This window comes from Anaerocaecibacter muris (assembly GCF_943192945.1).
Taxonomy (GTDB): Bacteria; Bacillota; Clostridia; order Christensenellales; family Pumilibacteraceae; genus Anaerocaecibacter; species Anaerocaecibacter muris.
The window spans coordinates 115,344-172,369 of sequence record NZ_CALPCE010000004.1 but is presented as its reverse complement, the minus strand read 5'-3'; the positions used below and the strand labels follow the sequence as shown (position 1 = coordinate 172,369).

Here is a 57,026-nt window from a genome sequence, read left to right as displayed (position 1 = left end):
AGATTGGGCAACCATTGCGCTCAAATGAAGTGGTGCATCACCGCGACGGAAACAAGCGCAATAATCGAGCAAGCAATTTGCAGGTTATGACTCGCAAACAACACTGGAAAATACATCATTCAAAGTAGGACATAGCTATGCCGTATTCTAATTTGCGAAAAATCAAATTATTGAAAATATGGGAAATACTCAATCGTGAAACCGACGAGTGCCATCCTATGTCCACAGCTACGCTTACTGCACGTCTTGCAAAGTTCGGTATAGAAGTGGACCGTAAAATACTATACAGTGACATAAAACTGCTGAATGATTGCGGATATGAAATAAAGCATAATCGCGCAATCAGTAATGAATATTATGTCGTTGATCGTAGCTTTGACATCCCGGAAATACGAGTTCTTATGGATGCGGTGCAAGCGGCGAATTTCATCACGGCTAAAAAGACAAACGGCTTTATTAGCAGGATAGCGCAACTTGCCGGGGATAAGAAAGCCGAGGTTATGAAAAAGAACACGGTCGAGTTTCATATACCCAAGAGCGATAACGAAAAAATATTTTATAACGTCGATGCCATCGGCAGTGCCATAGAACAGGGACGGCAAATTTCGTTTTTATATTTTGACTACGATATAAAGCATCAGCGCGTATATCGAAAGGATAAGCGCCGCTATATTGTAAACCCGCTTTCGACGGTTTTCTCTATGGATAACTATTATCTTATGTGCTACGATGATAAACACAGCGGTATAGGACATTATCGTATTGACAGAATGGATGATGTGCAAATATCAGAAAAACACGTAACGAAAAGTGAAGAAGTTAATAAATTCGATTTGTCGCGCCATAAAAGGGCATTGTTTGGGATGTTTAACGGGGAAGACGCACAAGTGACCTTCCGCGCCGATAAATCGCTTGTAGACCATATTTTCGACCGATTTGGGGATGATGTACACATTATCCAGGGTGAGGGCAATATGGTGGTATTTACGGCTGATGTACAAATAAGCAAACCGTTCCTCGGTTGGTGCTGCTCGTTTGGAAATTTGCTAAAGGTTACGAGTCCGCAGTTGGTGGTGGAAGGAGTTAAAGCCTATGCGACGGAAGTTATTTCGCAATACAAATAGGAGAATACTCGTAAAAAATCAGCGATAGCGGTAATGAAAATTTGCGAAAAGATGTTGGCTGAATTAGTCTGTCTTGCTGATTATTGCTTAGAAGACCTATGAGGGTGCTAAGCAATTGCGAGAGGTCAGTGTGAACTAAAAATATGCGTTCACATAAAAAATCTTTCCATTTGGGCGCTTTCTATTGCTTTTACTCGGATTCTATGGTATAATGAAAAGAAAAATCGGAGTAGTAAAATGACCATTAGTTATAAAAAGTTATGGAAGCTGCTTATTGATAAAGACATGAAAAAAAAGGATTTACAGCTAAAGGCACAAATTAGTCCCGCTTCTATTGCAAAATTAAGTAAAAATGAAAATGTAACGACGGAAGTTCTCCTTAAGATATGTAGGGCACTTAATTGTGATGTATCCGACATAATGGAAACTACGGAGGCAATACGGGATGAATAAGTTAAATACGATAGATTTGTTCTGTGGTTGCGGCGGTATGTCATTGGGGTTTCAAAATGCCGGGTTCAATATAATTGCTGCTTATGACAACTGGGATCCTGCAGTAAAAGTGTATAAGAAAAACTTTACACATCCAGTCTATCAAGAGGATCTTGCATCGTCAGAGGTGCAAAAAAGAATTATCGATGCACGCCCAGATATTATAATAGGCGGTCCTCCGTGTCAGGATTTTTCTTCGGCGGGGCATAGAAATGAGAACTTCGGGCGTGCTGTATTGTCAATTGTTTTTAGCGAAATAATTGTTAAAGCAAAACCAAAGTATTTCGTTATGGAAAATGTTCCAGAAATAACCAAGAGTAGCTCCATTAAGGTCGTAATAGATAATTTTAAGAGTGCTGGTTATGGTTTAACGCAAAGAGTACTTGATGCTAGCTATTGCGGCGTTCCTCAGTCAAGAAAAAGATTTTTCTTGATAGGGATATTAAACGAAAAAGATGGGGAGCTTATGGATTATTTAGAGCGGCATCTTACAACTAAACCCATGACGATGTTTGATTATTTTGGCGATAGCCTTGGGATTGAGTATTATTTTAGAGTTCCGAGAAGTTACTCTCGACGGGGCGTTTTTAGTATATATGAGCCTTGCCAAACGATACGTGGAGTTGATAGACCAATACCAGCAGGCTATACAGGGCATCCCTCTGATCCTGTAAAAATCGGTCCCCAAGTAAGAGCTCTTACAGTTCTTGAGAGAAGCTATGTTCAAACGTTTCCCAAAACCTTTGTATTCGAGGGTAGTAAAGGCGATTTAAACCTAATGATAGGAAACGCTGTTCCTGTCAAATTGGCTGAATATGTTGCTACGGCAATAAAAGAATACGATATGGATGGAAAGAGGCAAAAATGAGACTTATAGATTTGTTTTCTGGGTGCGGAGGCATGTCACTAGGCTTCCAAAATGCCGGGTTCGATATAATCGCAGCATATGATAAGTGGGAACCTGCTGTAAATATTTATAAAGAAAATTTCGCTCATCCAATATATGAATGTGACCTAAATAATAGCGATGTCATTGATCAAATAGAATCCAGCCACCCTGATATTATTATCGGTGGACCTCCTTGTCAAGACTTTTCCATAGCGGGCTTAAGAAGCTTGGGGGAAAGGGCAAATTTGACCATTAAATTTGCCGAAATTGTATCTCAAGTAAAACCTAAATGGTTCGTAATGGAAAATGTTTACAATATAGTGAGAATGCCTATTTTGTCAACCGCAATAGAAATTTTTAAGGATGCTAATTATGGGTTAACTTATAGAGTATTTGATGCTAGCTATTATGGTGTACCTCAACGGCGGAAACGCTTTATTATGATAGGTTGTTTGGATGAAAGAGACGGTTTTTTGGAGTGTATTTTAGATAACCACAGAGCCAGTAAGCCAATGAGTGTTTATGACTATCTTGGTAATTTGCTAGGAACAGAGTTTTATTATATGCACCCCCGTAGCTATAATCGACGAGCAATATTTAGTATATATGAACCGAGTGCTACGATTCGCGGAGTTAATCGTCCTATGCCAAGCAATTATAAGCCTCATCATGCCGATAAAACCGCAGATTTGTCAAAAGTTCGTGCATTGTCATCCATGGAAAGAGGCCTTATTCAAACATTTCCTTCGGACTTTAAATGGGTTGGGAATAAATCGGACATAGAGCAAGCTATTGGGAATGCAGTACCTGTCCGACTCGCAGAGTATATTGGAGACGCTATTTTGGAATATGAGCAGAGGTGAACAGATGGATTATCAAGCATTAAAAATGAAGCTGCAAGCCATTTCAGATCTTAAAGGAATGGAATACTTTGAGCAGTTTTTTGATGCTTGGGATTATCCACAGGCAACGTTTGATCGCATTAAGGCTTGTGCAACGAATGACATTGATAAGGGCGTGTTTGTATCAAAACAAGCGTTTATTATGGATACAAAAGTTAAGAACCTTTATTCAGTGCTAAACTCTTTGCAACAAAAAAATATTGAGAAATTCGATGTCCGATTCATTATTTTGACAAACGAGTCGGATATGCTAGCATTTGATACAAACACATTCGAAACGCTGGTAATTAGTAAAGAAAAGGTTTTTTCTCGTTTTGAGTTCTTTTTTCCGTTGGTTGGACGTGAGAAAAGAGACTATAGTAATATTGATTTAGTCACCATGCGCGTTGCTGAGCAATTAGCAACAATTTATAATGGGCTGACCCTATATAATGGTAAAGAGAAAGAACGTGAGGTGCAAGATTTTATTTGTGCTCTTATTTGGCTTGCTTTCACTGATGATAGTGTCAATGGCGCACGACACCAAATAGGTAATATTTTATCTGCTTATAGAACGGAGACAAATGAATTTTTCCGCTTGTTGATTTTAGATATATGGGGGTTGTCGGCAAAAAAGGACTATGTTCCTCGGCTGAGCGTAAACTATTGGGATTCAACGTGCGTAAATGAAATATTGAGCTGGGATTTCGAGGGGCTTGAATATAACGAAGATGTTCGTAAGAAAATATATGAGGTAATGAATTTAGACTGGGGTGATGTATCTGCAGAGGTATTAGGGGCAATCTTACAAGATGCGACTGCGCGAGGTATATCATGTTACACAACTAATGAAAACATACATAAAGTAATCGGCCCTCTTTTTCTTGACGAATTATATCAAGCATATGAAGATAATAAAAATGATATCGATGGACTTAAAACTCTATGCAACCGCTTACAGCATATTCATATTATTGATCCGGCTTGTGGGGCAGGCAACTTTTTAATTGAGGCATATAGAGAATTATCCAAACTAGGGAGTTATGTTAATGAACGTCTAAGTGAATTGGGCTTTGAATCTAACGAGAATAATTTATGGGATAATATTCACGGGATAGAAAATATTCACTTCGCATCCCAAATTGCAAAGATTTCACTAGCGATTTCTATTAAGCAAAATGGGGGCGATATACCTTGCCCGATGCAAATCGATATCAGAGAGGAGAACCCGTTGCTTGTAGAATGGGATGTAGGTATTCCTGATAGCGATGAAGTTTATATTATTGGGAATCCTCCGTATAGAGGGGCCAAGAAACAAACAAAGAAACAAAAAGAAGATAAAGAAAATGTTTTTTCAGAATATTCCAAATGCGCAGAATTGGACTATGCAGCTTGCTGGTTTCTTTTGGCAACCAAGATTATTGAGCGAAGGAAATCTGCTTTTTCGTTTGTTACCACAAATTCCCTTTCGCAAGGAGAACAGGTAGGACTTCTTTGGCCTATAATATTTGAGCATGATGTTTATATTCAATTTGCTTACAAACCATTTAAGTGGAGAAATAATGCGAAAAATAGCACGGAAGTCACTGTTGTGATATTTGGTGTAAGCTCATCTCAGAGGAAGCGTGAATGTGAGTTGTTTGATAATACCCGTTATTATCGGGTTTTAGAAATAGGTCCGTACATCACGCAATGCAATGAAATTGTCTTGAAACGAACAAAACCACTGTCCGATTTGCCATACATGAATAAAGGAAATATGCCATATGATCAGGGCTTTTTGTCGGACATATCCAAAGAAGAACATGCGAGGATAATAGGAGAGTACCCTGAGGCAGAGATACTATTTAAGAAATTGGTCGGGTCAGAAGAATACATTAATGGAATAGAGAGATGGTGTTTGTGGATTCCCGATGATCGGCTTGGTATTGCATTAAGTATTTTACCTATTAAAGAGCGTATAGAAAAATGTCGTGAGTATAGATCTCAACTCATTGATATTTCTGGACAAAAGCTTGCGGAAAGGCCACATCAATTTCGTGAAATGCGTTCTACCAGCGGATGTTCACTGGTCGTGCCCTCTGTTTCATCAGAGAATAGAAAATATATGCAAATAGGCTTTATAGGTTCAGATACTATTGTGTCGAACCTATGCTTTGTAGTATATGAGGCAGAGCCATGGATATTTGGTGTTGTGGCATCCCGAATGCATTTGTTGTGGATTCGAACCGTATGTGGTGGCCTTGAGACTCGTTTAAGATACTCATCACGGCTTGGATATAATACTTTTCCCTTCCCCCCTATTAGTTTGGAACAAAAAAAATTAATCACAGACTGCGTGAAGCGAATATTGGCTGAAAGAGAAGAAATATCACAAAAAACCTATGCGCAAATGTATTCGGAGGAAGGCATGAGTGCTGGGTTGCGATATGAACACAGTATTCTTGATCGAGTTATAGAAAGTTGTTATAGAGAAGAGCCTTTTTTATCGGATGAAGAACGCTTGGATTATTTATTCGCTTTTTATAAACAACTTATGGAGGAAAGAAATGAATAATATAATTGACATTCGTTATCAAGCTACTGGCAAAAGCACTTCAGTTAATGAAATGGGAATGCGTGAAATGCAAGCGCGAGCATATAAATCTCGTGCGGCTCAATATTTGCTCATAAAGGCTCCTCCAGCGTCTGGGAAATCCAGGGCGTTAATGTTCATTGCATTAGATAAGCTAAAAACGAGAGCAGTAGATAAAGTAATCGTTGCTGTTCCCGAGCGTTCCATAGGAAAATCTTTTAGTACTACAGATTTAAAGAAAAAAGGATTTCATAGCGATTGGATTCTTGATCCTCGCTATAATCTATGTATGCCGGGTGGAGAAGGAGGGAAGATTAATGTTTTTCAAAGTTTTATGAAGGGTGATACCCAAATATTAATTTGTACACATGCAACTTTACGCTTTGCATATGACAGGATTGGGGCAAAGGCGTTTGACAGATGTTTGGTTGCTATTGATGAATTCCATCATGTATCGGCGGATTATGAGAGCAAACTTGGGGAATTAGTAAGAAGTTTAATGACCGAGTCGAATGCTCATATCATAGCAATGACGGGATCTTACTTTAGAGGGGATGGAATACCAGTTCTATTGGAAGAGGATGAAGCTCAATTTGTAAAAGTTACATACAATTACTATGAACAGCTCAATGGGTATCAGTACCTAAAATCTCTAGGTATTGGATTTCATTTTTATCATGGTCGATATACAGACGCCATAATGCAAGTGCTTGACACAACAAAAAAGACAATAATCCATATCCCAAACGTGAATTCTGGAGAGTCAACCAAAGACAAATATATTGAAGTTGACGCAATTATCGATGCGATTGGCAAAATTGAATTTGTTGATGAAAATAACATAATTCATGTGAAGCAGCCAAATGGTAAGATGCTTAAAATTGCTGATCTCGTGAACGATGCACCAGCAGATAGAGAAAAAGTTGTATCTTTCTTGCGTGATGTGTCAGCTCCTGATGATATTGATATTATAATTGCCTTGGGAATGGCAAAAGAGGGTTTTGATTGGCCATTTTGTGAACATGCATTGACTATTGGATATAGGGGGTCACTGACAGAAATTATTCAGATTATTGGAAGATGCACAAGAGATAGTTCTAATAAAACGCATGCGCAATTTACAAATCTTGTGGCAGAACCCGATGCGGAAAACGAAGCAGTTGTGGAGACTGTGAATAATATTTTGAAAGCAATATCTGCATCGTTGTTGATGGAACAGGTTCTTGCGCCAGTATTAACATTTAAATCCAAAAAAAATCCAGATGAAGACGGCTATGACGATTCTGGAATCGTGACAGTTAAAGGATTGAAAGAACCAAGTACTGATAGGGTAAAGGAAATTGTTTCATCTGATTTAACTGAATTAAAAGCGGCTATTTTACAAAATCCAGATATTCAAAAATCTTTTATTGGAGAAGTCGATCCGGAAATCGTTAATAAAATAATGATCCCGAAAATTATTATGACCAGATATCCCGATTTGCAAGAGGAAGAGGTTGAAGAGATTCGGGAACATTTGGTCACAGATATGGTTCTTCGTAGAGGTATAACAACTGACCAGAGCGGAGTGAAATTTTTGCAAATTAATAACAAATTTATCAATATTGAGGAAATTAATATAGACCTAATTGACTCAGTTAATCCTTTTCAACAGGCGTTTGAGGTTATTTCGAAAACAATTACGCCCAAAGTATTGAAATCGATTCAAGAGTGCATCTCAGCCTTTAAAGTTAGCATGACGGACGATGAGGCAATTTATTTGTGGCCTAAAATAAATGATTTTGTTAGGAGTATGAGACGTAAGCCTTCACTTGATGCATTAGACCCTACTGAGAGAAGGCTTGCGGAAGCATTGGTATATTTACGTCAACTGAAAAGGGGATACAAAAACGGAAATGAATGACAGCAAACTGAAGAAACTTAAAGATATTTTTGAGAGCGACAGTCTTGGATTGCTGATAGATGATGAGTCAGAGAAAGCTGTGCGTACGCCTGAAGACCAACGATTAATAGAAGGATTTCAGCAAATTTGTGATTTTTATGAGGCGCAAGGTAAATGTCCGCAAGAGGACGGGGATATGGAAGAATATATGCTTGCCAATAGACTGAAGGCAATTCGAGCTAATCCTAAAAAAGTGAAATTATTACAGCCATTTGATTTATATAATCTTCTTGACATACAGAATACAACGACCGTCACAATTGATGATATTTTAAAAAACGATCCACTTGGGATTTTAGATGATGTATCAGGTGATACAAGTATATTTACTTTATCGCATGTGAAGCCAACAGATAGAATTCGACCTGACTATATTGCCCATAGAAAAGTATGTAAAGATTTTTTACAGTTCAAAAAAGTTTTTGATATGATAGCACGTGACCTTGAAATTGGGAGACGCAAATTGGTTGAGTATAAAAGGGGAGCATTGCTTGATGGTCATTTCTATGTTTTACGTGGGGTTATGTTCTTATTGCAATTTGATAAGTTGAAAGTGGATCCTAGAATATATGAAAGCGGAACTTATAACAGATTAGACGGTCGAACAAGATGCATTTTTGATAATGGTACAGAATCCAATATGCTTTATCGCTCTCTTGAGAAAGCTATGAATATCGACGGGTTTTGCATAAGTGAGCCTATTGATGATATGGAATTTGACCAAGTAACGGATGATGACGTTCAAAATGGTTATATTTATGTATTAAAGAGTCAAAGTAATAATCCGAGCATTAGAGCAATAAAAGACTTGTATAAAATTGGGTATTGCTCGGGATCTGTGACAGAGCGAGTGAAAAATGCTCGTAACGAGCCAACATATTTATTAAGCGATGTCACGATTATATTGACCGTTCGATGCTTTAATATGAATACGCGATATCTCGAGTCCGCAATACATGACTTTTTCGTGGATGCGAATATTGCTTTTGAGGTCAGAGATAGGCGGGGCAATACGCATTATCCCAGAGAGTGGTTTTCTGTGCCTCTCGGTATTGTCGAGGAGGCTGTGAAACTTATAGTGGCCCAAGAGGGTGAGCATTATAAATATGATCCACACATAGGAAAAATTATTAAGCGTGCATTATAGTGTTTTTAGCTATACAAAGGCTATTTCTAAGAAATGTGCAATGCGGCTGAGTTGTGTTATGCTATTAGGCAAAAGGAGGTATAAAGTTATAATATGAGCAAATTCGTAAAAATAATATGGACAGTAACGTCCTATGCTCCTTTAATGCTTGTTTGTGGAATCGCATTATTCGTTGATAGCCTGACAATCAAGCAAATTACTGGAGATTTGTGGATAGGGTGTGTGGTCTTTGCTATAGGTGTTGTGTGCATCCCTATTTGTTTTGGTTTGTTAGCTCTTGCAAAGAAGAGTTTACCTAAGTCAAAACTGGTCATTAATGCGACCTCGCCTGGAGATACTAATTCATTGTCGAGTATGATTGCATACTTGCTTCCCGTCGTGACTTTATCGATTACGGATATAAACCTGTGGGTGTTGTGTGCTATGATATTCATTATAATTTTAATGTTATTATGGACAAAGGCTATTTTTGTAAATCCTCTCGTTTATTTGTTTGGATATCGGTATTATGATATACAGGCATCAAGCGGGATGTCATACACTCTATTATCACGACAGAAACGTTTCAATCCGAAAGCGGTTGAAATGGTTATAGAACTATTCGATGAAATGTATTTGGTAATCATCCATATATTTCAATTAAAAAGACTGCGAATTCATTAATCCCTCAAATGGTAAATGAGAACATTAGAACTCGTGCAGTTCAGCACTGTTTAAACTATATTCGGAATAATCCCTCTGCGCACGATAAAATAGAATTTGAAGTAATTTATAATTGCGCATATAAAGGGATGAAAAATGACTTGGAAATAGCGTATGGGGATTTTTTATCGGATGAAGAGCTTAATGAATTTTATTTAGCACTTTTTAATCTCACAAGAGATTCTATAATCAACTATTCAATTGTTAAATCTCAAGATTTATCGACGCTTGATAAATTACGCAAAAGAATTTGACGAACGTGTAAGAAATGGACTATATGAAGTAGTGGCAGATGCTGAAAACAATGGGTACACCAATATTGCCATTGTTACGCATGGAAATGTTACAAGATCTATTTATAAAAACATCTTGAATGTATCAGGGAAGGTCGATTTGGACTTGCTTGCCATTACTGAACTTGATTACCATGATGGTATTTTCTTAATTGAAAGGAATAGCGGTATAACAATTAAGAAATGAAGAAAAATCGCGATATAGTTGAGTTAATTTTAAGAATCGTTTGTATAGTTTCGTCAATTTTGTTTGTTACCGGAATTGTCATAGATTGTGTGTTTAGTAACAATAAAGCGTACAGCCAATATGGTTCTTTGGTTCAAAATATAACTGGACTTTGCGCTAATCTTGCCGTTTCATATTTATTTTTTATAATCGCTTTCTTGCCAGAGAATCGTAAAAAGTGCTCGGTGAACAAAGTGATTGATTATTATATTGTTAAACTTTGCATGGAATATAACGAGATAGGAAAAGTTTGTAGTTCAATTGATAGTTCTTCTACAAGCCTAGAAAGTTCACCCAATTTGCGCACTATCGTTCAAGAAAATAATGGTAGAGTGTTTATGAATTACCACCAGCACTTTATAAATTTCTATAACAGAACTCTTGAATTAAGAGGGGAATTGTTGCCGTTTTCTGATTATCTCGATGATGATTTGAGAAATTCCTTGTATGATTATATTAATACAAGTTTCTTTAGAAATATTAAATCAATGCTTATCGACAATCCAAGCGATACACAAAAGGACTTGTTTATAGGGAATATAGATTCAATGTATTCCAAACTAAAATCGGTTGGCGATAAACTATTTGCTAACAGGGGTTAATATGGATAAATATATACCGATAATCGAAGCCTTAAATAGGAAACAGCTAGTTGTTATACTAGGTTTGCCCAAAGAGCATCATCCAGAAAATGACTGTTCTTTGACGCAAAAAGATATAATAAATAAACTTTGTTGTGAGTTGGGTGTATCCAATGTGGCATACGAAGACGCCGTAGATATGTTTATTAGAAGAAAAGGTAAGCAAGAATTAATTGCGAGATTAGCTTCTTACCTTATGGCTAATTCTGCAATTCCCTCTTATTTTGAATGTTTAGACAAACTACATCCTAAATGTGTGATAGAGACGCATCCCTTTTCGCAGTGGTACTCTTATGTAATTAATAGACCTGATTCTTGTATCCATTGTTCGCAAAAAAACTTTTCAGAAGATTTTGATGTTATAAATACAGAACAGGTGTTTTTAAGCTATTTTGGCTCGTATGCCTCGGATAATCCTTTATTGGCATCAAATGAAATTGATGATAGATTGACTGATAAAAATAATCTATCAGTAACATTTCAAAGTCTCTTACGAAACCAAATTGTTTTTATAGGTTTCGACCCGAATGATCGTTTTTTTAAACGCATATATGACCATTTTTGTAGACGCAATGGTGAATACCCTAATACTGCTTATTTGCTTACTGACGATATCTTACCGTCTGATTCTAACGCATATGGAGAAAATGAAAATCTAATAATATGGCATGACATAAAAACTACTTTAAATAATATTTTAGCTGAAAATGAAGCTCGAAAAATTAGTGTTCGATCTAAAAATAGTGAACGAGTAACAAGAAAGAAGGGTTCACCATATAAATATTTAAATAGTTTTGAAGAAGAAGATGCGGACATTTTTTTTGGACGTGACGATGAATTAGTTACACTTTGTATTAGGGTCGAGGCCACGAGTCAAATTTTGGTTATTTCCTCAAAGTCTGGTTATGGTAAAACCTCTATGATTAATGCTGGACTTATACCAAGACTACGAGAGCGCGAAGAATATGATATATTTTATATTAGGTGTGGAAATAATCCATGGAAAGAACTCAATCGGTCTGTATTCAAGAGGGACGTCAATGATACAGGCTCAATAATTGCTACTGATTTTTCAAAGAAGAAATACCAATTTATAATAATTGACCAATTTGAGGAATTGTTTACTGGTGGAAGCGATACGGAAATATCAATTTTCAGAGATGGGATAACTAATTTTCTTCACGACAATCCCAATACTAAGATAATTCTATCTATTCGCGAAGATTTTTACCATATGATTGGCAAAAGTAATATAATTCAATATTTGGACAAAAATGATTATTTTTTACCTCCATTACCGAATAGAAGTGCCGTTGACGCTATAATAAAACCTGCTGCACATTTTGGTATTTCATTTGAAGATGGGCTTCCAGAGGAAATAGTAGATGATTTAAGTTCGAGAGAAAACAATGCCGATAGTAATAATGGAATAGACCCTTCCCAGTTGCAAATAGTATGTGATAAATTGTATCAAGAAAGTGAGATAAATAATGATAAAATAATTACTAGAGACCTTTATGTCAAGCTAGGGAAGGCCGAAGAAATTTTAGCTAGGTATATAGAAGACAGCTTAGGCGTATTTAAAAGCAATGCGCAAGAATTGTCTTCCGCAAAAGAAATACTAAAATCTATGGTTTCATCGAAAAACACCAGAAAACCAGTAACAAAGGATGCGCTGAAAGAGTGTATTAGAGATGTTAGTAACATAGATCATATTATTAATTCGTTAATCGAGACAAGGCTTATTAGGCGTATTACTGATGATACTAATAGTGAGAGCTATGAACTTACACATGAATATATTATTAAAAAAATAAATGAGTGGATGGATATGGAGACTCTTAATTTAAATAAATTAAGAGAGATGTTAGATAATGATTTATTAAGATGGCAAAAATACAGTGTTTTAAAGAATTTCATTTATGATGAAGAAATGATTACAGAATTAAATAATTATAAAAATAGGATTAATCATAGTGCAGATATTGATGCATATATTTTAGCTAGTTTAGTAAATTCAAATATGTTAGCAAAAATTTCTACTGAAGATGCGAAATATTGGATTCAACAATGTAATAATAGCAATGCGATAGATAAATATTTTGAGTGTATTATTGAAAATAGGAAAGGATATGCAAGAAATTGCGCTTTATTTATATGGTTGGTTTTAACAAATCAAAATAGTGTTCCTATCCGTTATGAGAAAATTGTTAATCCCCATATAAATGCGGTTTTGACATTTTTAGTGTCGTTAGACGGTATTATGGTTAACGCAGCATTAATAAAAAATATTAATGCCACTCTTGATAGCAATAGAACAAGAAATATGGTAATCGTTGAAGAATCTGCTCCTTGTCTGGGCTTGAGTGTTAAAAGAGTTAAAGAGATAACAAAAAAGAATAATATCGCAACACAATTGCTTAAATTTTTCCCCGATAAAGAGCGTAATGTGACATTAAAACGTTATAGAATCGATAAGTATCTTGTTACTAATGCTGAATATGCCGAATTTGAGGAGAACCACACATTTGATATAGAGAAGGCTGATTTTCCCGTTGTTGGAATTAGCTTCATAAAAGCATTAAAGTATGCTGAGTGGTGGAATAAGACAATTCCAACAGAAGATCAGTGGGAGTATGCTGCGAGGGGAAATAATGGATATGATTTTCCTTGGGGGAATGACTGGAATCCCGAGGAAGAGAGGACTTTATCGGAAGATAAGAAAAAATGCAATACGAGTTTAACTGGAACGGACGGATTGGGTAGAGTGGATGAGTATCAAGCAGGCGTTAGTCCATTTAATTGCTATAATATGGCGGGAATGGTATGGGAATGGACTTCGACACAAGCAGGATCTGATTTAGATAAGAAAATCGTTAAAGGTGGTTCTTGGAGCTTAATGGATATTATGCCGTGGCTATGGTATAGGTTTAGTTATGATGGCAGAAAGGATTATTATAATGTTGGATTTAGATGTGTGATAAACGAATGATAATTAGCATTTATGAACTTTCAAAAATGGAAGCGGAATATGAGTTTGCGCAGGAGCAAATCGATAAAGCGTTACATTGTGACGACTATGTTAGTGCGATAGAGGAATGTTATAATTGGGCAGATATCATAGCTCGAAAGTATGGGTTTACATATAATAGAAATTGGAAGCTGTTTAAAAAAAAGCTTGTCGCCTGTTACTTTGGTGCTCCACCTTCTAAAAGCTTTTCCAAAAACATGAATCCAATAGATGCTTTCAAAGAATTTAAGGAATTGTATAACAACTCTGTTCTTCGAATGACTATTCATAAAAACAACGAAGCGTGTCACTCTAAAAGTATGGCATTGGATTATGGAGAAGAAATCACACAATTTTCTTCAGCATTAAATCAATTGTGTGATCAAGATTGCATAGTTGTTTTCCCGGAATCATCTGGGCCTCATTCAATTTGCTTTAGATATTCGATTGATGATTTATGTCAAGATATTTATTTTGAAGCTGGCTATGGACAGGCTTACTTGACATTCGAAAATGAACGCGGATTGCATCCAACAGCATCTATGCAAAAAAATTTTTTTTCACGGCAATACTGTATTAGTGGAGAGGACTCACTTGTTTTATGGTTACGTAATTTGATTGAAAAATATGGAGATTATCTTATTATGAATGCCAATCGCATGTGTCGTTTGCTAGGGATGGACTATATTTCTATTGAGGGATATTACAATTTTGGCGAAAAAACGTGTCCGATAATAGTAGATTGTGATTTGCCATTTGATAAAGTATTTTTTAAAAAGGTGGATAGGAATGATTGATTTAGTTTTTTTTGCTCATGGTACATCAGTAGACAATGAAGAACATCGATCTAGTGGTTGGCATGACTGTGCATTGTCTTCTTTAGGAGAAGAACAAACAATAAGAGCACGAGATAGTTTATTATATAGAGACTTTGATTTATATTATTCTTCAGATCTCGTGCGTGCTAAACAAACCGCGAATATATTATTTCCAGATAAAAATATAATATATGATTCTCGTCTAAGAGAATGCAACTATGGAATACTAAATGGAACTCTGGGTAGACAGGTCGTTTATGAAGATCATATAGAATCAAAATTCCCCCAGGGGGAGTCGCTTATCAATGTCCAAGAGCGTATGGAATGGTTCTTATCTGAGTTATTGAAATCTTACGACGGTAAAAGAATTGCAATAGTGAGCCATAGAGCTCCGCAACTTGCATTGGAGGTTATAATAAATAAATTACCTTGGCAAGATGTGATTAATAACGATTGGCGTCTCAAAGGGAAATGGCAACCCGGATGGCTGTACAAATATGGTAAGCGATAGGATGTTATGAAACCGATACATAGACAATTTATTGATTGGAAAAAGACGGGCAGGAATTTACAGTTGCTTCGAGAAGATAACGTTGAGCTTAGACGTTGTGTCTGCAATGCGCTTAAACATGATAAGGGTGATTGTAGCGGCGAATGTAGTGAGTGCAGATTTGAGATGGACAACCATATCAGCCGTAACGAACTCGCTGAGGTGTTTGGCGTTTCGGAGAGTGTCATATTCAATTGGGAAAACGGGCGAACGGCTGTGTCCTTGGAAGACATGCTGTTTTATGCACAAATATCGCAAAAGGAATTATCGGATATCATAATTTACCTATAAATAGGAATACAAACGAAAATGAGCACTAAGAAACAAATAACAATAGAGTTGGATGGCAAGTGGGTGTTACAGCACCGAGATGATGATGAATTACCTATTGCCGTAATCAAAGCGACATTGTCATCGGATAAAAACTTAATAATTAAGGATAGCTCTCTTACAACCATTACCATTGTATATGATGAGCAGCTTGTGGATTATGGTGGCATCAAAGATTGCATAATGCGGCTATTCGCGGAGCATTATCCCGAAGATAAAGTAAACGATATAGTCTCATTTCAGTCAAGTGATGTTGTGGATGAAGAGCAACAAGAAGAGGATGTTGATTCACAAAAGCAAGAAGATCGGCGTGCATATCTGGAGCGTCGGCGTCAGGAACTAATTGAACGATTGCAACATGAAGTGGATGAGGATAGTGCCGATGTATCCGAAAAATCAAAAGACGGTGGCGCAGCAATTGACAAAATAAATGCGCTAGTTGGGGCGGCGGAATTCAAAGCGTTATCAAATGAGATATTGGGCATAGCGGAAGAAATCACGCGAACAGATACATATGAGGTATTCACCAATCAATGCTACCTTTTTTCAATCGGCGATGGTTGTGGACTTACCACATATCTGGAATTAATGGCGCAGCTCATCTCGGAATGCAAACTATGCTCTATAGCATCTCGCCCGGTACGCGAAGAACGTATCGATGCCTACCGTGAAGGAATAGAACCGTTTGAAGGGGCAATGAACGCCTTAAATAGCGGCAGTGAAAAAAATCTTAAGGTGCTATGTGTAGATATAAGCGAATGGATGGACAGAACGGACAATCGATATTTCAAGCAATTTTTACGAACCGTTGAAAAGCATGCAAATGAGTATATAGTAGTGTTTAGAATACCTTTTGTAGATAAGGACGTGCTTGAAAGAATCAAATACTCACTGTCTGATTTGCTTAGTGTTAAGACCGTAACGTTCCCGCCTCTTAGTCAAAATGAAATAAAGGAATGCGCTGAGAATGAATTGAGAAGATTTGGCTTTTCAATTGCGAAACCCTCGTGGGATTATTTTTTCAGTCGCATCTCGGAAGAAAAGAGTGACGGGAAGTTTTATGGAGTAAATACCGTTAAAAAGGTTGTCAGAGAACTCATCTATCAAAAACACCTTGTAAATGTAAAGAAAGAAAAAAAGAGTAAACAAATCTCTGTTAAGGATACAAAAGCACTATGCAGTGGTGGCGGCGATTTGAATCTATCGGGGATGGAGGCTTTCATAGCACATAATTATTTGGCTAAAACCGTTACATATTGGTTGGACGAAGAAGCAAAACCACTTGAAAAAAGTTATATGCAAAGTGCTTATGGGGCATTGATAAACTGCAAATGCGTATGTCAAGGATATGCAGAAGCATATAAAAGGATTCTTGTTGCGCAAGGAATAATCTGCGAGGTGATTTGCGGAAAAATTAAAGGTTCTCCCGATTATCACGCATGGAATGTAATTAGTTTTGACAAAAAAAATTATTACCACGTTGATGTAACATGGGACGCACGAAAATGCGGTAAGGCACGTTATAAATATTATGGACTTTCTGATGCTGATTTTCAATCTGATAGAATTTGGACAAGGATGCCGAATATAGTTTGCAATGGCAAAGAAAACATATTGGAAAGTGCTAGACTGCAACTTGCACGTAATGGTAGTGTATTTGCTTCTAAAGGGGCAAGTAAAGAATATTTCAATTAAGGAGTTCGATTATGAAAAACACAAAATTCATCAAGGCATATTGTAAAAACACCAATCAACATTTTGGGCTTGAGATAAAGCAATTCGGCGGAGTGTGGAAAGTAGTTAATTTTATTAATATTACCGAAGAAGAAGCGTCGGTTATATCGTCCGAAGTAAAGCAATCATCATTCATGACAAATGATAACCTCCAACCCTGTAAAAAGTGCGGGAAGAGGGTTGTGTCAGGATGTTCATGCCCGCAAAAATCTTTTAATTGTCGGTCAAAAGAGTATAATTTTCAGTGCATATATTGCAATAATCTCGAAATAGATTATTCTGCATCTGCTATAGGCAGAGGCTACAAAGAGGGCGATATTGTAAGATTATCGCAAGGGCAAGAAGTTAAAATACATTTTGCGGATAATAGACCACTTTCGAAAATAATTGTTGGGGTGGGATGGGATCCAACGGTTATCGGACACAATATGGATGTTGACTCTTCTGTTGTTGTAGCCGGGAACGCAGGAAAGGAAATTGTGTATTTCGGTGATTTGCAGCACCCGTCTGGTTGTGTTGTTCATCATGGGGATAATTTGACTGGTGAGGACGAGGATGGAAATCAGAGCGACGATGAAAACATTACGGTTTATCTTGACAAAGTACCTCAAAATAGAGATAGACTTATATTTGTATTGAATATCTATGAATGCCGATCAAGGCATCAACAGCTCGGCAATGTAAAAAATATGTACATACGCCTTTATGATCCTGTTTCGAGAAAAGCTATAATAGAATATAAAGTTAATGCTAATATGAAAAACTTTACAGCATTAGTAATAGGTGTGGCATATCGACGTGGAGGAGAATGGTTGTTTAAGGCAATAGGGAAAGGGAGCCATGCGGAAAATATTAGTCAATTAGCTGATGAAGTTATGAGCATAAGATAGTAACAAAGGTCTAGACCAGGATTTAGTTAGACGGGAGAATAGGTTAATGACTATATTTGATAAAGCAATAATCTTTGCAACCGAGGCGCATAGTGGAGCGTATCGGAAAAGCAGTAAAGTTCCTTATATCGTTCATCCGCTGGAAGTGGCGGCAATTGTAGCAAGTATGACCACTGATCAAGAAGTGATTGCGGCGGCGGTATTGCATGATGTCATAGAGGACACATCCACCACAAAGGAACAGCTTGAAGCACAGTTCGGCAAAAGAATTACCAGTCTTGTATGTGCTGATAGCGAAGATAAGCGTGAGGACAGGCCGGCTGCAGAAACCTGGGAAATACGGAAACAGGAAACTCTCGACTATATTCCAAAAGCAAGCAAAGACGAGCAAATCATAATCCTTGCCGATAAACTGTCTAATATGCGTGCTATATACCATGATTATGTAGAGGTGGGGGATGAGCTTTGGAAGAGGTTTAATGTAAAAGACAAATCGAAACACGATTGGTACTATAATGGAATCGCCGAGCGGCTGTGTAAAGAAATCAAAGAAACATGCGCCTTTAAGGAATATGTTGAATTATTAATTGCGGTGTTTGGTTTTTCGCAAACATAAGATAAATTTTTGAATATAGTAAGAACGAGAAGCGACCGTAACTGGTCGTTTTTTTGTTTTCTATAAAAAATTTAAGACTGTCCCGAAACAAGGACATTTGACTCTTGACAAATACGGAAACAAGTTGTATAATACGCCTATCTGAAACAAGTTGTTGCAGATAGAAAATACGGAGGTTTTTCGATGCGCACGAAAGACGAAATGTTAATGATGGATATTGTGGCGGCGGTGGACGGCTTTTTTTCACAGACCGGGCGAACACCTACTACGAGGGAATTGGGAACTCGGCTTGGATTAAGTGCATCAACGATGTCGCGGTATCTTCAGGAAATGAACGAGCGAGGGATGCTCGAATATGACGGCGGAAAAATAACTACGGAACGAATTGCCAAGTCAAAGGAAAATTCGGTCAGTATTCCGCTCATAGGGAGTGTATCATGCGGACAGCCGTTATTATCGGAGGAGAGCGTAGAAAGTTACATACGCATTCCGACGGAGTGGCTTGGATCGGGCGAGTATTTTCTACTGAGAGCCAACGGTGATTCGATGATTAATGCCGGGATAGATGACGATGATATAGTCATAGTACGGAAGGCAAGCGAAGCCGACGACGGAGATATCGTTGTGGCACTTGTAGATAATGAAAATACGCTCAAACGGCTGTACCGCGATGAGAAACATCGGAAGATCATTTTGCATCCCGAAAATCCAAACTATGATGATATCATAGTGAAGTCTTGCGAAATACAAGGAGTAGCGATTAAAGTATTAAAAGATTTATGATGGAAAAAGCACATTAACGCAATCAACAAATAATCAAATAGGAGATAGAATATGAAAAAGAAAAGGTATTGTGTAATGTGCGCAGGCGAAAACATCTTGGATTTCGGTTTGCGCGAGAAACAGTCGGTATGTCCGCATTGCGGCGCGATCCTGCGATTCAAACAAAGCATATTCGGTAAGAAAACGATTTCGGCGCAGCGCCCGACGGAAGAGGATGACAATACAGTAATAACGGTGCAATACAAGTCACCGAAAGGAGTAGCGAACCATGCAAGGGTATGATGTAAAATGTCCTAAGTGCAAAACGATAAATAGGCACTTGTATCTCGAAGAAACGGACGGTTGGATGATATGCGAGAAGTGCGGAGAAGCATATAAAGCAATGGACTTTGCAAAGGTAACAAAAATACCTGTCTACACAGGAAAGCAGCTTGCAGCTATGTGCGGTAAATATTAGCGAATGCGACTTGCCCCGGTCGCAGCCGATGATATATAAAGTACAAAAGCATCCATCTTCGGTGTTGGAGTTCCCGACCGCACTAATGAAGTAAAGATAATCCAAAGATTTTGTACTATGGGAAAAATCGGAGGGTAGTGTATGATTAACCAAACCAACATTGCTCCCAAGCGAATGAAATGCGTGAACTGCGGCGCAGACATCATTGGGTGGCAAGACGACAGTGGCATGATAAGAATGACCTGCCACAAATGCGGCACAGTGACGGTGTCAAGACCAATAACGCGAAGACACGTGCAGCTTGATGTGTACGCACCAAACAAACAGCAGTTATTATAACAATTGAATATAAAATACATAGGTATGTCAGCCTTAGGTCGGTCTGAAACAGTGACACGTAAAACCTAAAAGCGGAAGACATATCAAACGGTGAGTTAAACCATTTTTGAGAGGCCACCGATAGACGAAATAATCCCCAGCAAGGGTGAATCGTCTGTCGGTGGCTTTTTTGTTTTTAGAAAAAAATTAAAAAAATATACAAAATTGCCTTACATATGTATCGGTTTTACGTATTATATAGTATCTGCGAATTAGAGTAACTTACCAATATATGAATTATCAAGTGGAAGATTTACTGATCCACGAAAATAATTCAAAAAACTTTTTATAAGCGGTCATTAGGTGTCCGCTTTACCCGTTAGAATACGCTCATCAAGGGCAAAGGAGATGGATAGAACAGTGCAAAGCGCGCTTGAACGCAGGCAAGAAATTCTCGAAGTTTTATGCGAACGAAGATACGACACAGTCGAAAATCTTGCGACTGAGTTCGGCGTCGGCGAACGCACAATACGAAGAGATATAGAATACCTTTCGCTGTCCTATCCCATCTACACTACGCAGGGTAAAGGAGGCGGAATCCATGTAGACCAAGATTATAGACTCGGTAAAAAATACCTAACGGACAAGCAGTCCGAACTGTTGGAAGAACTGTCAAAAGGGCTCACGGGAAACGAACTCGCAGTGATGCAATCGATCCTAAAAACATTCAAAGAGCCGAGGAGAAATCAATGAAGGTACATAGAAAATTATTCATTTCAATGATAAAAAAATCGAACGTCGGCTTTCGTTTTATCGCCAAAGAATTGGGATTAACGGCATACGAATTGGCGAGGATGCTGACCGTGGGCGAAGAGTTTGATTACGCGCAAAGCGAACGGCTGATGCAAATGTTCGGAGCGGAGGAGATGTTTACGGTAATCGATTGGGAGGGCATAAATGTACGCTGTCCAATCTAACGAAACCATCCGAATCTACGACAGCTACCTCTACAAAGAGAGTATCAAGGAGATAGACGGTAGGCAGTATGATGCGGAAGATAAGTGTTGGGTTGTGCCGCTTTCCTGCGAGAATGTCGCCACGCTGTCGCTTATAGGTTGCGAACTCGATAAAACACTCGCTGCGATGCATAAAAGCCGACGTGACGCATTTGTAGCGGTTTGTGCGCATCCCACACCGAGGGTCAAGGCAAAACTCTTTATTCATCAGCAGAATGCTTACGACTTTGCGCTCGAATCGTTTGAAAAAAGTAAAGGCGTTGCTTTACTTGCAGATATGGGAACGGGCAAGACTATGATGACAATAGCAATCACGGGTACGCTTGAAAAGGAAAAGGGCATCAAGCGAATGTTAATTGTCAGTCCAAAATCCATTGTCGGAGTATGGGAAGAAGAGTTTCGTAAGTTCGCGGACTATAAGTATGCGCTCACCGTACTCGACGGCGAGATGAAAAAGAAGAAGGCTGCGTTCGATTTTATGCAAGGACAAGCACTCCAAATCATCGTCGTAAACTACGAAAGCTGTTGGCGGTTGGAGAGCGAAATAACCAAGTGGAAGCCAGACCTAATCGTGTGCGATGAGTCCTCGAAAATCAAGAATCCATCGGCAACACAGTCAAAAGCCTTGCACCGTTTGGGGCGCATCAGTAAGTACAATATGATACTAACCGGGACACCTGTGACTGGGAGTCCGCTCGACTTTTTCTCACAATACAAATTCCTAAACGATAGCATTCTCGGTACGAGTTTTTATCTCTTTCGAAGTCGGTATGCTGTGATGGGCGGCTATCAAAACCGAATGATTGTCGGCTATCGTCACATCGCAGAATTGGTGGAAAAGGTGCATAGTGTAGCGTTCCGAATCAAGATCGAGGACGCAGTGGATCTTCCGCCTTTCATAGATGAAACGCGCATAGTGCCGTTGGAGCCGCAGGCGCAATCCATCTACAGGCGCATCGAAAAGGACTGCTACGCCGAGCTCAATAACGGTGAGGTAACGGCACGGAATGTGCTGACGCAGCTCCTGCGGCTCTCGCAATGTTCGGGCGGATTTATACGCGACGATATAAAAGGCGAAGCCGAGCAGGTCAGCAGTGCCAAGCTTGATGCACTCGAAGATATTATCGATGCGTGTATGGACGAAGGACGAAAGGTTGTTGTTTTCGCTCGGTTCGTACCCGAAATCGAAGGCATCGAGGAAATGCTGAAAACAAAGAAAATCGGGTACTCGCTTATTTACGGCGCAACCACCGACCGGGCGGACCAAGTCAAGAAATTCCAAGAAGACCCGAACATTAGAGTATTCGTGGGGCAACTGCAAACCACGGGAATGGGGTTGACGCTGACTGCAGCCAATGTCGCAGTGTTCTATTCGCTTGATTTTTCGTATGCCAACTACGAGCAATCGAGAGCGAGAATACATCGTATCGGTCAAAAAGAAAAGTGTCTCTACATACATCTTGTCGGCAAGGGAACGGTGGACGAAAAGATACTGCACGCACTCAAGCACAAAGGAGATATAGCAAACCTTATGGTGGACAATTGGAGGGAACTGCTCAATGGGCAAAGTTAAAGATTTAACGGGAATGCATTTCGGACGGTTGACTGCGGTCGAGAAGCTACCGCCGCAAGGAAAGAACGCCGCACTTATGTGGCGATGCAACTGTGAATGCGGTGGAACGGCGATAGTGCGCGGCACCGACCTAACGAACGGACATACGCTGTCATGCGGCTGTTACCGCCAAATGCAAAGAGTAATGCCGAATAGCGAATTGCGCTTGCATCGGATATGGACGAATATGAAACAGCGATGCAGTAATCCGAAGAGCAAAGACTATCGGTATTACGGCGGACGCGGAATAAGCGTGTGCGACGAGTGGGCGGAGTTCGAGGCATTCTTCTATTGGGCGATGCAAAACGGGTACAAGGACGGACTCACCATAGAACGCAAAGACAACGATGGTAACTATTGCCCGTCGAACTGCGAGTGGATAACCGCCGTACGGCAACACCGCAACACGGGCAAGACAAAAAAGTACACGTTATACGGAAAGGAATTCACGCTTGCCGAACTGTGCCGCATCTACGGACAGCCGCGCAGCACGGTAGAGGATAGGCTGAAAAAAGGGATTCCGATTGACCAAGCAATAAAACAAAGTGGGAGGTATAAATTGAATAACCAACTGTTGGAACTTTCGGATCGGCTCAAAGAGCTGAGAGAAAGAAAGAGCGTTCTCGATGCCGAGGTAAAAGGCATCAACGAGGAAATCGATGGGGTAACAACGGAGATGATTGGAATAATGACGACGGAGGAAGTCACGTCGTTCAAGCGCGACGGCACGACTTTCTCGCTCGTTACTCAGGAATATCCATCGGCGGAGCCCGACCGCAAACCCGAGTTGTGGGAGGCGATGAAAGCGAACGGCTTTGAGGATTTATTCACCATCAACAGCCAAACGCTGACCGCAACGGTCAAAGAACTCATTGCAAGCAACGATGGGGTGTTGCCCGAATGGTTGGACGGTCTCATCAAGATAGCGGAGAAAAACAGCATCCGCGTAGCAAAGTCAAAAAAATATTAAAAAGGAGATAGAAAGAACATGGCAAACGAAATCGTGAAAAGCGAAGACAACGGCAGCGCAGTGGCGCAGTACACGGGAGGCGTAGACCTCGGCGGCATCATGGCGGACGAGCTCGCCGGACTCAATCTCTCGTTCGACCGCATCAAAATCCCGTCGGGCGGCGGCTTGGCGTTCGAAGTGCCGGGCGACGATCCCGACAGTCCCGACTCCGTCAAGGAATTCAAGGCGGTAATACTGCATCACCATCCCATCAACTGTTACTACGAGGAAGAGTACACGGGAGGCAACAATCCGCCCGACTGTGGGTCGATGGACGGTCACATCGGTATCGTTGCGGAAACGGGCGAGGTCAAGTCGTGCGCCGACTGTCCGTTCAACAAATTCGGCAGCGGCAAGAACGGCGCGAAGGCTTGCAAGCAAAAGCGCAGGATTTATCTCTTGCGTGAGGGCGAACAACTCCCGATCATACTGTCGTTGCCGACGGGGAGCCTCGGCGAATTCTCGAAGTATGTAATGCGCCTGCTTTCGAAGGGTAAAAAGACCAACGCAGTAGTCACCAAGTTCACGTTGAAGAAAGCGCAGAACAGCGGCGGTATCAACTACTCGCAGGCGGTGTTTGCTCTGGACCGTGTGCTTACCGATGCGGAACTCGCCGCCGTTGCGCCGATGAGCGAACAGGTCAAGGCGATGGCGAACAAGGTCGCGGCGCTCGATGAAGAGTAGCTCGGACGAGGTACGGGCGGTGGGTAGACCGCCGCCCAAGCCTCTAATTTACATTTGCTCACCGCTTAAAGGCGATGTCAAGCGCAATATCGAAAAAGCTAACTACTATGCGCGGTTCGCTTACAGTCAAGGATATATACCGCTTGCACCGCACACCATCTTCACGCAGTTTCTCGACGATAAGAATCCGAAAGAGCGCAAAGACGGAATGGCGATGGGGCTTGAGTTATTGGAACACTGTGACGAGCTGTGGGTGTGTGGGACGACGGTATCCAAAGGGATGCGCACCGAAATCAACTACGCTCGGAAGAAGCAAATCAAGATACGGTGGATAGGCTTGCAGGAAACGGAGAAATAGGATGGCAGACATTTTCGAAAAAGTAAAAAACAATGTACACATAGCCGAGGTAGTATCGCTGTTTGGCGTACAGCTTAATGGCAACGACAAAGGTCTATGTCCATTCCATAGCGAAAAAACGCCGTCGTTTTCCGTTGACCGCAAGACTAACATCTTTACGTGTTTCGGGTGTGGCGCGACGGGCGACGTCATAGCGTTCGTGTCGAAGATAAAGAATATCGAGCCTATCGATGCGGCAAAGTTCTTGGCGGAAACATACCACATCGATATTGACGAGGGGAACAAACCCGGAAAGTTCGACATCAAAGCATATCTCAAAAAGTGCATTGCCGATGTCGGACAAACCGACTACTTCAAACGACGCGGACTGACCGCCGCCACCGTGAAGAAATATTGCTTGGGGTATGATGTCTATCATCGGTCGGCGGTGATACCGTATTCCTCGGCACTTACATACTATCAAACGCGCAGCGTGGTAGATAAGAAATTCTACAAGCCGAAGACCGAGGATGCAGGTGCGGAGCCGCTATTTAACGGCGAGATTATGTACAAGAGCAAATCGCCCGTGTTCGTCGTCGAGTCTCCGATCTGCGCACTCTCAATAATGCAATGCGGACACCCGGCAATGGCACTATGCGGCGTGGGAAATATCAACAAACTCATCCATGCCGTGAAAGTCAAAAAGCCATCGGCAACGCTCATCCTCGCGCTTGACAACGACGATGCCGGGCGCAAGGCAAGCACTGAGCTTGCAACCGTGTTATTCGAACTTAATATTCCTTACGATGTATCAAATGTAGCAGGCGAGTGCAAAGACCCGAACGAACTACTGCTCAAAGACAAACCGCAACTCGAACGAAATCTCAAAGTGGCAAAGACCGCCGCCAAGAAAAAGTACGCCACGGCAAAAGACAGTTTCACCGCATCGGAATTGCAGGACGAAGACGTTGCTCCGCCGACGTGGATCGTGGACGGTATGCTCCCGACAGGACTCGCATTGCTGTGTGCGCCATCGAAGCTCGGCAAGTCGTGGATGATGTTGCAACTATGCTTGGCGGTAGCCGAAGGCGCGGAATTCTTGGGGTACGCCACAAAGAAATGCGAGTGTTTGTACTACGCATTGGAAGACAGCAAAGCGCGACTTAAAGACCGAATGCAAAAAATGCTCAAAGGCAAGCGTGCGCCGAGCGGTGTGCATTTCGCACTCGACGCCGATCCTATCGACCACGGATTCATGGAAAAAGTGGTCGAAGAGATAAAGGCATACCCGAACATCAAACTCATCATTATTGACACCTTGCAAAAGGTGCGCGGTAAGCCGTCAAGCAAGGAATCGATGTATTCGATAGACTACCGCGAGATGGGCGAACTGAAACGCTTTGCCGACAAGAATCACATCACAATGCTGTTCGTCCATCACTTGCGAAAAATGGCGGACGAGAGCGATGTGTACAATATGATAAGCGGTAGCACGGCACTTATGGGGGCGGCGGACACCGTCTTCGTAATCTCGAAGAAAAAGCGTAACGACGAGGATGCGACAATGAGTATGACGGGGCGCGACATCGAGCAATCGTCCATTGTCGTGCAGTTCAATAAGTACGATTATCTATGGGAAGTGCGCGGCACAGCCGAGGAAATAGAGGCGAAAAAAGAACGCCAAGAATATGAGAACAGTCCCATAGTCATCACGATAAAAGAACTCATCCAGCGCAACCCGATGGGCGGATGGAAAGGTTCGGCGGCGGAATTGATGAAAGCAGTCTACGATATAACGGGCAAGCAACTCGCGGAGTCAGCGACGGGAGTAGGCAAGCTCATAAGTAAGTATGAATACCGCTTGCATTGTGATGACATAGAACATACGGTGACACGCAGTTCTGCGCGAACACACACTTTCAAGCGTATAGTGCGAAACGGAGCATTCGGCTACCAACGCACTATATACGACAGCGATGACGAATAAAAAAGCGTCGCATTTAGTGAAGTAAGTGTCGCAAGTGTCGAAAGCGTCGAGCAAAAAAACAGATAAATCCACAAGAGTGAGTTAGTGTCGTTGTGTTTAAGTGTCGTTTATCGACACATACGACACTTGCGACACTTATGTTTGTAAACGAGGTAAAAATGAAAGAAAGCGATTTGATAAGGAAAATATCTGAATACTTAAAGACCGTGCAAAACCTATTCTTTTGGAAAGAACACGGTGGTATGTATGGCACGGCAGGGATTCCCGATTTAATAGTCTGCTACCGTGGGCGGTTTATAGCGTTTGAGTGTAAGGTCGGGAAAAACACGCCGACGGTACTGCAAGCGCAAACGATACGGCAGATAATAGCCGCAGGCGGATACGCATTGGTAGTACGGTCGGTAGAAGAAGTGCGACAGGTAATAACGGCATTCGAAAAGGAGTAAGCAATGGCAGCGGAAATAGTAATCAACAAAGTAGTGGTCACCGACGAGGCTCGGTTTGATTACGAATGTTTATTTGGTCAGCCGATACCGAAAGCGGATATAAAACGGGAAACCGAGGAATACATAGACGGTCGTGTCGGTCGGATAAACGGATTCTATTTCCGCATCAAGTATCTCGACGAACAAACCGATGAAATGCTTATGTTGTTTTTCTACAAGGGCAAACGCTTTGGAAAAATGCAATTGTGGGAATTAGCAGGCGTATGCCGGGCAGACGAATGGACACGCGAACTTGAAGATGACGGACAAATCAAGCTGTGGCTACAATCGCCACTCGATCCAAAAGAAACAACCGATTGGGTGTGGGATTTGAGAATAAGGGAAGCCGAACAAAAACGGCTAATCGAAGACGAATACGGAAAGGACGGTAAAAAAACTATGGCGGTAATACAAGACCTATTGAAAAACTATAAACTCAATAAAGCAAAAGCGGCGGTCGGTGGAACGGTAGAATCCAAACGACTGAAAGAGGATATGGAATTTATAGACGTGTGTATTGCCGCACTTGACGATGAAGCGCAGGCAATTATTCGCGGACTGTATATAGAGGGTAAGTCTATGAGCAAACTCGGAAATCAATTCGGCTACTGCAAAGCCGCAATCTACAAAAAGAAAAACCGAGCCTTGCAAATGCTTGAAATTTTATTTGCAAGCCGTGCCTAAAAAGAGTAGACGAAAGTAAACGAAAGTAAACGAAAAGCACGGTAAACGCCCGTATAATGGAATTGACGGAGGGAAAAACCAATGCCGAGAAAACCCAAGCGACCGTGCAGTTATCCAGGGTGTCCGAAACTTGTGGAAGGGCAATATTGTGAGGAACACAAACGGCTGACGGATAAACAGTATAACCAATACGGGCGAGATGACTTTTCAAAGAATTTTTACAAAACGCCAGAATGGAGAGCGGCGCGAAAGCGACAGCTCGACAGTCAGCCGTTTTGCGAAGAATGCCTAAAAGCAGGAAAGCGAACGAAAGCAACTATGGTAGATCATATAAAACCTATCAAGCAAGGCGGAGATAAATTCGCACCGAGTAACCTGCAAAGCCTATGTTGGAGTTGCCACAGCCGAAAGTCGGTAGAAGAAGGTAGCCGATTCAGTAGAAAATAAAGTTTGAAAAAGTTTGAGTTTTCGTCGCTGTTTCGCTGGGCTCTTTCGAAAAAAGACGATATGATGTACCTACCAATAAAAAGGCGTTAGCCGAAAGGAGTAGGTATGGTAAACCAAGAAAATGTAACTGCCGAAAACTTTGTGTTCGAGCAGGTAGAAGAGAAACCGAAAGAGCTGCCCGAAGTAACCATATACAAGAACGGACTCGTGCGGTTCAGCCGTAAGGCGATAGAAAAGTATGGGCTACAAGATGCCGCAGTTGTGTGGGGCGAGAGTGAAAACCAAGATATGCTTGCGTTACGCAGAGAGCGCGGCGGTAGACCGATGCGCGGTGAGCATAAGGATACCACAAGCTGTCCGTTACGAATTGCGGAGAGGCACGTCGGTCGGTACAAGATCGAGTGCGTGGAAGAGGTGATGGTACTGCGCCCACTCGCGTGACCACGCGCAAAGATAGGGGCGGGCAAAAAGCTGACGGTTAAGCACCTAAGAGCGGGGCCGCACCTTCGCGCAAGTTTTCGCAAAATCAAAAATCAAACGGAAAAATCAAAATCGAAAAAGTTTAACGTAGTTAAAGGACGGTGACCGCCGCCCTTTTGATTTTATCTGGAAAATCAAAAATATCAAAAATCAAAGAGGAGGGAATATGGCAAGCGGTGGACGAAGACCGGGCGCAGGCAGACCAAGAAAAGCCGCCGCCCAAAAAGCACTCGAAGGCAATCCAGGCCGCCGCCCGATAGAGGTAGTGACCTTTAATGCTGAAGGCATAGAACTACCGAGTGAGCCGCCGAGTTACCTATCGGCAAAGGCAAAAGAGATATACCGAACGGTGTACGCTTGGCTTAAAGGGATAGGCTGCACAACGGGAATTCTTCCGTACAACTTGGAAGAGTACGCATTTTGCAAAGCGCGGTGGTTAGAGTGTGAAGACATGAATACCAAGCACGGACTACTCGTAAAAGACCCGACGAACGGGAAAGCGATGCCCTCGCCGTTCGTGGCAATGGCACAGCAATACTTAAAGCAGACAAACGAGGTGTGGAGCAAAATCTACCTCGTGGTACGCGAAAGCAAACTGTCGAAGTGGGACGATAAAAACCCGAACGACGACATTATGGAAAAAATATTGGGAGGTGGCGGCGGCTAATGGAATACACGCAAGAAAATCCTTTGCGGCTTGTTGAGCTGTTCGCAGGAATAGGTAGCCAAACGCAAGCACTCAAAAACATAGGGGTGCCGCATGAGGTGGTAGCTATCTCCGAAATTGATAAGTATGCGATAAAGAGTTACGAAGCGATACATGGCAAGGCGAACAATCTCGGCGATATACGGCAAATCAAATCGCTCCCCGCGGCGGACTTATGGACATACTCATTCCCTTGTCAAGATATATCGGTCGCCGGGAAAGGCGCAGGCATCAAAGAGGGAACGCGCAGCGGCTTGCTGTTTGAGGTTGAGCGGTTGCTCAATACCGCCGCCCAAGATGGAACGCTTCCGAAATACCTATTACTTGAAAATGTAAAAAACCTTGTAAGCAAACGTTTCAAAGCCGACTTTGACAGTTGGCTTTCTTTTTTGGGGCAGCTCGGGTACTCGAACTATTGGCAAGTTATGAATGCCAAAGATTACGATATACCGCAAAACCGAGAGCGTGTTTTTTGCGTTTCTATTCGTGGCAAACATGAACCGTTCTTCTTTCCTCAGCGCCGCGAACTCATCTTACGATTAAAGGATATGTTGGATGAGGAAGTGGACGAAAGATACTACCTTAAAGAAAGCACGATTCGGAGCATTCTTACATCCCAATTTAACGCTCGTCGTAACAGTGTACGGCAGGGGGATGACTTGGCGAATACGTTGTTGGCACGTGATTGGCGCGGACCGCAATGTGTTCAAGTCGGCGAAATGGTTGGCGGCAAGTGGGATAAGATGCACGATATTTCGCGGAGAGTGTATGAGCCGAGCGGACTGTCTCCGACTGTGCATTGTCAAGGCGGCGGAAATACAGAACTGAAAATCGTGGTGGCAGGACAATTCCAACCTGTGGACCGCGATTATAACCTAAAAGGAAAACAGCGTGAGGAACACTTTGAGTGTCGCAATGACGAAATAAGTAACGCCGTACTAACGGGAGATAGAAAGAATTGTGTGTGCATCGCGGCGATGCGCGGTCGCAATCCCGAAGATCCGTCGGACCGTTCTCCCGGCAAGCACTTGGAGCAGCGGCTTGAACTCGGAAATTCCGATGTGAGCAACACGCTGACATCCGTACAAAAAGACAACCTTGTAGTCGAAGGCGATTTCGTTGCTCGACGGTATGACGATTTCATCGCAGAAAAAGGGTATATTCCCGAAATGTTCAACGCCTATAACGAACAAGAAGTGAGTGACGTTGCACCGACGCTGACAAGTCGGTGTTCGTGTGCAGGCGGTATGTCTGCTGTGCTTAAACTTGAAGAACCTTTGCAGGTCAAGGTAGCAACCAAGCGTGGATACGAAGAGGCGAAGCGTGGTGATTATGTTAACATTACTTATCCCGGCAGCAAGACCAAGCGTGGGCGCGTAGGAAAAGGCGTGGCGCACACATTAACTTGCGGCGACGGGAATGCGGTTATAACGGAGAACGTGCGAATTCGCAAGCTCACGCCCAGAGAATGTCTACGCCTTATGGGATGGCACGACGAGCAAATCGACAAGATAGCCGCCGCCCATGTGAGTTCGACACAGCAATACCGACAAGCCGGGAACGGAATCGTGGTGCAAGTCTTGGAGTACATCTTCAAGGCTTTATTTTTTGGTGAAAGATGAAACTGTACAACGATGACTGCTTTTGTGTAATGCGAAATATGCCGAGCCGTTCGGTAGATATGATACTTACCGACTTGCCATACGGTACGACGCGAAATGAGTGGGATAGACCGCTACCGCTTGATAAGCTGTGGACGGAATTCGAACGCATCATAAAAGATCGAGGCGCAATCGTGTTGTTCGCACAAACACCGTTTGACAAAATTCTCGGTGCAAGCAATCCCAAGCTCTTGAAGTACGAATGGATATGGGTAAAGCGACAAGGTAGCGGACATCTAAATGCAAAGAAGATGCCGCTCAAACGCCACGAAAACCTCTTGGTATTTTATAAGAAACTGCCAAAGTACAATCCGCAAATGACAGAGGGCAAAGCGTACACGATAAAGAGTGGTCGAGCCAGTGCGAACTACGGCGAACAAAAAACAGTGGTCACCGAGAATTCGGGGATGCGGTATCCGACGAGTGTGTTGGAGTTCAATTCGGAGAAAGGCTTACATCCAACACAAAAGCCTGTCGCATTATGCGAATACCTTATACGCACATACACGGATGAGGGCGATACGGTTTTCGATTGTTGTATGGGTAGCGGTACAACAGGCGTGGCTTGCCGCCGCCTTAACAGAGAATTCATAGGGATAGAAAAGAATGCGAAAATGTACGCAATAGCAAAACAAAGGATCGCGGAGGCAAGATGCAATATATAGCAAGTATAAGCTACGGCAAAGATAGCCTTGCCATGCTTGAAGTAATAAAGCGACATTGTTTGCCGCTCGATCGAATCGTACACGTCGAGATAATGGCAACGAAGGATATCCCGGCGGATCTTCCGCCCATGATGGAATTCAAAAAGAAGGCGGATAAGATAATACTCGATAAGTACGGAATACCCGTTGAGCATCTTACAGCGTCGCACACTTACGAGGAATATTTCTACTATGTATGTAACGGAAAGAAAAGCCGTAATCGAGGAAAGATATACGGATTTCCGTTGCAAAAAGGAAATTGGTGCAACTCGCGGCTGAAGGTTGGTGTTCTCGACAAAGTGCAAAAGGGCGCGATCTGTTATATAGGCATCGCAGCGGATGAGCCGCGAAGATTCCATGCACTCTCCGAAACCAAGCGAAGTCCGCTTGTAGAGTTCGGATGGACGGAAGAAATGTGCCGAGCGTGGTGTGAATCAAATGACCTATTGAGTCCGATATATACGACCGCCGCCCGTGGCGGTTGTTGGTTTTGCCACAACCAAAGTGTAGAGCAACTGCGGTTACTATGCAAGAATTACCCAGAGTATTGGGCATTATTGCTCAAATGGGATGCGGATAGTCCCGTGTCTTTCAAAGGGAACGGACACACTGTCCGCGACTTTGACAAACGATTTTCGATGGAAGAGCAAGGAATAATATCAAAAGATAAGAAATTCCATTGGAAAGATATAAATAAAACGCCGCTATAATGCGGCGATAAAAACACTTTGGGGGTAAACGATAATTTTAATGAAAATGTCAAAGTTAATACTTCCAAGAAATTGATTTTAAAAATGTAAATCAAAGAAAACAGAATAAAGATTGAAATTATCATACGCAATACCCCCTTTTGCTTTATTTCGTTTACCCGTCCTAATGGACAAATGGCGTCTGGCAAGCCGTGGGGGTGCTGACGCAACGGCTCAATAAAATAGTATCAAAAATAACATAGAAAGTCAAGGAGAAAATATGACGAAACGCATTTACACAGCCGAGTCCGTAACGAGCGGACATCCCGATAAACTTGCCGACCTCATTGCCGACAGCATTCTTGACGAATGCTTGGAGCAGGACGAGAACAGCCGTGTGGCTTGCGAGGTTATGTTGGCGCACAATAAGTGCTTCATCAGCGGCGAGATAACGACCGCAGCCGACGAGGACTATGAATACATAGCGCGTTCGGTTATGGCGCAGGTCGGTTACGATACGACGAACATAGAGGTCGAGGTATGCGTCCACGAACAAAGCGGAGATATAGCCGCCGCCGTAGACGGAACGGAATTGGGCGCAGGCGATCAGGGCATAGTATACGGCTATGCGACCAACGAAACGGAAAACTATATGCCGCTCCCGATAGAACTCGCGCATCGGCTCACCGATCGCCTGGAAGAGTGTCGGCGTAAAGGAATCATCAAAGGACTGCAGCCCGACGGAAAGAGTCAAGTGTCGGTGCAGTATGTCGGAGATAAGTTCGACAAAATCACATCGGTCATTGTGTCCGCACAGCATACCGAACAAAAAGACTTTGATGTGCTGAAAGCCGAGATACGGCATAATGTCATCGGGTATGTGTTAGCGGACTACGACTTGTCGGATGCTGAAATCCTCATAAATCCGTCGGGGCGATTCGTGCTTGGCGGATTCGAGGCGGATACGGGACTGACCGGGCGCAAACTTATGGTCGACAGCTACGGTGGAATAGCACATCACGGCGGAGGTGCCATGTCGGGCAAGGACGCAAGCAAGGTGGATCGTAGCGGTGCGTACCTCGCAAGGTATATCGCCAAAAACATAGTCGCAGCTCGGCTTGCCGAAAAGGTTGAGGTCGCGCTGTCCTATGCGATAGGTGTTCCGCATCCGACAGCAGTGGATATAAACACATTCTATACGGGATCGGTCAACGAAAAGTTTATTGCCGAGGCGGTGGCGAAGGTGTTTGACCTATCGGTCGCAGGCGCGATCGAGAAACTCGACCTCCGCCGCCCGGTCTTTGCACAAACCGCAGTGGGCGGCCATTTCGGCAAAGACTACCTCGCATGGGAGAATACGGACAAAGCGGAGGCATTATATGGAGCAATACACCCGTGACCAAGTAGTAATCGAGAACCAACGTCTGGTATATCTCGCTTACAAGCAGTTGACAAAGACGGAGTTGATTCTTCAAAACGAGGCCGATATTATTTCGGAGGGTATGATAGGACTTATACGCGCCGCCGACAGCTTTGATGAGAAAAAAGGTAAGAAGTTCAGCACCTACGCAGTGAAGTGCATCAAAAATGCAATGCTCCAATACATACGTAAAATCAGTAAATATTGGGGAAAAGAGGTATCGCTGTATGCGCCTATAAGCAAAGACGATGACGGAAGTACGCTTTGCTATGCCGATGTTATCGAGGATGAAACGCCGTCGAACTGCTTTGAAGAGTGCGCAAAGTCTTTAATAGACGAGAGAATAGAGAAGCTCCCAGAAACCGACCGAGAAATAATGCAGGCGGTAATCGCAGGCTATAAGCAAAAAGAAATCGCCGCGATGATGGGGATACGGCAACCAACCATTTCGCGGCGAATCAAAAAAATACAGTATAGGCTTCGGAAAGAACTCAGCTCCTTGTGCGACCGATAATAAAATCGACCGTACAATCAAACCCATTTGCAAGGTTAATAACGGAATCGATCGTGGGAATGTGAGAACCATTCTTCCAATCGAAAAGGCGAGATGATGCAACGTGTGCCTTTTTATAGAAATGCCACCACGGACAGTTGAAATGTTGCTTGAGTATCAATAACTGTTCCGCGAACGGAGGGCAAGGGTAAAAGGTAGTACAGTAGTTTTCGTCTTCGCGCCCAAGAAGAAAATCGGTAGTGCATTGGAAATAGTCAGCCAATTTTACCAGGTTCTCGACGGACGGCTTACGTTCACCATGCAAATAACGCGCAATACAGGTAGCATCAACTCCAATAATCCGGGCAAGCTGAAATGGCGTAAGTTCACGCTCAAACATAAGCGAATCAAGTTGTTCAGAGAATTTCGACAAATTATCCATAAATAAGTCCTCTTTCTACAAAATATTATCTCCCATGTTGGCACTAAAAAGTTGCACTCTGCCAAGGTGGGAGTTTATAATATAAGTACACTTGAGCGCGCAAGGGTGAAGGAAAATTTGGAGAACTAAAAAATGGATAAAGAACATAACAACACGGCAAGACAAGCCATGCGAGAAGAGAAGATAAGCTCGCATGACATAGCACAGGAAATACTCCCGTTGCTTAAAGACTATTTTTGCGGCGAATTCACCGCCGCCGCCGATACCGTTTCTATAGCAATCGAAAACGGCCAACAGTTCCAACTGAAAATATCGGAGGTGGGGTGAATATGTACCGTAATAGCGGTGCGATAATCGGGTCGGGTAAACACGATATGTCGCAATATAATTTTATCAAAATAGCATTTGTGCAAAAAGAAAAAGAATATCGATTTGTGCCGCAAAAAGCCGAAACCGAGGAGGTGTTTAATGTTTAAGATAAAGAACGGACGGTTCATCTCCAAAGAGGTTTCGTTCGATATGCCAGAAGGATTCAATCTCGTACTTAACGACTGCTACCCGATGTTTAACCTTGTGCGGTTCGCATCGGATAATAAGGTCATCAAATACGGAAGAGTCTTCATCGAAATATCACTACAAAACTCCAAGAATCCCGAGTCGTATGATATGGCTAAATTACACGATTACGGTGCGCAAGTAAGAAGCGAGCCGTTCGAAGTAACAAGGGGAAAGGGAACGGCAAAGGCAGCATATTTCACCAGCGGTGAATATATGGACGTATACGAGGAACACTACCTTCTAAAAGAGCCAATCAACGGAGATAACCTCTTCAAAGTTCGTGTTTATAACCGGGCAGCCAAAGGGAAAAAGATAACGGCGGCGGTAGAGGATAGCCTGCAAATGCCCATAGTCAAAAAGTTCTTGGACAGCATTCAATACAATTAAAAACCGCGAAAAAGAGTCGACAAAAAAATGTCGGCTCTTTTGAAATTGTTGCGATTTTTCGCTGGACTTTCTACGATGAGCACGGTATTGTTTGTGCTACAAAACAAAAAGGAGTTGCAATCTATGCAAAAGTGTGGAAGTATCATCGAAAAAATAGGGCTGACGCAAATCAGCGACGAAACAGCAAAGTGCTTGCTCGATGCCTTTTATAAGGTAGAGAAAGAACAAGGCTACCTCAACGAATCAGTAACTACGATAATAAGCTATTTACATATGCGAGGAGAGGAAGCAAAAAAGCCGATCGTGCGGTTTCAAAGCCGAGGGGAAAGCGGAAATATCTATTATTTAATGAAATTGGTAGCCGACGCCTTGGATGACAATGAAGCAACGAAATCGTTGTGGAAAAGGGTAAAACAAGGGAATTACGATGAGGCGTTAGTTAAGATAAGAGAACAGGTAAGACTAATTGATTTGGACGGGGTATATTGATATGGATACATTTTTCAGCCAAAAATATTGCGATCGTTGCGGCAAGGAATTGTCGGGCGGACGCATAATGTCGATGTTTAATACGGACTGCATCTGTATGGAATGCAAGAAAAAGGAAACCGAATTGCCCGAATATAAGGACGCCATAAAAGCCGATTGCAGGCTATAAAGAGCGGCAACTACAATTATTCGGGGATTGGGCATCCTTTGAAAAAATAATTGAAAATTCTTTGAAAAAGTTTCGGTTTTGGGCGCGTTTTCGCTGGGCTCTTTGGCGTGTTTACGGTATTGTTTGGTTACAATCAAACGAGGCAAAACGCCCAAAGGAGAACACGCAAAATGAAAACACAAACCTTCGGAATCGAGATCGAACTCACAGGAATCACACGAGAGGCGGCGGCAAGGGTAATCGCCGAATACTTCGGCACGAGTTCATACTACGTCGGCGGCGGATACAGCACCTATGAGGCAACCGACAGACAGGGACGAAAGTGGAAAGCGATGCGCGACGGTAGCATACGCGCCGAACTGAAAAACGGCGAAAGCGCAAGCGGAGAGTACAAATGCGAAATCGTAACGCCCATATGCAAATACGAAGACATCGCGGACATACAGGAAATCGTAAGACAACTGCGGCACAAAGGCGCGATAGCCAACGAAAGCTGCGGAATACACGTCCACGTCGGTGCGGAGCAGCAAACGGCAAAAAGCCTACGCAATCTTGTCAATATAATGACAAGCAAAGAAGACCTACTATTCAAAGCACTCGGTGTACTAAAATCACGCGAGGAAGACTACTGCCAAAAAAATGATGAGCGATTCGTCAAACAGTTAAATGAGAGAAAGCCGCAAACGACCGCCGCCATCGAAGACTTATGGTACGGCGGTTGGAGCTACCGCAACGATCACTACCACTACAGCCGCTACCATGCACTCAACTTACACAGCCTGTGGCAAGGCAAGGGCATCGAGTTCCGATGCTTTAACGGAACAACCCACGCAGGCAAGATAAAGACCTACATACAATTATGCCTCGCAATATGCCACCAAGCACTCACGCAAAGCGGAGCAAGTGCAAGGCGCACGTCAAGCACGAACGAAAAGTACACCTTTCGCACCTGGCTACTGCGGCTCGGCATGATAGGTGATGAGTTCGAAACGGCAAGAATGTGGTTGCTCAAAAACTTCGAGGGTGACACGGGATACAAAAACGGCAGACCGATGGCAGTGGCGGCATAAGCCACCGCCACTGCAAACAAAAAAAAGGAGAATACAATCATGGCAAACAAACTTTATGTAGCATACGGCAGCAACCTAAACCTAACGCAAATGGCGCACAGATGTCCTAATGCAAAGGTGGTCGGCAAAGGAATACTCAAAGACTACCAACTGACATTCCGACACGTTGCAACGATAGAACCCGAAAAGGGCGCGGAAACGCCCGTCGGCGTGTGGGAAATAACACCTGCTTGTGAGAAAGCCTTGGATATCTACGAAGGGTATCCGCGAATGTACCGCAAGGAAACTGTCGAAGTGGAAATGATGGACGGTACGCGCAAGCAAGCGATGGTGTACATTATGAACGACGGGGAGCCCTGCTTGCCGAGCGAATACTACTACGGAACGATTCGACGCGGCTATGCGGATGTCGGACTCGACGAAAAGTACCTATACACCGCTCTTGCGGATACGGTAAAACGAATGCAAAAATAAACCAATAAAAAAAGCGTGTTCGAGAAAGAGTGCTTCTGCGCTCTTTTTCATTTATCGGAGGGGCAATGGCATATAACAAAAAACTCGCCGACCGCGCCGTTGCTTTTATAAATTCGCTCAAGCACACAAAAGGCACTTGGCACGGATTGCCGTTCGAACTGTTACCTTGGCAGGACAAGATCATACGAGATGTGTTCGGAACAGTTAAAGAGAACGGATATAGGCAATATAATACGGCGTATGTAGAGATACCTAAAAAGCAGGGTAAGAGCGAGATCGCGGCGGCGGTCGCGCTTTATTTATTGGCTGGCGATGGAGAATGGGGCGCGGAAGTTTACGGCTGCGCCGCCGACCGACAGCAAGCAAGTATCGTGTTCGATGTCGCTTGCAATATGGTGGAACAATGCCCGGCATTAAAGAAACGCATCAAACCTATAATGAGCCAAAAGCGGCTCGTATATCAGCCTCTCAATGCGTTCTACCAAGTGTTGTCGGCGGAAAGCTACACAAAGCACGGACTCAACGTCCACGGAGTGGTGTTCGACGAGCTCCACGCGCAACCCACTCGCGCACTTTACGATGTCATGACGCACGGATCGGGTGATGCGCGAAAACAGCCGCTGTTCTTCCTTATAACCACGGCAGGCACGGATCGCAACTCAATATGTTGGGAAATCCACCAGAAAGCAAAAGACATACTCGCAGGTCGCAAGCGCGATAGATCGTTTTATCCTGTTATATACGGCGCGGATGAAGACGATGATTGGGGCGATGAAAAGGTGTGGCATAAAGCCAACCCGTCGCTCGGCGTAACAGTCGATATTGACAAGTTGCGTATCGCATACGAATCGGCAACGGACAATCCTGCCGAGGAAAACCTATTCCGACAGCTACGCCTTAACCAATGGGTCAAGCAATCGGTTCGATGGATGCCGATGGACGCTTGGGATAAGTGTGCATTCGCGGTCGATGCGGAGGCACTTGCCGGGCGAGAATGCTATGGTGGACTCGACCTTTCGAGTAGTACCGACGTAACCGCATTTGTGCTTGTCTTTCCGCCGCAAGGCGATGAGGACAGGTATGTAGTGTTGCCGTTCTTTTGGATACCCGAAGACACGATAGAACTGCGTGTGCGCCGCGACCACGTTCCGTATGACGTGTGGAAAACCAAGGGGCAAGTGATAACCACCGAAGGCAACGTGATCCACTACGGCTACATCGAAAACTTTATAGAGGAACTCGGCAAAAAGTACCACATAAAAGAGATAGCGTTCGATAGATGGGGAGCGGTGCAAATGACGCAAAACCTCGAAGGTATGGGATTCACGGTAGTGCCGTTCGGACAGGGATTCAAAGATATGAGCCCGCCGACAAAAGAATTGATGAAACTCGTACTCGAACAAAAGATAGCGCACGGCGGCAACGTGCCGCTTCGGTGGATGATGGACAACGTGTTCGTGCGCACCGATCCTGCCGGGAATATAAAGATGGATAAGGAAAAGTCAACCGAAAGGATAGACGGAGCGGTCGCGCTTGTTATGGCATTGGACCGTGCGATTCGCAATCAAGGGACGGCGGACAGCGTGTACAACGACCGTGGAATCATCGTGATTTAACGAAAAAAATCTTTGAAAAAGTTTCGTGTTTTGGGCGTTTTTCGCTGGGCTCTTTCGTTGTTTTACGGTATTGTTTGGTTACAAAATCAAGCAAGGGCAAGCCTGCCCGAAGGAGTAAAAAATGGCTACGGAAAAGAAAGTACAAGCAACACTTAAGAGCGCAATAGGGTTTTATATCGGCGATGTGTGCTATGCGATGTCCGACGAAGACTACGACGGCAAATGGCACAAAGATGATTATAGCGATTTCGAAGGTACACACGAACTGCGAGGACACAGATTCGCCATAGGCGGCACGGCATACGGAGACGGCGAATACGAAGACCAATTCGGACATTGCTACGGCGTCGATTCGGGAACGATAGGCATCCTGCCGTATGAGCTCTGCGAAAAGAGAAACCCTTATGAACTCGATAAGCTCGGACGATTCGTAAGAGCGATGACCGCGACATTCACAGCCGAGGACGGTGAGTTCGATATAAAAGTAGGCTCCGAATGCTACCACATAAACACGAACGATGAATATGACGATGATGAAGAAGATTACGATTATAACGACTACGAATCCGACGAAGACTACGATTAAACGGTAAAATCCGCGACCGCTCCGAAAGGGGCGGTTATTATTTTGAAAAGGAGAGCGCAATGCAAATAGAAAAGAAAAAAGTGGACGACCTAAAAGCCGCCGCCTATAATCCGCGCAAAGACCTGCAACCGGGCGATGCGGAATACGAAAAACTCAAACGGAGCATTTTGGAGTTCGGGTACGTCGAGCCCGTTATATGGAACAAGCGCACGGGCATCGTTGTGGGCGGACACCAACGGCTCAAAGTTATGAAGGACCTCGGCTACACCGAAGTCGATTGCGTTATTGTGGACCTCGACGAGAGAAAAGAAAAGGCACTCAATATCGCGCTCAACAAAATCAGCGGCGAGTGGAACAACGACCTCCTTGCCGACCTCTTACGCGACTTGGACGGGAGTGGTTTCGACATAACGCTGACGGGCTTCGACCTTGCCGAGGCGCAAGAGTTGTTCGGCAGCGGCTCAATGGAAAACGTCCACGAAGACGATTTTGACGCGGAGTCGGCGTTAAGCGAAACCGCCGATTGTAAGACCGTTTCGGGCGATTTGTGGCACTTGGGAGAGCATAGGCTACTGTGCGGCGATTGTACGCAAATCGAGGACGTGCGGCGCGTTTTGGACGGCAAGGCGGCGGACGTGATGGTTACCGATCCGCCGTATAATGTTGATTACGGCTCGGCGATTGTCGGAAAGAATAAGTCCAAAACACGCGATAACAGCAACATAGCAAACGATAACCTCTCCGATGACGAGTTCTATCAGTTCCTGTTGGCGTTTTACAAGGCGGCGGAAAGAGGACTGAAAAAGGGTGCGCCCGTTTATGTGTTCCACAGCACAAAGGAAACGGTCAACTTTACGAAAGCGATGGTAGACGCAGGATTCAAGTATGCGCAAACGCTCGTGTGGTACAAAAACCACTTTACGCTCGGAAGGCAAGATTATCAGTGGATACATGAGCCTATACTCTACGGATGGAAGGAAGGCGCAGGGCATTACTTTGTGGACGACCGAACGCAACCGACCGTATACGAGGAATTGCGGCTTGCCGTGAAAAAGATGGGCAAAGCCGAACTCGTTGAACTTTTGGAAAAAATGCTCGAAAAGCCGACGACCGTTGTTAAAGACAATAAGCCGAGCAAGTCCCCCGATCATCCGACAATGAAGCCGATAACGCTGTGTGCCAAGCTCATATTCAACAGCAGCCACGAAGGGGATACGGTGTTCGAGCCGTTTTGCGGCAGCGGAAGTACGCTCATAGCCGCCGCCCAGCTCGACCGCAAGTGCTGCGCCATAGAATTGGAGCCGCGCTACTGCGACGTTATTGTTCGGCGATACAAAGAACAGTATCCCGACGCCGAAATAAGGCACATCCGCGAGGGTGTGGAAATCTTCGATTAAACCCCTCGAATTCGAGTACATTAGGCGTAAAATTCTTTGAAAAAGTTTGAGTTTTGGGCGGTGTTTCGCTGGGCTCTTTCGCGCGAGCACGGTATACTTTGGTTACAAAATTAAGCAAGGGCAAACGCCCGAAGGAGTCAAAAATGGAAACCAAAATAACCAAAGCAACGGAAAGAAAACTCGTCAAGATCGCGCAACAGGAAATCCCCGCACTCGAAAGCCGAGCCGACCTCGAACAGCAAATGAGCGACAGCCTCGACTTTATCGATGGCATCGCGGTATGGGAAATCAAGGCGGCGCTCATAGCCGCATACAATCTCGGACGGGCGGCGGCCAAGAAGGGGAAATAAAATGGAAAAGCAAGAACGCACGGCAATCGAGAAAAGGCTGTTCCGCACTCTTAAGAATTATACGCACGGCTATCACAGCAATGCGACCGAGAAAGAAAAAGAAGCCTACGATGCGAAGGTTGAGCAACTCAAAGCAAGGATACTCGATGACGTGGAACACGCTCCCGAAATCATCGCCGAAGAGTTCACGGCGCATCAAGCCAAGATGTATCGAGCGCAAATGAGCGGAGAGTACGCAACGCTCAAATGCAACGCCGAATGGAAAGCAATAGACAACGTGTGTATGGCACTCATCGACAGCAAGCCATTCAAAGAATAAAAAGCATAGCAAAATATCGAAAACCGAAACCGTCCAACCGGGCGGTTTTATCATTTCAAAAAACGGAGGGAGTATGGGATTATTCGGTCGAAGTCGGGATGCGCCAAAAAAGGAAAAGCGCAATGCGCCAAGCAAAGAAATGCAAGAATTTATTCGCGGCGTGGACGTGGATATGGGCGGCGGCTCGGCGAGCGGTGTGCGCGTGGATGAACTCCGCGCTATGCAAACAAGTGCGGTGTACGCTTGCGTAAAGATACTTGCGGAAACGGTGGCGAGTCTGCCGTTGCACTTATACAAAAAAGGGAAAAACGGTAAAAACGAAACGGCGGAGCAGCATCCGCTTTTTTCGTGCTTGTACGAATCGCCGAACGAGGAAATGACGAGCTTCGAGTTCCGCGAAACGATGATGACATCGCTGTTATTGTGGGGCAACGCTTATGCGCGAAAGATACGCAAGAACGGACACGTCGCCGAACTGTGGTACTTAAAGCCGAATCTAATGACGGTCGAGCGCGACAGCCAAACGGGAAGTATAAAGTACACATACTCCGACGACATAAAGAATCAAACATTCGTATATTCGCCCGATCAGGTGTTCCACGTCAAAGGTTTGTCTATCGACGGGGTACTCGGACTGAGCCCTATTGCGCAAGCGCGTGAGGCTGTCGGACTGTCGCTCGCCACCGAGCAGTACGGTGCAAAGTTCTTTGGCAACGGAGCGCGACCGGGCGGTGTTCTCGAACATCCCGGCATTCTGAAAGACCCAGAGAAACTGCGAGAGTCGTGGAACAAAGTGTATCAGGGAACGCGCAACAGCCATAAGGTGGCGGTACTCGAAGAAGGGATGAAATACCACACTATAGGCATTGCGCCCGAAGACGCACAGTTTCTCGAAACGCGCAAGTACCAAGTCAACGAAATATGCCGCATCTTCCGTGTTCCGCCGCACCTTGTCGGCGATTTGGACAGAGCGACGTTCAGCAACATAGAACATCAATCCATAGAGTTCGTTCAGCACACGGTACGTCCGTGGCTTGTACGGTGGGAACAAAGCATAAGCCGCCAACTCCTCGACGAGAAAGAGCGGCTTTTGTATTTTGCAAAGTTCAATGTGGACGGACTGTTGCGCGGCGATTACAAGTCGAGAATGGAAGGTTATGCGGTAGGGCGGCAAAACGGATGGCTGTCCATAAACGACATACGACGCTTGGAAGATATGCCTCTCGTGCCTGCCGAAAAAGGCGGCGATGAGTACCTTGTCAACGGCAACATGATAACCGCCAATCAACCGAAACAAAAAGAAGGAGGTAACGATGAATAGCAAAAAGGAATTGCGAATGCTTCCGATGAAGGAATTGCGCATCGCGGATGTCGACGGCGGCGGTCTGGTCATAGAAGGACACGCCGCTGTGTTCGACTCGTGGTCGGAAACGCTCGGAGGGATATTCCCGTTTAAGGAAGTGGTGCGAAAAGGTGCGTTCAACGAAAGCATCGGCAAGGACGATATCCGCGCTCTTTTCAATCACGATCCGAACTATGTGCTTGGGCGTAACCGCGCGGGTACGCTCGAACTCGTGGAAGACGAAATCGGCTTGCGTGTTCGTATAACGCCGCCCGATACGAGCTGGGCAAAGGACGTTGTTACGAGCATTCGGCGCGGCGATATAACGCAAATGTCCATCGGCTTTGTCGTGTTAAGCGATAAGTGGTCCACCGATGACGGAATGGACGTGCGCGAAATTCGCAAGGTGCAACTGTTCGATGTGAGTCCCGTCACGTTCCCGGCATACACGGAAACCGACGTCGGTGTTCGCGCTATGCAGGAATACGACGGGTACAAAGCCGAACAGCGCAGCAAAGCGGAAGAAGCGGAAAAGGCGGCGGAACTCGCCGCCAAAAGAGCCAAAGAACAAGCAAAGCTCGAAAACCTGAAAACCAAATTCAAAAATATTTAATCGGAGGTTAACCAATAAATGAACATCAAGAAAATTCTCGAAATGAAGGCAAAGCGCGAGGATGCGCGGCTCAAAGCAATGGCGGTACTCAACAAAGCAGATGCCGAAGACCGCTTTTTGACCGACGACGAACAAAAGGAAATCGACAAATACGAATCGGAAATCCGCGCGTGGGACGAGAGCATCGCAAGAGCGGAAAAAATGCTTGCCATCGAGCCCGAAGACAGGGCGGCGGAAAAACCCGAAGTCAAGCCGACGCCGAATAAGAGCGGCGAAGAGAAACGGTTTGCTACGTTCGGCGAACAACTTCTTGCGACGTACCGCGCGGCGATGCCGGGCGGTGTGACCGATGAGCGCCTTTCCACCAGAGCGGCAAGCGGACTCAACGAAACCACGCCCTCGGACGGCGGATTTCTCGTTCAGCAGGACTTTGTGACCGAACTGCTCAAGCGCACCTACGAGACGGGTATTCTCGCAAGTAAGGCGAAGAAAATCCCCATTTCGACCAATGCGAACGGACTCAAAATCAACGCCGTGGACGAAGACAGTCGCGGAAACGGCAGCCGTTGGGGCGGCGTTCAAGCGTTCTGGGAGTCCGAAGCGGACGAGCATACGGGCAGCAAGCCGAAGTTCCGTCAACTCGATTTGTCGCTGAAAAAGCTCACGGGGCTGTGTTACGCGACCGATGAACTGTTGCAGGATGCGGCGGCACTCGAATCGGTCATTCGCCAAGCATTTGCCGAAGAGTTCGGATTCAAGATCGACGACGCCATTCTGGACGGCAGCGGCGAAGGACAGCCGCTCGGCATTCTCAAAAGCGGTGCGCTTGTCAAAGTCGAAAAAGAGAAAGACCAGTCCGCCGTCGTGACGGTAGAAAATATCGTCAAGATGTGGAATCGGCTGTGGTCGAAATCGCGGTCGAGCGCAGTGTGGTATATCAACCAAGAGATCGAGCCGTACCTGTACACGCTCAAACTCGGAGATAAACCCGTGTATATCCCGGCAGGCGGCATTTCCGAAAAGCCTTACGCCACGATATTCGGCAGACCCGTCGTGCCGCTCGAACAGTGCAATGCGCCGGGCGAAGTCGGAGATATCGTGCTCGCGGACATCGGGCAGTACCTTCTCATCGACAAGGGCGGCGTGAAAGCGGCAAGTTCCATCCACGTCCGCTTCCTGTACGACGAGAACGTGTTTCGCTTTATTTATCGCGTGGACGGCAAGCCTATTTGGAACAAACCGCTTGCGCCGTACAAAGGCAAAGCCACGGTTTCGCCGTTCGTTACGCTGGACAAACGTGGTGCATAGCGTAAAGGCGGTGGGCGCGTGATAAGTTTACAGGAAACAAAGGAATTTCTCCGTGTGGACGACGATACCGAAGACGCGCTCATTTCCTCGCTTATCGTAACGGCAAAGGTATTGGTCGAAGACGTATTGCGAAGACCGCTTGCGGACTTCGACCGAATACCAGAGCCGATATACCAAGCAATGCTCATCGTAACCGCGACGCTTTACGAAGAGCGGCAAGTATCGAAGGATAAATCGGGTGTGTCCGTTACGGACACGCTCGATATGATCCGACGAATGCTGTTTGCGTACCGCAAGGGAGCGTTCTGATGCGAATAGGAAAACTCAACCGCCGAGTGGAAATTCTCGAATTCATAACGAGCCGCGACGAATACGGCGGCGAAGTCGGCGAGTGGAAAGCCGTTAAAACGGTTTGGGCGAGCATTGTGACCGTAAGCGGCACGGAGCAACTTGTTTCGCAACAAGTGACTGCGGAGGCGGTAGCGAAAATAACAATGCGGTTTTTGCCGTGGTTGACAGTATTGCACCGCATTCGTTACGGCAAAAAACTGTACGAAATAGTGGGTGCGATTGACGCGGATACGGCGCACACGGAAACTATAATCAACTGCAAGGAGAAGGTAAACGATGGGCTACAGTGCAAAACAGCTAAAAGTCAAGACTACGGTGGAGGGTGCGGATGCGCTTGTAAAAGACCTGAAAGCAATGGAGGAAGCGGCGGCGGATGCGCTGATGGCGGCGGCGAAAGCGGGCGGTAAAATCGCACTCGAAGATGCCAAGCGCAACTGTCCCGTGGATACGGGCGCACTCAAACAAAGTCTGCATTTGACCGACGGCAAAGCGACGGCGGTAAAAGCGACTGTGCAAGTCGACTACGATAAATCGCTCAAATACGGTACGCACGTCGAACTCGGCAGCCGAAACCGTCCCGCCAATCCGTTTATGCGTAACGCCGTTGACGACAACCAAAATAAAATCAACGATGCTATCACGGCGGAACTGTCGAGAGCGGTAGGTCGCAAGATATGAAAGATATTTGCCAAGCGGTTTATGAGTATCTGTGTTCGAGAAAAGATATTACGGCTCGCGTCAAGGACAGGATATATCCCATAATCTTGCCGCAGTCTGCGCCGCTCCCGGCAATCGTGTACGCGCCAGTGCTTGCCAACTACGACAGCGCATTGCAAGGCGACACAGGCTATGTGCGGCAAACGGTGCAGTTTGTCAGCCACGATACGACTTATAAGAAAACACGCGAACTCTCGCGGCTCATAAAGAAAGCATTGCAAGATTACAAAGGGGATATGTGCGGACTGAACATTCAAGCCGTGTTCATCAAATCCGACTACGAGTATAACGGAAACACGGCGCTCAAATTCGATACCGAGGAATACATGTCAAGCATCGAATTTGAGATACATTTCAACGAAAAATAAGGAGGTAAATATGGCGGTAGCAGGCAAAAACGGCAAAGTCGTCATAGGCACGGAAAGCGACCAAAAGGTGGTCGGCATCAAGAATTGGTCGCTCGAACTTTCGCTCGACACGCTCGAAACGACCTCGCTCGGCGACGATTGGAAGAACTATATCACGGGTCTCAAAGAGTGGTCGGCGTCGAGCGAAGGCGATTACGAAGTACCTTTGGACGGGCAAGGGCAAGCGGCTTTGCAATACGCATATCTGCACGGCACGACGGTCACTTTGAAACTGTTCGTGGACGAAAAGAACTACTACACGGGCGAGGCGTACATCAACAGTCTTTCCATAGAAGACCCGGTCGATGACGTTGTGTCCATCAGCATCGAATGCACGGGGACGGGCGCACTGTCGTTCGAACTCGGCGAATAGGAGGCGATATGAAAAAGGGAATCACCATAACACTGGATAAACCGCGCACGTTGCGCTACGGAATGAATGCGCTCGCCAAGATCGAAGACATCACGGGCAAAACGCTGATGTCTCTCGACCTCGGCAACGTCGGCATTAAAGACCTGCTCGCCATCGTGTACGCAGGACTTTGCCACGAAGACAAGTCGCTGACTATCGAAAAGGTCGGCGATTTAATCGACGAGTACACCGACCTCAACACGATAGCCGAAAAGATAGGCGATGCGCTGACCGAGGCATTCGGTACGACGAAGGCGGAGGGTGGCGGCACGGGGGAAGCGTAGCCGCCGTTTTTGACCTTGCGGCGCTTTTAGACCGTGCTGTCGTGCAATTCGGACTCGATCCTTTATCGGTCGGCGAATATACGCCGTATGAATTAACTCTCCTTGCACAGCAAAAACAACGGCGCGACCAAGATGAGTTTGAGAATCTGCTATGCCTTGCGTGGCATACCGAGGCATTTGCCAGGCAAAAGCGATTGCCGACGCTTGGCAAAGTCTTGCGCGATGCGCGAAAGAAGCCGAAAAAGCAGGCTAACAAAAGCGACGCAATATTAAAGGCAATGGCGGCGGAAAAGGGAATCATAGTAAAATAAATCTCTGCACTTATAGAGCAAATCAGTATAAACCCATGCAAAACAGCGAGTTGCTAAAAATAGATACAATTTTCTCTTCGAGAAAGCTTGACAATTCATATAACATAGTATATAATAAATTCAAACGAAATGTTATATTCGGAGTGCGGCTATGAACGAAATAATTAAACAGATTCGTGAATATACAAAGTTAAGTCAAGCTGAAATGGCGGATGAGCTGGGTGTCACGTTTGCAACAATAAATCGTTGGGAAAACGGTCACGCTATGCCGAATAATCTTGCACAAATGAAGGTGTACGATTTTTGCGTTCGGCATTCCGTGCCGCTTTACGAAATGATCATTCAAAAGGTGAAAAAAGCGGCAGCGGCAATAGAACTCGAAACGGATAGAATTGTTTTATACCACGGCTCGAAAGAGGGGCTCAAAGGAAAAATAGCGCCCATAAGTCGCAGTCGGTGTGATTTCGGACAAGGCTTTTATATGGGTACGGAACCGGGGCAACCGCTGACATTGGTGTGCGATTTTGCCAAGTCGAGGTTTTATATAGTGTCTATCAAGATCGGTGGACTTGCAACAGTGGAAGTACCTGCGGATATCGAGTGGGCAATGCTTGTAGCATATCATCGCGGAAGAATGGAAAAAATAAAATCCACGGCTTTATATCAAAAATACAAAAACTATTCCGAAAGCAGAGATTTGATTATAGGTAGCATAGCAAACGACAGAATGTTCTTTGTCATAGATAATTTCTTTCAAGAACTTATAACCGATCAGGCACTCGTAAACAGTTTATCGGCATTACAACTCGGAAAGCAGTATGTTGCAAAAACGCAAAAAGCGTGTGATGCAGTAAGAGTGGAAAGGGAAGTCGAGCTGTCGCCGTTAGAGCGGAAATGCTTGCAAGCGGTCAGTGAAGAAAACCGAGCAAAGGGCATTTCTATGGCGAACGATATTTGTAAAAACTATCGCAGAGAAGGTCGGTTTTTTGATGAAATTTTGGAAGCGGCATTGCGAGGTGATGTATGATTATGGATATATTGCAGTCTAAGTTATGCGATATTCAAGGGCGGTTGTTTGAGATGTCCGCAGATAAAGAATATGACAGTGTGACATTTATAAAACAGTTTATGAATTCGAATTTGGCGCACAATCTCGATTCGGAATACAATCGTATGCAATGGGCAGGAGAAGAATATCTCATGGAAGAGCTTGCTGACGAATGTGCGCAGTTACTTACGCACCACGGTACGCTTTTTACAAAAGACGAACTTTTTTGGATGGGATATATTTATAGATATTGGCATTTTTATACTGGTGAAGATAGCAGAAAAATTTATAAGCAAGCACCCGTAGAAACAATGAAAATAAACTATTATATGTTTCATACGATGTCACCTGAAATGGCGATTGATGATTTGAAAGAAATTTACAAGCAAAAGAAATCGTAAAATGATAACAAAATAAGAACAAAGCAAGTATCGAAAGGTGCTTGCTTTTTTCGTGTACCAAATCAAATAAGGAGGTGGGGAATTGGCTGTTATTAGAAACCTTGTCATCAAGATAGCGGCGGACATCTCCTCGCTTTCGAAAGGATTATCCAACGCACAAAAATCAATCCAAAAAGTGTCGGCATCGTTTACAAAGGCGGGAACGAAACTGACGGCAAGCATAACCGCACCGCTTGTGGCATTAGGCACGGCGGCGGTCAACGTCTCGCAAAAGTTCGAGCAAAGTATGGCGAATGCTGCATCTGTCGCAGGCGCGACAAGCGAAGAGCTTGCGCGTATGACGGCAATTGCCAGAGAGATGGGAAGCAAGACCGTGTTCTCGGCATCGGATGCGGCGGATGCACTATACTACATGGCGTCGGCAGGTTATAAGGTCGACCAGATGGCTGACTCCATCGAGGCAACGCTGAATCTTGCAAGCGCAACGCAAAGCGATCTCGCATTCACTACGGATACGGTAATAGCAACCCTCAATCAGTTCGGACTTGAAGCGAACCAAGCCGAGCGCGTGACTAACGTTTTCGCATCGGCAATCGGTAATTCGATGGCGAACATGGATAAACTCGCCAATTCGATGGGATACGTCGGGCCTGTGGCAAATAGTCTCGGCTATACCATAGAAGAAACGACGGGCGCATTGGCTGTGTTGTACAACGCAGGCTACGACGGCTCTACGGCAGGTACTGCTCTACGGCAATCACTTGTAGCGTTAATGAATCCGTCCACCGCGGCACTTGACGTGTTCGAAGAATTGGGTATTGCATTTGAAGATGTCAACCCGGCAACGAACGACCTCGCAACAATCATTGACAGGCTCGGTGCGGCGGGTATGGACACCTCGCAAGCCATGAAGGTGTTTGGCGCGAGAGCAGGACCGGGAATGCTTGCGCTTTTGTCGGCAGGCGGTGACGCTGTGAGAGATATGACCGCATCCATAACGGGAACGAATAAAGCGACCGAAATGGCGGACATACAGCTCAACACGCTACAAGGGCAAATGAAAATACTCAAGTCGGAAGTTGAGGAGATCGCAATATCGTTCGGCAACGTGTTGATACCAATAATCCGACAGTTCATACAAAAGTATATCTCACCGCTGACCGCCAAGCTAATGGGGCTGTCGATGGGGACGAAAAAGAATATCGTCACAATCGCGCTCTTAGCGGCGGCAATAGGACCGTTATTGCTCGTAATCGGTAAACTAATCGGTAGCGTGGGAACAATAGCAAAAGTCGGATCGATGCTGTTTAGCAAGGTCGGACTTATTATTGGTATCATCGCCGCCGTTGTCGGTGTGCTGACTTACCTATGGAAGACCAATGAAGGATTCCGAAATGCCGTCGGGAAGATTTGGGAAAAAATCAAGTCGGTAATATTATCGGCGGTAGAGCGCATCAAAGCGTGGTGGGAAAAGAACGGCGAGAAAGTAATAAACGCCGTGGTAAAGGCTTTGCAAACCGTATGGAAAGTGGTAAGCACCGTATTCAAAAAGATATGGAGCATAGCGACCAAAATATGGGGAACAGTCAAAGACATCGTAATCGATGCGGTGAAAGCGATCCAAAGGTTTTGGGAAAAGAACGGAGCTAAGATTTGGGCAACGGTTAAGAAAATATTCACAGCCATTTGGGAATGTATTAAAGCCGCATATGCGAACATAGGGGATGCCCTTGCCAAGTTTTTCAGCTATGTCAAGCCGATATGGGAAAAGCTCAAAACGCTGTTTGCCTCGCTATGGGATACGATTGTACAGCTATACGAAACCTTAAAGCCGATATTCGAACTGCTCGGCGGCGTTATAATGTCGCTGTACGGCGTGGTATCGAGCGTAATCGCGGGAATAATCGATGCGCTTGGATCGTTCCTTGAAGCGGTAATCGATGTGGTAAACGCAATTCTCGACATAATCAAGATCGTTTGTGCGGTGTTGCGCGGCGATTGGTCGGCAGCTTGGCAGTATATGCAAGACTTTGCCGGGAATATATGGTCGGGAATCAAGAACATATTCCTCGGCATTTGGGAATTTATCAAGGGGTTTTGCGAGGGTATAGCCAACTTTTTCGGCAATTGCGGCGAAACAATCACCAGAATTTTCAAGAAAGCGTGGGAAGGTATAAGCGGCTTTTTTACGAACATTTGGAACGGTATAAAGTCGGCTTGCGGATGGATATGGGATACAATAACTAACCTGTTCGGCAAGATCGGCGATTATTTTGCCAACTTATTCAAGGATGCGTTCAATTGGGGCAAGAACCTTATAAGCAACATCGGTGACGGAATCAAGAAAGGTTGGGATTGGGTAGTCGATGGGGTGAAATCGGTAGGTCAATCTATCGCGGATTTTCTCGGATTCGGTTCGCCGACAAAGAAAGGACCGGGGCATACCGCAGACGAGTGGATACCTAACCTTATGGAAATGATGGCGGAGGGTATGTACGCTGACATTCCGCTCATGCAACGTGCGGCAATGCAAGTCGCATCGGTTCTCAATCTCTCGGTATCGCCAAACCAAGCGGTAGTAGGCACTGGTAGTAGTCCCAATGGGGACCTCTTAAACGGCCTACTGCAAGGCATGGCGGCAATGAATGATATGCCGGGCGAGGACGGCAAAGACATAGTATTGCAAATCGACGGACAAACTTTTGCGCGGCTCATAATGCCCAAGCTCACAAAGGAATATAAACGCAACGGCGTAATATTACAGGAGGAATAGCGTGGACTTTTTCAAGATAAACGGTAAGCAGATCAAGCCGCCGAAAGAAATATCCGTATCGCCCGAAGTCTTGGATAAGTCGGAGCGCACGGCAGACGGAACACTTGTAGTTGACATTATCGGCACTAAACGTAAGGTCGATTTGAGTTGGGAATACATGAGCCAAGAAGACATGGCGATACTGCAAGCGGAGATAGGCGGCGGCGCTTTCTCCGAAATAGAGTTTCACGACAATGCCACGGGTGAGCTTGTAGAAATTACGGCTCGCTCCGATGGCTTAACATATATGCCGCATTACGATTGGGTCAAGGCGCGAATGATGTGGAAGAGTGTGACGCTGTCTTTCAAAGAGAGGTAGGTATGGCGTACTCGGATAATCCTCGAAAGATATACGGCAAGGTTGAAGTAATATATGCCGATGAAGAATTGAGTCGGGATATAACGACCGAGGAGAGCGGTAATTCGGAAATAAGTCATCCGACCGAAGTGTATCACTTGCCGAGTGTCCCGACAGTTAAAGCGTGTACTATGGACGGTAACGCCACGATGGACGGCAGTTTTCAAATGATGGATGACAGCGTTCTATGCGGTTGGTGGAGTGGAAAGCTTTCCGACAACAATGGAGTATTCGCGGATAAACCGTACATCGAGCTGAAATTCACGAACCGCCCAATCATTTATTGGAAGGTAATTGGGGATAGTAAGCTCAATCAATATCCCATGGATTTCACCGTTGACTATAAGCGGAACGGTGTGGTTGTTAAGACGGAGAAGATAGAGGGGAATACCGATTTGGAGTGCGTGTTAGAGCCGAGAATCGCGGATATCACATCTGTTCGACTAACAATAGCCAAATGGAGCATTCCGAACGCCTGTGCCAAAATCTTGCGGTTTTACGAGCGTTTGTACGAGATATACGAGGGGAATGCCTTGCAGTCGTTTGAGGTTGGCGAAGAGTTATGTTCCGTAGAGGGGAATTACAATATCAATTCGGACACGATGACAGTCAGCATTTATAACGAAGGCCGCAAGTTTGACAAAGGCTACTTGCGGACGCTAATGCTCCTCGATCGCAAGTTGTTGCCGTTTATCGGCGTCGATAACAATGGCAAAGTAGAGTACACTGCGCTTGGCACATTTTACTCGGACGAATGGTCAATCGAGCAAGACAGTCAGTGGGTCAAGTGCAGCGCAACGGATAGGTTGATGCGCTTACAAGCCAAGATGTATATTGGCTTTCCGCTCACATATTACGCAACGCTGTATGAGATAGCTGAAGATATCTTGCAAAAGACAGGGCATAGCTCCGATGAGTATATCATATCCGATATGCTAAAAGACATCGTGGTGGACTTGGCGTTCTTGCCTAAAATGGCAGCGTGGGATGCGCTACAAGAAATAGCCAATGCCGGGCTGTGCAAGATATTCGTGGATAGACAAAACCGAATATGCATAAACAACGAAGATGACGTAGCGGCGGTCAGTCCGATAGTAATACACCCAGGAAATGCGTTCGGTTACACATCGAATGTATCGCTGACCGAGTTTGCAAACAGCATATCCGTTGAGTACAGCGATGTGTCGGTCTCCGATGACGTAATAGACGTAACGGATACCGAGGTACGGTTGGATGCAGGTCAGTCGGTAGACATGACAATAGATTACACGTCGGAAATATCCGATGCTTCGGCGGTCACGAATAATGCAAGTGTGCGAATAACCAACTTTCAAAGCGGTGTTAACTCTTGCACTTGTACGGTAACCAATACATCGGCTATACAGCAAACAGGAATTATTACGGTGTCGGGCTATGCCATCGAAATAAAGTCGCGTAAGATAACAAAGCGCGACGAGGAAAGCATCGAATACTACGGCGTAGCGGAATATTCGCATCCTGCAAGCGAACTTGTTCAGTCTCACGAACACGCCGAATATATCGCCACGGTACTACTCAAAAAGATGCAGGCAGGTCAAGGCAGTATAACGGCTACGTGGCGCGGAAATCCCGAACTTGAAATAGGACTCGCTTATGACTGTATAGACCGTTTTGGTGAAAAACAACGGCTTTTGTGCGAGTATAGTAAATTCAGTTATGACGGAGGCCTAAAACAAGAAACCCGTGGTAGAAAAATATAGGAGGTTACGATGGCGGAATGGAAAGAACCGAAAACCGATTATACGGCGGAGGCGCAGGTAACGCCGAGCATTTTCAATACGCTCGGTGAAAACGAACGATATTTGAAGGAAAAGAAAATAACGACCGAGCAAGTGCAAGATGCAAGCATTACAAGTACCGAGTATGCTACTCGGACAAATATAAGCGGAACGGAGGTATTAAAGGTGTGCATAGCTAAAATACGAAAATGGTTTGCCGACCTCAAAGCTTTGGCATTTAAGTCCACAGTCGGAACATCCGACATAGACAACTATGCGGTAACGTCGTCGAAGCTCGGCACTAATTCCGTGACAACTGCAAAGATAAATGCAAGCGCGGTAACCGACGCTAAGATATCTTCGGTGTCGGCAAGCAAGGTCACAGGTCTACATAAAGTAGCGACGAGCGGAGATTACAACGACTTAAAAAACAAACCCAATTTGGGCGGCGGTTCGGGAACGGTGGTATTTAGCGGCAATGCAAATTATTTCGATACCGATCTCGGATTTGTCATAAAGGGCGGATACCGATATGCCGTCGAACTCAGTGATGCCGTCGGAGAAGGAATTGCGCTTGGGTCTGGGCGAGATGCATCCTTGCGTGTTCTTATACCCGGCGATTGCTATGCTGCCGACCACATGACAAACATCAATATCATCTGCCTTACTACGGGATACGATGGTACTGCGGTATATCACGGCGGCGGTAGTATTTATACCGAAGGCGATGCAACAATCGACGGCGGCGGTTTAGATGGCGATGCAGGATATATCGAAATCAATGGGCAAAGCTGCCCTGCAATAAAGCGAGTGATAGAACTCGGTAAGGCGTACTGAGAGGAGATAATATGGCTAAATGGAAAATACCGAAGAACGATTATCACGCTGGGAGTCAGGTAACACCCGATATATTTAATACGCTTGCGGAAAACGAACGCTATCTACAAGAGGTAAAGATTATTATTGACCAAGTGCAAGATGCGTTTGTAAACAGCACCGAGGCGCAAGCGAGAGATAATATTGCAGCTATAGAAAGCATAAAAGACGGCTTTGGAAAGGTACGAAAGTGGTTTTCGGACTTGCGTACTCTCGCGTTTAAGAGTACCGTTGCCACGGCGAATATCGACGCATTAGCCGTGACATCTGCAAAAATAGCATCGAGTGCGGTAACGGTTTCGAAGATAGCGGCAAATGCAGTGGAAACGTCGAAAATAAAAGACCTTGCCGTAACGACCGTAAAAATCGCAAACGGAGCTGTGACCGATGTAAAAATAGACTCGGTTTCAGCAAGCAAAGTAACGGGGTTACATAAGGTAGCGACAAGTGGCAGTTACAACGACCTTGCAGATAAGCCGAGCGTTCCCGATTCGGTGTCCGTTGTGGATAACCTTTCTTCGACAAGTCGAACTGCGGCATTGTCCGCATATCAAGGGAAAGTGCTGAATGATAAAATCGCCGACTTGGGTTTTAGAACGGGTAGTATTAGCGGTGTCTCTAATGCTACCCTCATACGGCAAGGCAAACTCGTAATAGGTTATGTGACTGCAAGCAATAAGACATCGAAACTTTTTACTTTGCCCGAAGGCTTTCGACCCAAAACCGAAGTGAGCGGCGTCTATGGTACGCAGTCATACAACTCTGGCACGAGAGTATATGTTGACGTGCGTACCACGGTCACGTTTAAGACCAATGGGGATGTCACATCGTCGAAAAATGGTAACCTAAGCCAAAATCTCTGTTTGGATTCGAGGCGTCATAGGAGGCGAAAATGTCAAGACGAATAATAACGCAAGGCGAGGCATTCAGCATCGCCTTTTTTCATATCAAAATACCCATCGAGGGAGAGAGCGATTGGCGAATCCGCGATTCGGATAAACTGACATTTTCGATAGCACGCCGTAACCGTTCGCCCGACATAGAAAAGACATTTCCCGACGGCATCGAGTGGTCGGGCGATTCGTTTTTCGTGTTTCTAACTGCCGAAGAAACCGCACGGCTCTCGTGCTTGTTGTACCGAATGCAACTGACGATAGATATCGGCGGCAAAGGGAAAGATGTGTACACGCTTGTAGATAAAGAATTGGAGGTGATAGCAAAGTGAGCGAACAAAATTGCAATTGCGAAGATTGCATACACGTCGAAGAATTCAAGGCGATTACGCGATCCTACGAGGGAACGGAAAACGACGTTGCGGAAACGGTGGTGGATAACGATTT

67 protein-coding genes (2 of these 67 cut by a window edge) are annotated in these 57,026 nt (G+C 44.6%); 66 read left to right on the top strand and 1 reads right to left on the bottom strand.

Annotated elements, in window-relative coordinates:
* The 37 genes from NFR57_RS05165 to NFR57_RS04995 all read left to right on the top strand — a co-directional run.
* A protein-coding gene (locus tag NFR57_RS05165; protein WP_251182772.1) for an HNH endonuclease signature motif containing protein crosses the window boundary here: on the top strand, positions 1–128 show its 3' portion. It extends 127 nt beyond the left edge of the window; only the last 128 of its 255 coding nucleotides appear in the window; its start codon lies beyond the left edge, outside the window; its stop codon occupies positions 126–128.
* Between the two features lie 42 nt (positions 129–170).
* Positions 171–1,124, top strand: a complete 954-nt coding sequence (locus tag NFR57_RS05160; protein WP_251182771.1) for a helix-turn-helix transcriptional regulator — start codon at positions 171–173, stop codon at positions 1,122–1,124.
* Positions 1,125–1,361: 237 nt separating this feature from the next.
* Positions 1,362–1,577 (top strand): helix-turn-helix domain-containing protein, encoded by a 216-nt coding sequence (locus tag NFR57_RS05155; protein WP_251182770.1) that lies wholly within the window; start codon positions 1,362–1,364, stop codon positions 1,575–1,577.
* Complete coding sequence (locus NFR57_RS05150) at positions 1,570–2,484, top strand: DNA cytosine methyltransferase (RefSeq protein ID WP_251182769.1); 915 nt, start codon at positions 1,570–1,572, stop codon at positions 2,482–2,484. Before NFR57_RS05155 ends, NFR57_RS05150 begins: the two co-directional genes overlap by 8 nt.
* A complete protein-coding gene (locus NFR57_RS05145) occupies positions 2,481–3,368 on the top strand; it encodes a DNA cytosine methyltransferase (RefSeq protein ID WP_251182768.1) in 888 nt (295 codons plus the stop codon). Before NFR57_RS05150 ends, NFR57_RS05145 begins: the two co-directional genes overlap by 4 nt.
* 4 nt (positions 3,369–3,372) lie before the next feature.
* Positions 3,373–5,943, top strand: coding sequence for a class I SAM-dependent DNA methyltransferase (locus NFR57_RS05140; RefSeq protein ID WP_251182767.1), 2,571 nt, complete (start codon positions 3,373–3,375; stop codon positions 5,941–5,943).
* Positions 5,936–7,864, top strand: coding sequence for a DEAD/DEAH box helicase (locus NFR57_RS05135; RefSeq protein ID WP_251182766.1), 1,929 nt, complete (start codon positions 5,936–5,938; stop codon positions 7,862–7,864). Before NFR57_RS05140 ends, NFR57_RS05135 begins: the two co-directional genes overlap by 8 nt.
* Positions 7,857–9,050 carry a GIY-YIG nuclease family protein gene (locus NFR57_RS05130; protein ID WP_251182765.1) on the top strand — a complete coding sequence of 398 codons (1,194 nt, stop codon included), beginning with the start codon at positions 7,857–7,859 and terminating at the stop codon, positions 9,048–9,050. Before NFR57_RS05135 ends, NFR57_RS05130 begins: the two co-directional genes overlap by 8 nt.
* Positions 9,051–9,143: 93 nt before the next feature.
* Positions 9,144–9,713, top strand: a complete 570-nt coding sequence (locus tag NFR57_RS05125) for a hypothetical protein (protein ID WP_251182764.1) — start codon at positions 9,144–9,146, stop codon at positions 9,711–9,713.
* 240 nt (positions 9,714–9,953) lie between these two features.
* Positions 9,954–10,232, top strand: coding sequence for a histidine phosphatase family protein (locus tag NFR57_RS05120; RefSeq protein WP_338022268.1), 279 nt, complete (start codon positions 9,954–9,956; stop codon positions 10,230–10,232).
* Positions 10,229–10,873 (top strand): hypothetical protein, encoded by a 645-nt coding sequence (locus tag NFR57_RS05115; protein ID WP_251182762.1) that lies wholly within the window; start codon positions 10,229–10,231, stop codon positions 10,871–10,873. The genes NFR57_RS05120 and NFR57_RS05115 overlap by 4 nt, the downstream gene beginning before the upstream one ends.
* Before the next feature lies 1 nt (position 10,874).
* Entirely contained in the window at positions 10,875–13,904 is a 3,030-nt protein-coding gene (locus NFR57_RS05110; protein ID WP_251182761.1) for an nSTAND1 domain-containing NTPase, read from the top strand.
* Positions 13,901–14,719 carry a hypothetical protein gene (locus NFR57_RS05105; RefSeq protein WP_251182760.1) on the top strand — a complete coding sequence of 273 codons (819 nt, stop codon included), beginning with the start codon at positions 13,901–13,903 and terminating at the stop codon, positions 14,717–14,719. Before NFR57_RS05110 ends, NFR57_RS05105 begins: the two co-directional genes overlap by 4 nt.
* Positions 14,712–15,251 carry a histidine phosphatase family protein gene (locus tag NFR57_RS05100; RefSeq protein WP_251182759.1) on the top strand — a complete coding sequence of 180 codons (540 nt, stop codon included), beginning with the start codon at positions 14,712–14,714 and terminating at the stop codon, positions 15,249–15,251. The genes NFR57_RS05105 and NFR57_RS05100 overlap by 8 nt, the downstream gene beginning before the upstream one ends.
* A gap of 6 nt (positions 15,252–15,257) precedes the next feature.
* On the top strand, positions 15,258–15,581 hold the full coding sequence (locus tag NFR57_RS08845; protein WP_420840773.1) for a helix-turn-helix domain-containing protein: 324 nt from the start codon (positions 15,258–15,260) through the stop codon (positions 15,579–15,581).
* An 18-nt stretch (positions 15,582–15,599) separates the two neighbouring features.
* On the top strand, positions 15,600–17,315 hold the full coding sequence (locus NFR57_RS05095) for a transglutaminase domain-containing protein (protein ID WP_251182758.1): 1,716 nt from the start codon (positions 15,600–15,602) through the stop codon (positions 17,313–17,315).
* Between the two features lie 11 nt (positions 17,316–17,326).
* A complete protein-coding gene (locus NFR57_RS05090) occupies positions 17,327–18,244 on the top strand; it encodes a TerD family protein (RefSeq protein WP_251182757.1) in 918 nt (305 codons plus the stop codon).
* A 46-nt stretch (positions 18,245–18,290) separates the two neighbouring features.
* Complete coding sequence (locus tag NFR57_RS05085) at positions 18,291–18,860, top strand: HD domain-containing protein (protein WP_251182756.1); 570 nt, start codon at positions 18,291–18,293, stop codon at positions 18,858–18,860.
* Positions 18,861–19,043: 183 nt separating this feature from the next.
* On the top strand, positions 19,044–19,643 hold the full coding sequence (lexA, locus tag NFR57_RS05080) for a transcriptional repressor LexA (protein WP_251182755.1): 600 nt from the start codon (positions 19,044–19,046) through the stop codon (positions 19,641–19,643).
* A 268-nt stretch (positions 19,644–19,911) separates the two neighbouring features.
* The gene (locus tag NFR57_RS08785) at positions 19,912–20,100 is read left to right on the top strand and encodes a Trm112 family protein (RefSeq protein ID WP_338022267.1); all 189 of its coding nucleotides are present in this window, start codon (positions 19,912–19,914) and stop codon (positions 20,098–20,100) included.
* 726 nt (positions 20,101–20,826) lie between these two features.
* Positions 20,827–21,171 (top strand): helix-turn-helix transcriptional regulator, encoded by a 345-nt coding sequence (locus NFR57_RS05075; RefSeq protein ID WP_251182754.1) that lies wholly within the window; start codon positions 20,827–20,829, stop codon positions 21,169–21,171.
* Complete coding sequence (locus tag NFR57_RS05070) at positions 21,168–21,395, top strand: hypothetical protein (protein WP_251182753.1); 228 nt, start codon at positions 21,168–21,170, stop codon at positions 21,393–21,395. The genes NFR57_RS05075 and NFR57_RS05070 overlap by 4 nt, the downstream gene beginning before the upstream one ends.
* On the top strand, positions 21,376–23,007 hold the full coding sequence (locus NFR57_RS05065) for a DEAD/DEAH box helicase (protein WP_251182752.1): 1,632 nt from the start codon (positions 21,376–21,378) through the stop codon (positions 23,005–23,007). The genes NFR57_RS05070 and NFR57_RS05065 overlap by 20 nt, the downstream gene beginning before the upstream one ends.
* Positions 22,994–24,016, top strand: a complete 1,023-nt coding sequence (locus NFR57_RS05060; RefSeq protein WP_251182751.1) for a gp33 family protein — start codon at positions 22,994–22,996, stop codon at positions 24,014–24,016. The genes NFR57_RS05065 and NFR57_RS05060 overlap by 14 nt, the downstream gene beginning before the upstream one ends.
* An 18-nt stretch (positions 24,017–24,034) precedes the next feature.
* On the top strand, positions 24,035–24,739 hold the full coding sequence (locus NFR57_RS05055; protein ID WP_251182750.1) for a hypothetical protein: 705 nt from the start codon (positions 24,035–24,037) through the stop codon (positions 24,737–24,739).
* Entirely contained in the window at positions 24,729–25,097 is a 369-nt protein-coding gene (locus NFR57_RS05050) for a DUF7768 domain-containing protein (RefSeq protein ID WP_251182749.1), read from the top strand. Before NFR57_RS05055 ends, NFR57_RS05050 begins: the two co-directional genes overlap by 11 nt.
* Position 25,098: 1 nt before the next feature.
* Positions 25,099–27,063, top strand: coding sequence for an AAA family ATPase (locus tag NFR57_RS05045; protein ID WP_251182748.1), 1,965 nt, complete (start codon positions 25,099–25,101; stop codon positions 27,061–27,063).
* A 158-nt stretch (positions 27,064–27,221) separates the two neighbouring features.
* Complete coding sequence (locus tag NFR57_RS05040) at positions 27,222–27,509, top strand: VRR-NUC domain-containing protein (protein WP_251182747.1); 288 nt, start codon at positions 27,222–27,224, stop codon at positions 27,507–27,509.
* Positions 27,510–27,512: 3 nt separating this feature from the next.
* Entirely contained in the window at positions 27,513–28,232 is a 720-nt protein-coding gene (locus NFR57_RS05035) for a hypothetical protein (protein WP_251182746.1), read from the top strand.
* An 81-nt stretch (positions 28,233–28,313) separates the two neighbouring features.
* Positions 28,314–28,679, top strand: coding sequence for an HNH endonuclease (locus NFR57_RS05030; protein WP_251182745.1), 366 nt, complete (start codon positions 28,314–28,316; stop codon positions 28,677–28,679).
* Between the two features lie 105 nt (positions 28,680–28,784).
* Positions 28,785–29,120 carry a hypothetical protein gene (locus NFR57_RS05025; protein WP_251182744.1) on the top strand — a complete coding sequence of 112 codons (336 nt, stop codon included), beginning with the start codon at positions 28,785–28,787 and terminating at the stop codon, positions 29,118–29,120.
* 205 nt (positions 29,121–29,325) lie between these two features.
* Positions 29,326–29,826 (top strand): P27 family phage terminase small subunit, encoded by a 501-nt coding sequence (locus NFR57_RS05020; RefSeq protein WP_251182743.1) that lies wholly within the window; start codon positions 29,326–29,328, stop codon positions 29,824–29,826.
* A complete protein-coding gene (gene dcm, locus NFR57_RS05015; protein WP_251182742.1) occupies positions 29,826–31,487 on the top strand; it encodes a DNA (cytosine-5-)-methyltransferase in 1,662 nt (553 codons plus the stop codon). The genes NFR57_RS05020 and dcm overlap by 1 nt, the downstream gene beginning before the upstream one ends.
* Positions 31,484–32,191: a DNA-methyltransferase gene (locus NFR57_RS05010; protein ID WP_251182741.1), complete on the top strand. Its 708-nt coding sequence runs from the start codon at positions 31,484–31,486 to the stop codon at positions 32,189–32,191. Before dcm ends, NFR57_RS05010 begins: the two co-directional genes overlap by 4 nt.
* Positions 32,179–32,940, top strand: coding sequence for an adenine nucleotide alpha hydrolase family protein (locus tag NFR57_RS05005; protein ID WP_251182740.1), 762 nt, complete (start codon positions 32,179–32,181; stop codon positions 32,938–32,940). Before NFR57_RS05010 ends, NFR57_RS05005 begins: the two co-directional genes overlap by 13 nt.
* 259 nt (positions 32,941–33,199) lie before the next feature.
* Positions 33,200–34,318 carry a methionine adenosyltransferase gene (gene metK / locus NFR57_RS05000; protein WP_251182739.1) on the top strand — a complete coding sequence of 373 codons (1,119 nt, stop codon included), beginning with the start codon at positions 33,200–33,202 and terminating at the stop codon, positions 34,316–34,318.
* Positions 34,299–34,853, top strand: a complete 555-nt coding sequence (locus NFR57_RS04995) for a sigma-70 family RNA polymerase sigma factor (RefSeq protein ID WP_251182738.1) — start codon at positions 34,299–34,301, stop codon at positions 34,851–34,853. The genes metK and NFR57_RS04995 overlap by 20 nt, the downstream gene beginning before the upstream one ends.
* Here NFR57_RS04995 and NFR57_RS04990 read toward each other — a convergent pair.
* Positions 34,831–35,274: a helix-turn-helix domain-containing protein gene (locus tag NFR57_RS04990; RefSeq protein ID WP_251182737.1), complete on the bottom strand. Its 444-nt coding sequence runs from the start codon at positions 35,272–35,274 to the stop codon at positions 34,831–34,833. The genes NFR57_RS04995 and NFR57_RS04990 overlap by 23 nt on opposite strands.
* A gap of 132 nt (positions 35,275–35,406) precedes the next feature.
* Between NFR57_RS04990 and NFR57_RS04985 the strand changes: the two genes are divergently transcribed.
* From NFR57_RS04985 to NFR57_RS04845, 29 genes are all read left to right on the top strand, one after another.
* On the top strand, positions 35,407–35,601 hold the full coding sequence (locus NFR57_RS04985; protein WP_251182736.1) for a hypothetical protein: 195 nt from the start codon (positions 35,407–35,409) through the stop codon (positions 35,599–35,601).
* 141 nt (positions 35,602–35,742) lie between these two features.
* Positions 35,743–36,219 carry a hypothetical protein gene (locus NFR57_RS04980; protein WP_251182735.1) on the top strand — a complete coding sequence of 159 codons (477 nt, stop codon included), beginning with the start codon at positions 35,743–35,745 and terminating at the stop codon, positions 36,217–36,219.
* A 123-nt stretch (positions 36,220–36,342) separates the two neighbouring features.
* Entirely contained in the window at positions 36,343–36,708 is a 366-nt protein-coding gene (locus NFR57_RS04975; RefSeq protein WP_251182734.1) for a hypothetical protein, read from the top strand.
* A 1-nt stretch (position 36,709) separates the two neighbouring features.
* Entirely contained in the window at positions 36,710–36,877 is a 168-nt protein-coding gene (locus NFR57_RS04970; RefSeq protein ID WP_251182733.1) for a gamma-glutamylcyclotransferase, read from the top strand.
* Positions 36,878–37,047: 170 nt separating this feature from the next.
* Complete coding sequence (locus NFR57_RS04965; RefSeq protein ID WP_251182732.1) at positions 37,048–37,947, top strand: amidoligase family protein; 900 nt, start codon at positions 37,048–37,050, stop codon at positions 37,945–37,947.
* A gap of 39 nt (positions 37,948–37,986) precedes the next feature.
* Positions 37,987–38,421 (top strand): gamma-glutamylcyclotransferase family protein, encoded by a 435-nt coding sequence (locus tag NFR57_RS04960; RefSeq protein WP_251182731.1) that lies wholly within the window; start codon positions 37,987–37,989, stop codon positions 38,419–38,421.
* A gap of 65 nt (positions 38,422–38,486) precedes the next feature.
* A complete protein-coding gene (locus tag NFR57_RS04955; RefSeq protein WP_251182730.1) occupies positions 38,487–40,037 on the top strand; it encodes a terminase large subunit in 1,551 nt (516 codons plus the stop codon).
* Between the two features lie 121 nt (positions 40,038–40,158).
* Positions 40,159–40,623 carry a hypothetical protein gene (locus NFR57_RS04950; protein WP_251182729.1) on the top strand — a complete coding sequence of 155 codons (465 nt, stop codon included), beginning with the start codon at positions 40,159–40,161 and terminating at the stop codon, positions 40,621–40,623.
* Between the two features lie 59 nt (positions 40,624–40,682).
* Positions 40,683–42,020 (top strand): site-specific DNA-methyltransferase, encoded by a 1,338-nt coding sequence (locus NFR57_RS04945; protein ID WP_251182728.1) that lies wholly within the window; start codon positions 40,683–40,685, stop codon positions 42,018–42,020.
* Between the two features lie 143 nt (positions 42,021–42,163).
* Positions 42,164–42,370: a DUF6900 domain-containing protein gene (locus tag NFR57_RS04940; protein WP_251182727.1), complete on the top strand. Its 207-nt coding sequence runs from the start codon at positions 42,164–42,166 to the stop codon at positions 42,368–42,370.
* A 1-nt stretch (position 42,371) separates the two neighbouring features.
* The gene (locus NFR57_RS04935) at positions 42,372–42,689 is read left to right on the top strand and encodes a hypothetical protein (RefSeq protein WP_251182726.1); all 318 of its coding nucleotides are present in this window, start codon (positions 42,372–42,374) and stop codon (positions 42,687–42,689) included.
* A 139-nt stretch (positions 42,690–42,828) separates the two neighbouring features.
* Positions 42,829–44,010 carry a phage portal protein gene (locus NFR57_RS04930; RefSeq protein ID WP_251182846.1) on the top strand — a complete coding sequence of 394 codons (1,182 nt, stop codon included), beginning with the start codon at positions 42,829–42,831 and terminating at the stop codon, positions 44,008–44,010.
* Complete coding sequence (locus tag NFR57_RS04925; RefSeq protein WP_251182725.1) at positions 44,003–44,644, top strand: HK97 family phage prohead protease; 642 nt, start codon at positions 44,003–44,005, stop codon at positions 44,642–44,644. Before NFR57_RS04930 ends, NFR57_RS04925 begins: the two co-directional genes overlap by 8 nt.
* 18 nt (positions 44,645–44,662) lie before the next feature.
* Positions 44,663–45,952, top strand: a complete 1,290-nt coding sequence (locus tag NFR57_RS04920) for a phage major capsid protein (protein WP_251182724.1) — start codon at positions 44,663–44,665, stop codon at positions 45,950–45,952.
* Between the two features lie 18 nt (positions 45,953–45,970).
* Positions 45,971–46,261 carry a head-tail connector protein gene (locus NFR57_RS04915; protein WP_251182723.1) on the top strand — a complete coding sequence of 97 codons (291 nt, stop codon included), beginning with the start codon at positions 45,971–45,973 and terminating at the stop codon, positions 46,259–46,261.
* A complete protein-coding gene (locus tag NFR57_RS04910) occupies positions 46,261–46,710 on the top strand; it encodes a phage head closure protein (RefSeq protein WP_251182722.1) in 450 nt (149 codons plus the stop codon). Before NFR57_RS04915 ends, NFR57_RS04910 begins: the two co-directional genes overlap by 1 nt.
* A complete protein-coding gene (locus tag NFR57_RS04905; protein WP_251182721.1) occupies positions 46,658–46,981 on the top strand; it encodes an HK97-gp10 family putative phage morphogenesis protein in 324 nt (107 codons plus the stop codon). The genes NFR57_RS04910 and NFR57_RS04905 overlap by 53 nt, the downstream gene beginning before the upstream one ends.
* Positions 46,978–47,388 (top strand): tail completion protein gp17, encoded by a 411-nt coding sequence (gene gp17, locus NFR57_RS04900; RefSeq protein WP_251182720.1) that lies wholly within the window; start codon positions 46,978–46,980, stop codon positions 47,386–47,388. Before NFR57_RS04905 ends, gp17 begins: the two co-directional genes overlap by 4 nt.
* 10 nt (positions 47,389–47,398) lie before the next feature.
* Positions 47,399–47,800, top strand: coding sequence for a phage tail tube protein (locus NFR57_RS04895; protein ID WP_251182719.1), 402 nt, complete (start codon positions 47,399–47,401; stop codon positions 47,798–47,800).
* Between the two features lie 8 nt (positions 47,801–47,808).
* The gene (locus tag NFR57_RS04890; protein WP_251182718.1) at positions 47,809–48,123 is read left to right on the top strand and encodes a hypothetical protein; all 315 of its coding nucleotides are present in this window, start codon (positions 47,809–47,811) and stop codon (positions 48,121–48,123) included.
* A 462-nt stretch (positions 48,124–48,585) separates the two neighbouring features.
* Positions 48,586–49,461, top strand: coding sequence for a DUF3990 domain-containing protein (locus NFR57_RS04885; RefSeq protein WP_251182717.1), 876 nt, complete (start codon positions 48,586–48,588; stop codon positions 49,459–49,461).
* Positions 49,462–49,463: 2 nt separating this feature from the next.
* The gene (locus NFR57_RS04880; RefSeq protein WP_251182716.1) at positions 49,464–49,883 is read left to right on the top strand and encodes a hypothetical protein; all 420 of its coding nucleotides are present in this window, start codon (positions 49,464–49,466) and stop codon (positions 49,881–49,883) included.
* 82 nt (positions 49,884–49,965) lie between these two features.
* Complete coding sequence (locus NFR57_RS04875) at positions 49,966–52,656, top strand: phage tail tape measure protein (protein WP_251182715.1); 2,691 nt, start codon at positions 49,966–49,968, stop codon at positions 52,654–52,656.
* Position 52,657: 1 nt separating this feature from the next.
* Complete coding sequence (locus NFR57_RS04870) at positions 52,658–53,014, top strand: hypothetical protein (protein WP_251182714.1); 357 nt, start codon at positions 52,658–52,660, stop codon at positions 53,012–53,014.
* 2 nt (positions 53,015–53,016) lie between these two features.
* On the top strand, positions 53,017–54,792 hold the full coding sequence (locus NFR57_RS04865) for a hypothetical protein (protein WP_251182713.1): 1,776 nt from the start codon (positions 53,017–53,019) through the stop codon (positions 54,790–54,792).
* A gap of 9 nt (positions 54,793–54,801) precedes the next feature.
* Positions 54,802–55,647, top strand: a complete 846-nt coding sequence (locus NFR57_RS04860) for a hypothetical protein (protein WP_251182712.1) — start codon at positions 54,802–54,804, stop codon at positions 55,645–55,647.
* An 11-nt stretch (positions 55,648–55,658) separates the two neighbouring features.
* Positions 55,659–56,594, top strand: coding sequence for a hypothetical protein (locus NFR57_RS04855; protein WP_251182711.1), 936 nt, complete (start codon positions 55,659–55,661; stop codon positions 56,592–56,594).
* The gene (locus tag NFR57_RS04850) at positions 56,579–56,911 is read left to right on the top strand and encodes a hypothetical protein (RefSeq protein WP_251182710.1); all 333 of its coding nucleotides are present in this window, start codon (positions 56,579–56,581) and stop codon (positions 56,909–56,911) included. The genes NFR57_RS04855 and NFR57_RS04850 overlap by 16 nt, the downstream gene beginning before the upstream one ends.
* On the top strand, positions 56,908–57,026 hold the beginning of the coding sequence (locus NFR57_RS04845) for a hypothetical protein (RefSeq protein WP_251182709.1). Its footprint extends 202 nt past the window's final position; only the first 119 of its 321 coding nucleotides appear in the window; it begins with the start codon at positions 56,908–56,910; its stop codon lies beyond the right edge, outside the window. The genes NFR57_RS04850 and NFR57_RS04845 overlap by 4 nt, the downstream gene beginning before the upstream one ends.

Excerpts from the sequence above, each read along its gene's own strand:
- NFR57_RS04945 (WP_251182728.1), top strand. The coding sequence starts at position 40,683 with ATGCAAATAGAAAAGAAAAAAGTGGACGACCTAAAAGCCGCCGCCTAT.
- NFR57_RS05050 (WP_251182749.1), top strand. The coding sequence starts at position 24,729 with ATGAAGAGTAGCTCGGACGAGGTACGGGCGGTGGGTAGACCGCCGCCC.
- NFR57_RS05085 (WP_251182756.1), top strand. The coding sequence starts at position 18,291 with ATGACTATATTTGATAAAGCAATAATCTTTGCAACCGAGGCGCATAGT.
- NFR57_RS05030 (WP_251182745.1), top strand. The coding sequence starts at position 28,314 with ATGCCGAGAAAACCCAAGCGACCGTGCAGTTATCCAGGGTGTCCGAAA.
- NFR57_RS05145 (WP_251182768.1), top strand. The coding sequence starts at position 2,481 with ATGAGACTTATAGATTTGTTTTCTGGGTGCGGAGGCATGTCACTAGGC.
- NFR57_RS05020 (WP_251182743.1), top strand. The coding sequence starts at position 29,326 with ATGGCAAGCGGTGGACGAAGACCGGGCGCAGGCAGACCAAGAAAAGCC.
- NFR57_RS04955 (WP_251182730.1), top strand. The coding sequence starts at position 38,487 with ATGGCATATAACAAAAAACTCGCCGACCGCGCCGTTGCTTTTATAAAT.
- NFR57_RS05060 (WP_251182751.1), top strand. The coding sequence starts at position 22,994 with ATGGGCAAAGTTAAAGATTTAACGGGAATGCATTTCGGACGGTTGACT.
- NFR57_RS04925 (WP_251182725.1), top strand. The coding sequence starts at position 44,003 with ATGAATAGCAAAAAGGAATTGCGAATGCTTCCGATGAAGGAATTGCGC.
- NFR57_RS05055 (WP_251182750.1), top strand. The coding sequence starts at position 24,035 with ATGGCAAACGAAATCGTGAAAAGCGAAGACAACGGCAGCGCAGTGGCG.
- NFR57_RS04860 (WP_251182712.1), top strand. The coding sequence starts at position 54,802 with ATGGCGGAATGGAAAGAACCGAAAACCGATTATACGGCGGAGGCGCAG.
- dcm (WP_251182742.1), top strand. The coding sequence starts at position 29,826 with ATGGAATACACGCAAGAAAATCCTTTGCGGCTTGTTGAGCTGTTCGCA.
- NFR57_RS05110 (WP_251182761.1), top strand. The coding sequence starts at position 10,875 with ATGGATAAATATATACCGATAATCGAAGCCTTAAATAGGAAACAGCTA.
- NFR57_RS05150 (WP_251182769.1), top strand. The coding sequence starts at position 1,570 with ATGAATAAGTTAAATACGATAGATTTGTTCTGTGGTTGCGGCGGTATG.
- NFR57_RS04885 (WP_251182717.1), top strand. The coding sequence starts at position 48,586 with ATGAACGAAATAATTAAACAGATTCGTGAATATACAAAGTTAAGTCAA.
- NFR57_RS05005 (WP_251182740.1), top strand. The coding sequence starts at position 32,179 with ATGCAATATATAGCAAGTATAAGCTACGGCAAAGATAGCCTTGCCATG.
- NFR57_RS04850 (WP_251182710.1), top strand. The coding sequence starts at position 56,579 with ATGTCAAGACGAATAATAACGCAAGGCGAGGCATTCAGCATCGCCTTT.
- NFR57_RS04960 (WP_251182731.1), top strand. The coding sequence starts at position 37,987 with ATGGCAAACAAACTTTATGTAGCATACGGCAGCAACCTAAACCTAACG.
- NFR57_RS05100 (WP_251182759.1), top strand. The coding sequence starts at position 14,712 with ATGATTGATTTAGTTTTTTTTGCTCATGGTACATCAGTAGACAATGAA.
- NFR57_RS05075 (WP_251182754.1), top strand. The coding sequence starts at position 20,827 with ATGGATAGAACAGTGCAAAGCGCGCTTGAACGCAGGCAAGAAATTCTC.
- metK (WP_251182739.1), top strand. The coding sequence starts at position 33,200 with ATGACGAAACGCATTTACACAGCCGAGTCCGTAACGAGCGGACATCCC.
- NFR57_RS04895 (WP_251182719.1), top strand. The coding sequence starts at position 47,399 with ATGGCGGTAGCAGGCAAAAACGGCAAAGTCGTCATAGGCACGGAAAGC.
- NFR57_RS05040 (WP_251182747.1), top strand. The coding sequence starts at position 27,222 with ATGAAAGAAAGCGATTTGATAAGGAAAATATCTGAATACTTAAAGACC.
- NFR57_RS05155 (WP_251182770.1), top strand. The coding sequence starts at position 1,362 with ATGACCATTAGTTATAAAAAGTTATGGAAGCTGCTTATTGATAAAGAC.
- NFR57_RS04995 (WP_251182738.1), top strand. The coding sequence starts at position 34,299 with ATGGAGCAATACACCCGTGACCAAGTAGTAATCGAGAACCAACGTCTG.
- NFR57_RS04980 (WP_251182735.1), top strand. The coding sequence starts at position 35,743 with ATGTTTAAGATAAAGAACGGACGGTTCATCTCCAAAGAGGTTTCGTTC.
- NFR57_RS04880 (WP_251182716.1), top strand. The coding sequence starts at position 49,464 with ATGGATATATTGCAGTCTAAGTTATGCGATATTCAAGGGCGGTTGTTT.
- NFR57_RS05090 (WP_251182757.1), top strand. The coding sequence starts at position 17,327 with ATGAAAAACACAAAATTCATCAAGGCATATTGTAAAAACACCAATCAA.
- NFR57_RS04855 (WP_251182711.1), top strand. The coding sequence starts at position 55,659 with ATGGCTAAATGGAAAATACCGAAGAACGATTATCACGCTGGGAGTCAG.
- NFR57_RS04975 (WP_251182734.1), top strand. The coding sequence starts at position 36,343 with ATGCAAAAGTGTGGAAGTATCATCGAAAAAATAGGGCTGACGCAAATC.
- NFR57_RS04865 (WP_251182713.1), top strand. The coding sequence starts at position 53,017 with ATGGCGTACTCGGATAATCCTCGAAAGATATACGGCAAGGTTGAAGTA.
- NFR57_RS04950 (WP_251182729.1), top strand. The coding sequence starts at position 40,159 with ATGGCTACGGAAAAGAAAGTACAAGCAACACTTAAGAGCGCAATAGGG.
- NFR57_RS05070 (WP_251182753.1), top strand. The coding sequence starts at position 21,168 with ATGAAGGTACATAGAAAATTATTCATTTCAATGATAAAAAAATCGAAC.
- NFR57_RS04920 (WP_251182724.1), top strand. The coding sequence starts at position 44,663 with ATGAACATCAAGAAAATTCTCGAAATGAAGGCAAAGCGCGAGGATGCG.
- NFR57_RS04970 (WP_251182733.1), top strand. The coding sequence starts at position 36,710 with ATGGATACATTTTTCAGCCAAAAATATTGCGATCGTTGCGGCAAGGAA.
- NFR57_RS04965 (WP_251182732.1), top strand. The coding sequence starts at position 37,048 with ATGAAAACACAAACCTTCGGAATCGAGATCGAACTCACAGGAATCACA.
- NFR57_RS04990 (WP_251182737.1), bottom strand. The coding sequence starts at position 35,274 with ATGGATAATTTGTCGAAATTCTCTGAACAACTTGATTCGCTTATGTTT.
- NFR57_RS05010 (WP_251182741.1), top strand. The coding sequence starts at position 31,484 with ATGAAACTGTACAACGATGACTGCTTTTGTGTAATGCGAAATATGCCG.
- lexA (WP_251182755.1), top strand. The coding sequence starts at position 19,044 with ATGCGCACGAAAGACGAAATGTTAATGATGGATATTGTGGCGGCGGTG.
- NFR57_RS05105 (WP_251182760.1), top strand. The coding sequence starts at position 13,901 with ATGATAATTAGCATTTATGAACTTTCAAAAATGGAAGCGGAATATGAG.
- NFR57_RS04985 (WP_251182736.1), top strand. The coding sequence starts at position 35,407 with ATGGATAAAGAACATAACAACACGGCAAGACAAGCCATGCGAGAAGAG.
- NFR57_RS04910 (WP_251182722.1), top strand. The coding sequence starts at position 46,261 with ATGCGAATAGGAAAACTCAACCGCCGAGTGGAAATTCTCGAATTCATA.
- NFR57_RS04940 (WP_251182727.1), top strand. The coding sequence starts at position 42,164 with ATGGAAACCAAAATAACCAAAGCAACGGAAAGAAAACTCGTCAAGATC.
- NFR57_RS05025 (WP_251182744.1), top strand. The coding sequence starts at position 28,785 with ATGGTAAACCAAGAAAATGTAACTGCCGAAAACTTTGTGTTCGAGCAG.
- NFR57_RS05140 (WP_251182767.1), top strand. The coding sequence starts at position 3,373 with ATGGATTATCAAGCATTAAAAATGAAGCTGCAAGCCATTTCAGATCTT.
- NFR57_RS05135 (WP_251182766.1), top strand. The coding sequence starts at position 5,936 with ATGAATAATATAATTGACATTCGTTATCAAGCTACTGGCAAAAGCACT.
- NFR57_RS05035 (WP_251182746.1), top strand. The coding sequence starts at position 27,513 with ATGGCAGCGGAAATAGTAATCAACAAAGTAGTGGTCACCGACGAGGCT.
- NFR57_RS04905 (WP_251182721.1), top strand. The coding sequence starts at position 46,658 with ATGGAGGAAGCGGCGGCGGATGCGCTGATGGCGGCGGCGAAAGCGGGC.
- NFR57_RS04935 (WP_251182726.1), top strand. The coding sequence starts at position 42,372 with ATGGAAAAGCAAGAACGCACGGCAATCGAGAAAAGGCTGTTCCGCACT.
- NFR57_RS08845 (WP_420840773.1), top strand. The coding sequence starts at position 15,258 with ATGAAACCGATACATAGACAATTTATTGATTGGAAAAAGACGGGCAGG.
- NFR57_RS05065 (WP_251182752.1), top strand. The coding sequence starts at position 21,376 with ATGTACGCTGTCCAATCTAACGAAACCATCCGAATCTACGACAGCTAC.
- NFR57_RS05095 (WP_251182758.1), top strand. The coding sequence starts at position 15,600 with ATGAGCACTAAGAAACAAATAACAATAGAGTTGGATGGCAAGTGGGTG.
- NFR57_RS08785 (WP_338022267.1), top strand. The coding sequence starts at position 19,912 with ATGCAAGGGTATGATGTAAAATGTCCTAAGTGCAAAACGATAAATAGG.
- NFR57_RS05125 (WP_251182764.1), top strand. The coding sequence starts at position 9,144 with ATGAGCAAATTCGTAAAAATAATATGGACAGTAACGTCCTATGCTCCT.
- NFR57_RS04930 (WP_251182846.1), top strand. The coding sequence starts at position 42,829 with ATGCAAGAATTTATTCGCGGCGTGGACGTGGATATGGGCGGCGGCTCG.
- gp17 (WP_251182720.1), top strand. The coding sequence starts at position 46,978 with ATGAAAGATATTTGCCAAGCGGTTTATGAGTATCTGTGTTCGAGAAAA.
- NFR57_RS05115 (WP_251182762.1), top strand. The coding sequence starts at position 10,229 with ATGAAGAAAAATCGCGATATAGTTGAGTTAATTTTAAGAATCGTTTGT.
- NFR57_RS05045 (WP_251182748.1), top strand. The coding sequence starts at position 25,099 with ATGGCAGACATTTTCGAAAAAGTAAAAAACAATGTACACATAGCCGAG.
- NFR57_RS04890 (WP_251182718.1), top strand. The coding sequence starts at position 47,809 with ATGAAAAAGGGAATCACCATAACACTGGATAAACCGCGCACGTTGCGC.
- NFR57_RS05130 (WP_251182765.1), top strand. The coding sequence starts at position 7,857 with ATGAATGACAGCAAACTGAAGAAACTTAAAGATATTTTTGAGAGCGAC.